Origin of the sequence: Catellatospora sichuanensis (assembly GCF_007483665.1) — a bacterium.
In the GTDB taxonomy this organism is placed as follows: Bacteria; Actinomycetota; Actinomycetes; order Mycobacteriales; family Micromonosporaceae; genus Catellatospora; species Catellatospora sichuanensis.
In genome coordinates this window covers 267,775-322,921 of record NZ_ML660189.1, presented here as the reverse complement: position 1 = coordinate 322,921, position 55,147 = coordinate 267,775, and the positions used below count along the sequence as shown (strand labels likewise).

The following is a 55,147-nucleotide window of genomic DNA, read 5'->3' as shown; positions in this document are numbered from 1 at the left end:
GGGGCACAGCCCTGGGCAGTCCTCTCGGCACACCGGATTGACCGGCAATGCCAGCACCACCGCGTCCCGCAGCGTCGGCTCCAGGTCGATCATGTCGTCCTGCAGCCGACCGACCTCGTCCTCGTCCGTGGTCTCATACGTGGCGCTGTCCGCGTACGCGAAGAGCTCCTGGATGGGCACGGTCAGCGTCTCGCCGATGTCGGTGAGGCAGCGGCCGCATTCGCCCGCCACCGCCCCGGTGACGGTCCCGGAGACGAGCACGCCCTCCGACACCGACTCCAGCCGCAGGTCCAGCGTCAGGTCCGCACCCTCGGGCACGCCGATCAGCTGGACACCCAGCTCCGCCGGCGCCGGCACCACCCGCTGGATGGTACGCATCGACCCCGCGCCTCGCGGCAGGTCCCGAGTGTCGAGGACGAGCGGAGCGCGCGGGTCGAGGTGGTGTTTCGTCGAGTGTGCAGGCATGAGCTTTCACTGAGCAGGTAGATGGAGGCCGTTATCGCAGGCCGACGTAGAAGATTACCTGAAGCGACGGGTCGCCGTCGAACCGGCTCTGTCATGCGGAGCCCGCTGCGCGACCTTGATCGGTGTCATCCTCCGCCGCGCTTCGGATGACACCGAGCGGCCGCTCCTACGGGCTCATGTCAAAAGGGCAGTGGGCGGTCGTCGTCGCCGGGGACGAACGAGCCGATCTCCCGCAGCGCGTGCATCTTGTCCCGGCCGCGCTCGATGGAGGCCAGCGCACGCGTCAGGAACTGCTCGAAGTTGCCCAGCGCGGTGTCGACGTACTCGTCGACCTCCTCGCGCAGGCGCTGCGCCTCGGCACGGGCGTCGCCGACGATGCGGGAGCCCTCGTGCTCGGCCGAGACCGTGATCTCGTTCACCGAGACGAGCCGGGCGTGTTCCTGCTCACCCTCGTGGATGATGCGGTCCGCCTCGCGCCGCCCGGCGTCGAGGATCTTGTCCCGCTCCTCCAGCAGTGCAGCGGCCCGCCGCAGCTCACCGGGCAGCTCTGCCCGGAGCTGGTCCAGCGCGCCGATGAGCTCACCGCGGTCGACCATGCAGTTACGCGACATCGGCACCGATCGCGCGGCTTCCACCAGCGCGATGATGTCGTCAATACGGTCGAGTGGGTCCACCGACGGTCACTCCTTGTCCAGCGTTGTTGTCCACACCATGATGCGTCCCCCGTCCACCCTCGCGGCAGACCGGGGACCCCTGCGGCGCGTCGCCGCGACGAACCTGCGGTTCAGTCGGTTCCGGCGTCCCGGAACTTCTCCAGCAGACGCCGTTCCACCAGCTCGGGAACGAAGGATGAGACCTCGCCGCCCCACTTGGCGATCTCCTTGACGAGGCTGGACGCCACGAACGAGTACAGCGGATTGGTCGGCATGAACAGGGTCTCCACCCCGGACAGGCCGATGTTCATCTGCGCCATCTGCAGCTCGTAGTCGAAGTCGCTGACCGCGCGGATGCCCTTGACCACGACCTGGGCGTCGTTGTCCCGGCAGTAGTCGACCAGCAGCCCCTGGAACGACTCGATCCGCACGTTGGGCAGGTTCTTGGTGACCTCGCGCAGTATCTCGATGCGCTCCTGCACGGAGAACAGGCCCTGCTTCGACTGGTTCACCAGCACCGCGACGATCACCTCGTCGAACAGGCGCGACGACCGATCGATGATGTCCAGATGTCCCCGGGTGACCGGGTCGAAGGACCCGGGACAGACCGCACGCCTCACTAGCTGCTCACCCTTCTGGTAAGACCGCTCCGCCACTCTGCGCAACGGCGCGACCGTACCAAAGGGCGGTCTCCCCGTAACGGCGGCAGCGTTGCGCAGTGATGCCCTGCACCCAGGCGGGTTCCGGGGACCGGCTGGAGCGCTCCACGACCAGCACCGCGTCGTCGGCGAGCCAGCCGTGCTCGGCGAGTCCGGCCAGCACCGCGGCGACGTCGGCCTCGCCCAGCGCGTACGGCGGATCGGCGAAGACGATGTCGTATGCCCCGTCGGACGGCCCGCCGGCCAGCACCGTCGTCGCCTTGCCGGCCACCACCCGGGCCGCGGCGCCCGCGCCGAGCGTGGCGACGTTCTCGCGGATCACGCGGACGGCCTTCGCGTCGGACTCGACCAGCAGCACGTGCGCCGCCCCGCGGGACAGGGCCTCCAGGCCCACCGCGCCCGAGCCGGCGAACAGGTCCAGCACCCGTGCGCCGGCCAGGTCCGTCATGGCCTCCAGCGCCGAGAACAGCGCTTCGCGTACGCGGTCGGAGGTGGGCCGGGTGTCGCGGCCGGTGGGGGCATGGAGCCGGCGCCCGCCGTACCGGCCGGCCACAATCCTGGTCACGATCTCGACGCTACGGCATGGCCGCCGACGGGCGATCGGCGTCCGCATGGTGACGCTTCCTCACCTGTTCATGCGCGTAGCGCCACCGAGATCGAACTCGTCACGCAAACGTGATAACGATTCGGCAACGGTTGCTTTCGTGGTGCTCTGAGCACTTCGTACCCCGGATGGGGCTTCACTAGGGTCAGGCGGTCGATTCACGCTTCACCCCCGTCACACACACCCCATGGAGCACGTGTGAAACGCCCCCTCACTCATCGCCTGCTCGCTCTTGCAGGCAGCGTCGCCCTCGGGCTCGCGGGCGCCGTGGCCCTCGCCGGCCCCGCCCAGGCGCACCACACCGAGATCTCCGGCATCGCCGACTGCCAGCCCGACGGGCGGTACCTCATCAAGTGGACCGTGCTGAACGGCAACTGGGAAGGCCGCCACGCGCAGATCACCGGCCTGAAGTCCAGCCCCGCCGACGCGGTCGAAGGACTGCTCAACGAGGCCATCAGCGCGAACACCGACGGCGCAGGGCCTGCGGGCACCATCGTCGGCACGCAGCTGGTGCCGGGCAGCACCACGTCGGCGACGCTGACCGTCGACGCCGTCTGGTTCGACCCGGACGAGGAGAACCCCAAGCAGGTGCACCCCAACACCGACTCGGGCGTTGCCAAGATCGAGAAGGGCGACAGGCTCGTTCCGCTCGACGGGAAGTGCGTGCCGACTCCGCGCTGCGTCGACGCCGCGTCCGCGGAGTACGAGCACACCTTCGACGGCCCGAAGGGCGAGGCCACCGTCGCCGTCAAGGGTGACCTGCCCCTCTGCGAGGGCGGTTCCCAGGACTTCCTGCTGGTGTCGTACTACGCGCCCAGCAACACGGCGACCTGGCCGCAGTACTCGCTGGACCACGCGGTCGGCACCATCGACAAGGACACCCGCAAGGTGGAGCTGAAGGTCGACGTGCCGAAGTGCTTCACCCAGGTCGACCTGGTCTGGGGCGGCGAGCGCGAGCTGCTCAACCCGATGACCGCGAACGGCCCGCGCTACAACAACAAGAAGCTCGGCAGCCCCGGCGCTCCGGGCAACCGCTCCAAGGGCGTCCCCGGCTGGTACAACGGCGGCACCGGCAAGTGCACCGCCCCGGCGGCGAAGTTCGTGCCCAGCTGCGACGGCACGGTGACCGTGCACGTGAGCAACGACGGCAAGTACGCCGCGGACTTCACCATCGCGTACGGCGACACGAAGAAGACCGTCACCGTCGCACCGGGCAAGTCCGACGACTCGGTCAAGGTTCCCGCGGGCGCGGGCGAGATCGTCGTCACGGAGCAGGGCAAGGAGGTCGGCAAGTACACCTGGGCCCGCCCGGCGGACTGCCCGCTGCCGACGATGAAGGTCGAGTCGACCTGTGACTCGTTCGTGCTGAAGGTCTCGAACCCGGAGAACAACCTGCCGGTCCAGGCCGTCGCCACCTACGGCTCGCAGGAGAAGAAGGTGACCGTCGCGCCGGGCGCGACCGAGACCGTCACCTTCACCGCCGGCTCGGCCACCACCGCGAAGGTCGTCTTCACCGGCTACGACTTCGAGCTCGTCGGCAAGCACATCAAACCGTCGACGGGCTGCGACACGCTGCCGCAGACCGGCACCAAGATCACGACCTACGTGATCTCGGGTCTGCTGCTGGTCGCGCTCGGCGTCGGAGTCTTCATGCTGGCGCGACGTCGCCGGCTGAACCTGACCGAGGTCTGAAACCGGTAGGCACATGAAGAAGGGCGGGTCCATCCGGACCCGCCCTTCTTGCCTCGGCGTACCGGTCAAGACACCGGCGGAGGCGCAGGACGCGTCAGCCCTTCTGGAGGTATTCGGCGCGGTCGTCGTCGACGAGTCGAGCGATCTGGTCGGCCAGCAGCGGGTGGCCGGACAGGTCGGGGTCCCCGGCCAGCAGGGCCTCGGCCTCGGCACGGGCCTCGCCGATCAGTTCCCGGTCGCGCAGCAGGGACAACAGGCGCAGGTGGGACCGCCGTCCGGACTGCGCCGCGCCGAGCACATCGCCCTCGCGCCGCTGCTCCAGGTCCAGTTCGGCCAGTCGGAAGCCGTCCAGTGTGGAGGCGACCGCGTCCAGCCGTTCGCGGGCCGGTGTACCCGCCACGGCCTCGGTGACCAGCAGGCACAGGCCCGGCGCGCTGCCCCGGCCGACCCGGCCGCGCAGCTGGTGCAGCTGCGAGACGCCGAAACGATCGGCGTCGAGGATGACCATCGCGGTGGCGTTGGGCACGTCCACCCCGACCTCGATCACGGTCGTGGCGACCAGCACATCCAGCTGCCCGGCCGAGAACGAGCGCATCACCGCGTCCTTCTCGTCGGCGGGCAGCCTGCCGTGCAGCACCCCGATCCGCAGCCCGCGCAGCGGCCCTTCGGCCAGCAGCGGGGCGACGTCCAGCACCGCCACCGGCGGGCGGCGCTCGTCCTCGACGGCGTCGTCGGGCGGCGGGGTGTCGTCGTCGCCGGCGCTGTCACCGATGCGCGGGCAGACGACGTACGCCTGATGGCCCTGCTGCACCTCCTCGACCACGCGCCGCCAGGCACGCTCCAGGAACGCCGGCTTCTCCGCCACCGGCACCACGTGCGAGGCGATCGGCGAGCGCCCGCCGGGCAGCTGCGACAGCGTCGACACCTCCAGGTCGCCGTAGACCGTCATGGCGACCGTGCGCGGGATCGGGGTCGCGGTCATCACCAGCACGTGCGGCGGCTGCTCGGCCTTGGCCCGCAGCGCGTCGCGCTGCTCCACCCCGAAGCGGTGCTGCTCGTCGACCACGACCAGGCCGAGGTCGGCGAAGTCGACGCCCTCGTACAGCAGCGCATGCGTGCCGATGACCAGACCGGCGCTGCCGTCGGCGACCTTGGCCAGCACCTTGCGCCGCACCGCCGCCCCCTGCGAGCCGGTGACCAGCGCGACCTGGGTGCCGTTCGGGTCGCCGTCCAGCTCGTCGGCGCGCCCGGCCGGGCCGAGCATCCGGGTGATGCCCCGGTGGTGCTGGGTCGCCAGCACCTCGGTCGGCGCCAGCAGCGCGGCCTGCCCGCCCGCGTCCACCACCTGCAGCATGGCCCGCAGCGCGACCAGTGTCTTGCCCGCACCGACCTCGCCCTGCAGCAGCCGGTGCATGGGGTGCGCCACGGCCAGGTCGGCGGCGATCTCCTCGCCGACCGCGAGCTGCCCGTCGGTGAGCGTGAACGGCAGCGTCCCGTCGAACCCGGCGAGCAGGCCGCCGTCGCGGCGCGGCCGGGGCCTGGCGGGCCACGCCGCCGCCTCCCGCTTGCGCCGCACCAGGGTCAGCTGCACCGCGAACGCCTCGTCCCAGGCGAGCCGCCGCTTGGCGATGTACAGCATCTCCTTGGATGACGGGCGGTGGATCTCGCGCAGCGCCGTGTCCAGGTCGAGCAGCTTGCGCTCCGCGCGGATCCGGGACGGCATGGCGTCCGGCGGCATCGTGATCGTGTCCAGCACCACCCGCACGCAGCGGGCGATCACCCAGGTCGGCACGGCCGCGGCGGCCGGATACACCGGGATCAGCGCCCCGGCGAACTCCTCCACCTCGGCGGCCACCTCGCCGTCGGCCGCACCCTGGTCGAGCAGCACGTACTCGGGGCTGTTGAGCTGGCGGCGGCCGCGGAAGTCGCTGACCTTGCCCGCGAACATCCCCCAGCGCCCGGGACGCAGGTCGCGCTCGCGCCACGCCTGCTGGAAGTACGTCAGCACGAGCTGGCCGCCCGCGCCGTCGCCCACGACGACCTCGAGCATGCTGCCGCGCCGCTGCCGCATCGGCCGGGTGGTGGTGCGCAGCACCTGGGCCAGCACGGTGACCTCTTCGCCGATCTCCAGCGTGCGCATGTCGGTGTGCTCGCCCCGCTGGTCGTAGCGCCGGGGCACGTAGAACAGCAGATCACCAGCGGTGTACAGGTCGAGGTGCACGGCCAGCGCCTTGGCGGTCTTCTCCCCCACCAGCTTGGACAGCGGGGTGTCGACGTCCGCGGAGGTCATGTCCTCACCTCTCCGGCTCGGCCGGCACCGCCGCGGCCTGCCTTGTCTTCGATCATGGCCGCCGGGCCGGGTGCGGTCCTGCGGTCGGTCATGCCCGATCCTCCCGCTGCCCTCCGACAGCGGCGACCGGAGCCGCGGTCCGCCGCCGTGCCGTCACTCGACGCCCACCAGCAGCGGGTAGTGCGGCTGCCCGCCCGGGTACGCGTGCACCTCGACGAACGGCCAGCGGGTCGCCACGTGCGCGGTCAGCATCTCGACCAGGCCGTCCGGGGCCTGCGCACCGGTGAGCAGGGTCACCAGCTCGCCGCCGCTGGCCAGCATTCGGTCCAGCAGCTGGGCGCATACCGTGGGCAGGTCGTCGCCGATCAGGTTGACCTCGCCCTCGACCAGGGCGATGACGTCGCCGGGGCGGCAGCGGCCGGCCACCGTCAGCGCCTCCCGGCTGGCCGTGGTGACCTCCGCCGAGCGGCACGCACCGGCCGCCTCCGCCATCGCGATCACGTCGTCCTCGAACCGGCGGGCGTGGTCGCGCACGGCCAGCGCCGCCAGCGCCTGCACCGGTGAGCGGGTGGGCACCACGCGCACCTTCACGCCCTCGCCGAACGCCTCCTCGGCCGCGGCCTGGCACACCGCCCGGAGGTTGGAGTCGGTGGGCAGCACCGCCACCCGGCCCGCCCCGGTGGCGAGGATCGCGTCCAGCACCTCGGCGGTGGACGGGTTGCCGCCGATCGCCACCGCGCCCTCGGCGATGAGCAGTTCCTCGATGCCGTCGCCGGCGGCGGTGACGACCACCGCGCGGGCCGTAGGGTCGGGCCGCCGCGGCGCGCCCTCCGCGGTCGAGCTGGTCAGGTGGGTCACCTGGATCTGGTACGGCCGCCCGGCCGCCAGCCCCGCCTCCAGCGCCGCGCCCGCGTCGTCCACGTGCACGTGCACCCGCCAGGTCGGCGTGCCGCCGACGATGACCAGGGAGTCGCCCAGCCGGTCCAGCGCCCCCCGCAGCTGCGCGATCTCCGCGGCCCCGGTGTCGATCAGGAACTGCACCTCGTACGCGGGCCCGCGATAGGCCAGCAGCGCCCGCCCGGCCCCATGGCCGTGCCCGGCGTGATCGTGGCCATGCCCGTCCTCGGGATCGCGGACCGCGCCGTCGACCTCGCTCTCGTCGTGCTCGCCGGTCAGCGCCTCCAGCAGCGCCTCCAGCAGCAGCACCAGGCCCTGCCCGCCCGCGTCCACCACCCCGGCCGCGGCCAGCACCGGCAGCTGCTCAGGGGTGCGGGCCAGTGCCTCCCGCGCGCCCAGCACCGCCGCGCGCGCGACCGCCGGCTCGTCGGAGCCCTGTTCGGCGGCCTCGGCCGCAGCCCGGGCCACGGTGAGGATGGTGCCCTCGACCGGGCGCGCCACCGCGGCGTACGCCGACTTGGCTGCCGCGTCGAGCGCCGCCGCCAGCCCGTCGCCGTCCACGGAGTCGGCCAGGCCCGCCAGCCACTGTGCACCGATGACGCCGGAGTTGCCGCGCGCGCCCAGCAGCGCACCGCGGGCCATGGTGCGCAGCACCACCCCCGCGGACGGCGCGTCGGTCAGCGAGCCGGCCAGCGCCTGCTCCGCCGCGGACAGCGTCAGCAGCAGGTTGGTGCCGGTGTCGCCGTCGGGCACCGGATACACGTTCAGCTGGTTCAGCGCCTGCTCGTGCCTGCTCAAACCGGCCACAGCCAGCGAACTCCAGCGTCGCACCGCCGCGATGTCCAGGACCTCCAGCACGGGCGCAAGCCTATCGGTGCCGCACCCGGTTCTCGCGCTGGGCGTGGCGGGCAGTAGAGTATTGCCAGCCGTCGTACGCGCCAGATGCCGTCGTGCGGCTCCGCCCCGATTGGGCACGTGCCGTGCAAGTCAGGTACCCTGGCAAAGTTCCCGGCACAGTGACGCTTGGTCGGGTTGGTTGATCAAGACGAACTCAGGAGATTTCCGTGGCTGCCGTGTGCGACGTCTGTGGCAAGGGACCGGGCTTCGGTCACAACGTGCCCTGGTCGAAGAAGAAGACCAACCGCCGCTGGAACCCGAACATCCAGACGGTGCGTACCCCCGCTGGTGGCGGCAATTCCCGCAAGGTCCAGGCCTGCACCTCGTGCCTGAAGGCCGGCAAGGTCACCCGCGCCTGACGCGAGACTTTCAAAAGGCCGCCGAGCTCCGCTCGGCGGCCTTTTGCCGTGCCCCCGCCGCCCCGCCCTCGCCGCGCGCACCGCACCGCACCGCACCGCGACCTTCTCCCCATAGACGTTGGCCTATCACATCGAGTTTTCGTGGTTCGGAGTCGATGTGATAGGCCAACGTCTATCGAAAACCGGGGCGCCCGCCCTGTTCACGTGGAGCAGGGTCAGAGGGTGCGGCCGAAGGAGCGGCAGCCGGGCTTGTCGCGGTAGTGGCCGAAGTTCTCGATCAGCTGGTAGCCGATGGCGTGGTACATGGCGATGGCCTCGGGCTGGGCGGCGCCCGTCTCCAGGATCACCCGGACCCGGCCGTGCGCCCGGGCGTCGGACTCCAGCGCCGCCATGACCGCCCTGCCGACGCCCTTGCCGCGCACCGTGGCCGAGGTGTAGACGCGCTTGATCTCGGCGATCTCCTCCGAGCCCGCCCAGCTGCGCCAGCCGCCGCAGCCGACCGGCGAGCCGTCGAGGTACGCCACGAAGAAGCCGCCGTCCGGCGGGTCGAACTCGACGGCCTCGATCGGAGTCGCGTCGGAGTCGCCGTAACGTTCGGCCAGGTCAGCCATGAGTTCGGCGATCAGCTTTCGGGCGACCGACCCGCCGTAGCGCGTCGGCTTGATCTCAATTTCGGTCACGGCGCCGAGGATACTGCGCATGCCCGCTATGCCCGGAAGTGGTCCCACCCCTTCGGTCCGTACCAGGGCCGGTTGTCGAGGGTCACCGTGCTGCCCTCGATCACCTCACCGATCACATGCCAGCCTTCCGGCAGCGGCACGTCCACGGGGAACGTCGCGGCCAGCGCGTGATCGTCGCCACCGGCCAGCAGCCACTGGTACGGGTCCACGCCGAGCGCGAGCGCCGCGTCGCGCATCTGCTCCGGCACCTTGAACGCGCTGCGGTGCAGGTTGACCCCTACCTTGCTGGCGTGCGCGATGTGCCCGAGGTCGGCGATGAGCCCGTCCGACACGTCGATCATCGAGGTCGCCCCGGCCCGTCCCGCGGCCGGCCCCAGCGCATACGGCACCACCGGCCGCCGGTATGCCTCGACCAGGATCTTCGGGGTGCGGAAGCCGCGCGACAGCACCGTGTATCCGGCCGCCGCGAAGCCGACCCGCCCCGCCAGCGCCACCACGTCACCGGCCCGGGCGCCCGACCGCAGCACCGGCGCCAGCCCGTGCAGGTCGCCGAGCGCGGTCACCGCGATGGTCAGCGTGGGGCTGGCGGTCATGTCCCCGCCGACGACGCTCGCACCGACCAGCGCGGCCTCGGTGGCCAGCCCGTCGGCGAGCTGCTCGGCCCAGGCCACGTCCAGGTCCGGCGGGACGCACAGGCCCACCAGCAGCGCCGTCGCGGTGGCGCCCATCGCGGCGATGTCGGCGAGGTTCGCCGCGGCCGCACGGCGGCCGATGTCCTCGGCCTCCGCCCAGTCCCGCCGGAAGTGCCGTCCCTCGACGAGCACGTCCGTGGAGGCGACGACCCGCCCGTCAGAAGCGATGACCAGGGCGGCGTCGTCGCCCGGCCCGATGATGGTGGCCGGACCCGTGCCCAGCCGCGCCACCACCCGTTCGATCAGCCCGAACTCCCCCGTCCGCGCGATGCTCATGCTTTCTCCTCGTTGAGCTCGCTCATGCCTTGTCCTCGCCGCGCACGCTCAAATTGGCTTCCTTCCTCACCCTTGCGCCTCCTGCCGCAGCCTGTGCACCCTCAGTGAGGTACTTTCACAGGCGGCACGTGTGAAGGAGTCGTCCGTGGTACACGCTTACATCCTGATTCAGACGTCGGTCGGCAAGTCCGTCGACGTCTCCGCGGCCATCGGCGAGATCCAGGGTGTCACCCGGGTGGACGCGGTGACCGGCCCGTACGACGTGATCGCCATGGTCGAGGCGCACACCGTCGACGAACTGGGCAAACTGGTGCTGTCACAGATCCAGTTGATACCCAACATCACCCGCACCCTGACGTGCCCCATCATCCACCTATGAGTAACGACCAGACGGCACGGTCGGGCCGACGGTCCCCGAAGACGATCGCGACCGTCGTGGCGCTGCCGATCGCCCTGCTCACCGGGTTCGGCTTCTTCCAGGCCATGCGGCCTCCGGCGGAGCCCGCCCCGACGCCCAGCACGACTCCCGGCCCGCAGGTGATGCCCAGCACGCCGGTGACGATGGACGCCCCCGCCCTGAACGCGCGGCAGACCACGGTGTGCCGCGCGCTGCTGTCGCAACTGCCCGCGCAGGTGCGGGACCTGCCGCGCCGCGAGGTCACCGCGGGCCACGAGCAGAACGCGGCGTACGGCGACCCGGCGCTGACCGTCGCCTGCGGCGGCCCCTCCCCGAGCTTCGCCCCCACCGACGACGTCTACACCCTGGACGGCGTCTGCTGGCACAAGGGCGACGGCGCGTGGACGACGGTCGACCGCGAGGTGCCCGTGCGGGTGACCGTCCCGGCGCCGTACGACCCGGCCGGCCAGTGGGTCATCAACTTCTCCAAGACCCTGATCGCCACCGTGCCCCACGCCGAGCGCATCCCGCAGGGCTGCGGCACCCGCGCCTGACCCGCGGGCTCTAGTGGAGCCCGGTGCCCCGGCGCTGGGCGGTGCGGATCAGGCGGGAGACGAGCTTCGGGTACTCGAGGCCGCTGGCCGCCCACATCCGGGGGAACATGCTGGTCGACGTGAAGCCCGGCATGGTGTTGATCTCGTTGAGGTAGACCTTCAGGTCCTCGGTGACGAAGAAGTCGACCCGGGCCAGGCCCGCGCAGTCCAGCGCGGTGAACGTGCGCACGGCCAGCTCCTGCACCTCGGCCGCGATCTCGGCGGGCAGGTCGGCGGGCAGGTCGTACTCGCAGTCCTCGCCGAGATACTTCGCCTCGAAGTCGTAGAACTCGTGCCCGCCGGCGACCACCCGCACCTCGGCCAGCACGGACGCCTCGGCACGGCCTCCGGCTTCGCTCTCCAGCACGCCGCACTCGACCTCGCGGCCCACGATGCCCGCCTCGACGAGCACCTTCGGGTCGATCGCGCGTGCCTTGGCCAGCGCCGCGTCTAGCTGATCCCAGTGGGAGACCTTGGTGATGCCGAACGAGGACCCGGCCCGCGACGGCTTGACGAACACCGGCAGACCCAGCCGCTCCTTGTCGGCCTCGCTGAGCTCCTGCCCGTTGCGCAGCACCGCGTAAGGCCCGATCGGGATGCCCTCGGCAGCGGCGAGCTTCTTGGTGAACTCCTTGTCCATGGCGGCCGCGGAGGCGAACACGTTGGCCCCGACGTACGGGATGCCCGCCATCTCCAGCAGCCCCTGGATGGTGCCGTCCTCGCCGTAGGCGCCGTGCAGCGCCGGGAAGACCACGTCTACCCCGGCCAGCGCGGCGGCGCCCTCGGCCGGTTCCAGCACGACCAGCTCGTGGCTGGTCGGGTCGGCGGGCAGCACGATGGCCTGGCCGGAGGCGGCGGTGATCTCGGGCAGGCTGCGGCCCTCGATGGCGAGCTGCGCCGGGTCGCCCGAGGTGAGCACCCAGCGGCCCTCCTTCGTGATGCCGACCGGCACGACCTCGAACTCGGCCGGGTCGAGCGCGGCCAGGATGCTGCCCGCGCTGACACAGGAGATGGCGTGCTCGGTGCTGCGACCGCCGAAGACGACGGCGACACGGGTCTTACGCTGGCTGCTTTCACTCACGCGGCTGACCCTACCGTGCGTTGTGGTGATCCGGTGAAGAGCACGTCGCACGGCACCCGAGGGTGGCACTACCATCCCGCAGCGTGACCCCTCAGGCGCGCCTGCGGCGCATCCGGTACTGGCTCGTGTTCTTCATCGTCGGCCTCGTGCTCAGCGGCGTGACGGCCTTCCCCCTGGTCACCGAGCTGCGCTGGGTGGACGGCCTGCTCCACCAGGACTGGGTGCCCGCTCCGGGCGCGCTGGTCGACTTCATCGGCACGGTCCGCACCGGGGTGGAGACCGCCGACCGCGACTTCCCCTTCCTGGCGTACGGCACGGACTGGCTGGCCTTCGCCCACCTGGTGATCGCGATGGCCTTCTACGGTCCGCTGCGCGACCCGGTACGCAACCTCTGGGTGATCCACTGGGGCATGCTGTGCTGCGTCGCGGTGGTCCCGCTGGCCCTGATCGCGGCCCCGATCCGCGGCCTGCCCTGGTGGTGGATCCCGATCGACATCTCGTTCGGCCTGTTCGGCATCATCCCGCTGCTGATCGTCCGCCGCCACATCCTCGCCCTGGCCGCAACCGAGGCCGACCCGGCCCAAGCCGCCCCGGCACCCGTGTCGGCCTGACCGAGGCACTACCCCGCCACCGCATTTGCTCTGCACCCATTCACTTGCTCTGCACCCATCGACGCAACGTTGCGCCCGTGGGTGCAGAGCAAGGCTTTGGGTGCAGAGCAAAGTCACTCCGAGCCATCGGCCACCGTTGCGCCCGTGGGTGCAGAGCAAGCTTTTGGGTGCAGAGCAAAGTCACTTCGACCCTTCACCCGCCGTGAGCCCTGCCCCACGGTCAGAGCTTCGCGGCGGTGTCCAGGGCCTGGGTCAGGTCGGCGAGCAGGTCCTCGGTGTCCTCGACACCGCAGGAGAAGCGCACGAAGCCGGGCGGGACGCTGTCGCCCCACTGATGGCGGCGGTCGGCGCTGGAGTGCAGGCCGCCGAAGCTCGTCGCCGCGGCGACCAGCGCCGACGCGCGCAGGAACGCCGCCACGTGCTCAGCCGACGGCAGCTCGAACGAGACCAGTCCGGGAATGATGCGCATCTGGCGGGCGGCCAGGTCGCTGTCGCCGGCCCAGCGGACCGCGTCGACCAGCGGGTGCTCGCGCAGCAACTGCGCCACCGCGACTCCACTGGCGGACTGCTGCCGCAGCCGCAGCGCGAGGGTGCCCATGGAACGACGTGCCAGCCAGCAGTCGAAGGGGCTGGGCACCGCACCGGCCAGGGTGCGCCACTGCCGCATCCCGTCGAGCAGTTCCGCCGAGTTCGTCGCGGCGTACCCCATGAGCATGTCGGAGTGGCCGGCGAGGGCCTTGGTGCCGGAGGCGACGACCACGTCGGCGTCGAGTTCCAGCGGCCGCTGGCTGAGCGGGGTGGCGGTGGTGTTGTCGACCGCGACCAGCGCCCCGGCGGCGTGCGCGGCCTGCGCGACCGCGGCGATGTCGACCAGGTCCAGGCCAGGGTTGGCCGGGGTCTCCAGCAGCACCAGCCGGACGCCCTCGAACGACGGGTACGGCCCGGCGGTGGGCACCTCCACCGTGGTCACGCCGAGGCGGGCCAGCGTGGACGCGGCGAAGGAGCGGACGTTGTAGTAGCCGTCCGAGGGGATCATCAGGGTGTCGCCCGTGCGCAGCACCGACAGCAGCAGGGCGGTGATCGCCGCCTGGCCGCTGGCGAAGGCGAGACAGTCGCCGCCCTCGAGCTCGCCGATCGCGCTCTCCAGCAGGCGCCGGGTGGGGTTGTCGCCCCGCCCGTACCCGTCGACGCCGGGCGTGTAGCCCTCCGGGTCGAGGTGGTAGGGCGCGGCGAACACGGGACCGGGCAGCATCGGTGCTCCCGGGACGGGTTCGGGCATGCCTGCATGGAGGGAACGGGTGCTGTCCCCGTACTGCGTTGTCATGCAGAGAACGTAGCGCCTGGTCACTCCGCCTTGGTCGAGCGGGACATCAGGGCCGCGACGGCGACCTTGGGGTCGACGCCCTCGTGGCAGACCCGCTCCACCTGCTCGGTGATCGGCATCTCGACCCCGTGCGAGCGGGCCAGGTCCCGGATCGCCAGGCAGCTCTTGACACCCTCGGCGGTGTATCGCGTCGCGGCCTGGGCCTGTTCGAGCGACTTGCCCCGGCCGAGGTGCTCGCCGAAGGTGCGGTTGCGCGACAGCGGCGACATGCAGGTGCCCACGAGGTCACCGAGCCCGGCCAGACCGGAGAAGGTCAGCGGGTCCGCGCCCAGCGCGACGCCCAGCCGTGCGGTCTCGGCCAGCCCGCGTGTGATCAGCATCGCCTTGGTGTTGTCGCCCAGCCCCATGGCGTGCGCGATGCCGAACGCCAGCGCGATCACGTTCTTGACCGCCCCGCCCAGCTCGCACCCCACCACGTCGTCGTTGGTGTACGGCCGGAAGTAGGGCGTGGTGATGGCGTGCTGCACCCGGGTGGCCCGGTCGATGTCGCTGCAGGCGACCACGGTCGCGGCCGGCTGCTCCAGCGCGATCTCGCCGGCCAGGTTCGGGCCGCTCACCACGGCGACGCGCTCCGGCGCGACCCGCGCCGCCTCGACGATGACCTGGCTCATCCGCTGGGTGGTGCCCAGCTCGATGCCCTTCATGAGCGACACCAGGGTCGAGTCGTCGGTCAGGTCGGCGGACCAGTCGCCCAGGTTGACCCGCAGCGTCTGCGACGGCACGGCGAGCACCACCAGCTCCGCGCCCTTGATCGCCTCGGTCGCGGAGGCGGTGGCCGTCACCCGCTCGCCCAGCGGCGTGTTCTCCAGGTATTCGGGGTTGCGGCCGGTGTCGCGGATGGCGGCGGCGATCTCCGGCCGGCGCGCCCACAGCACCACGTCGTTGCCCGCGTCGCCGAGGATCTTCGCGAACGCGGTGCCCCAGGATCCGGCGCCGAGCACGGCCGCCCTCATCGGGCGCCCTCCGCAGTCGGGGTCCCGCCGGGGGCCGCGTCCGAGCCGTCGGCGTCCCGGCTGGTGGCGGGGCTCCAGATCGGCGGGGCCTGGCCGCCTCGGATCTCGGCGAGCAGGTCGCGCAAACGGATCATCACCGCGTCGGTCATCTCGTTGAGCACCGTCGCACTCGGCTCCGCGCCGGCCCACTTCGACAGGTCGACCGGCGGTCCGGCCCACAGCGACACCGGGATCTTCGGCAGCAACCTGACCTTCTTCGTACGCGGGTCGAAGATCTTCTCCGGGCCCCAGGTCGCGATCGGGATCACCGGGGCGCCGGTGGCCAGCGCCAGCCGGGCCACTCCGGTCTTGCCCCGCATCGGCCACAGGTCGGGTTCCTTGGTGGTGGTGCCCTCGGGGTAGATGACGACCGCGCCGCCTGCCCGTACCGCCTCCACCGCGGCGTCGAGCGCCTTGACCGCGTCGGCCGTGCCCCGGTGCACCGGGATCTGCCGGCACCAGTGCAGGATCTTTCCCGCGACCGGGATCCGGAAGACGCTCTCCTTGCCCAGGAACTGCGGCCAGCGGCCGGAGTCGTAGACGTAGTGGGCGGTGGTGAACGGGTCCGCGTGCGACACATGGTTGACCGCGAGGATCACGCCACCCTCGGCCGGGATGTGCTCCCAGCCGCGCCAGTCCCGCTCGGTCAGCACGATCATCGGCGGCTTGACCAAACACACCGCGAACCGCTGCCAGAAGCCCAGTCTGCGCCGCGCCAACGAAGCCTCCCTGTCCTCCACCCGTTCGCATGCCCGCGTCAGGGTGTCTGTAACGCCGCCCGCGAGTCGATTCTCACGGATCATGGTGCGGCCCCGGGCGTTCCGCCATGCACCAGGGCGCTCAGCCGAGCGGCCTGTCGCTGCTGCAACCCGCCGTCGTGCCGTCCATGTTCAGCGCATCATGCCATGTCCGCCCGGGTGACGACCTCAGCCGCCGGAGGCCGCCGCCCCGCTGACCGACCGGACGGGCTGCCAGAATGGCCGAGTGTACGCACCCGGAGTCACCGTGCTGGTGCCGCTGAAGCCGCTGGCCGAGGCCAAGAGCCGGCTGCGCGGGGCCGCCGCCCGGCACGAGGATCTGGTGCTGGACATCGCCCGCGCCACCGTGTCCGCCGCGCTGGCTGCCGAGGGGGTGGCGAGGGTGCTGGTGGTGACCAGGGACTCCCGTGCGGCGGCGGCGCTGCGTGCCTGCGGCGCGGGGGTGCTGCCGGACGAGGGCCGGAACCTGAACGACGCGCTCCGGCGGGCCGCCGCTGCGGTGGCCGGGAGTGGCGCACCACCCGGCGGAACCCACGCCGGTGCCGGGGACCCACGCCGTCGCCGTCTCGCGGCTGCCGCCGGGCCGGTGGTGGCCCTGCCCGCCGACGTCCCGGCGCTACGCCCCGCGGAGTTGTCCGAGGCGCTGGCCGCGGCGGCCGGGCGGCGGGCGTTCGTGCCGGACGCGGCGGGCGTCGGCACGGTGCTGCTGGTGGCCGCACCCGGCGACTTGCTCGACCCGCGGTTCGGCCCGGGGTCGGCTTCCGCGCACGAGCGCTCCGGTGCGCTGCGCCTGGCCGGGGCATGGCCGACGCTGCGCCGCGACGTCGACACGGCCGCCGATCTCGCCGTGGTGCGGGGCTGGGGGGTGCTCCGCGAAGGCGTGACCGCGTAGCGTGAACGCCATGCAGGGCACCGTCGCGACATTCGACCCCGAGACCCGGACCGGCTCGCTGCTGCTCGACGACGGCACCCCGGTCGCCTTCGACCGGGCCGCGTTCGACGCCTCCGGCCTGCGGCTGCTGCGCCTCGGCCAGCGGGTCCGTCTGGAGCACGACGCCGAGGGCAGGCTGCGCCGGGTCACCATTCCCACCATGCCCTGATCTGGGCCGGGTGTGACCCGCGTCCGGTTGCTGTGTGTCCGCCATCGCCACGCTCAGCCGAGTTCATCTCTTGTTCACTCGGATAGGGCAAAAATGAGTTGGTGAGCACAGCCCCGCGACGTCCCCGCAAGAAGGCCGGAAATGCCCCGACCCCGGCCCCGGCCACGCCTGTGGAGGCCCCTGCGGCTTCCGCGGACGTCCCCGTGCCACCGTCCCCCGACGCTGTCGTCGGGATGGACGCACTGGCACCGCCCACCGACACCGTCGTCGCCGAGGGCTCACCCGAGCAGGCCGATGCCACCACCGCCACCGAAAACTCGCCGGAGCCGACCTTCGACCTCGCCGTAAGGCGCAGTTCGCCCGAGCCGGTCGCCCGTCCGCACCCGGCGACCCCACCGGTCACCGTCGTCGTCCCGGAGTTCGCCAGTACCGCGCTGACCGAGCTGCCCGAGGACCGCTACTTCAACCGCGAGGTCTCCTGGCTCGACTTCAACGCCCGCGTGCTGGCGCTGGCGGAGGATCCGCGGCTGCCGCTGCTGGAGCGGATGAAGTTCATGGCGATCTTCGCCAGCAACCTCGACGAGTTCTTCATGGTCCGCATCGCCGGCCTGCGCCGGCGGCTGGAGACCGGACTGCCCACCCGCGGCGCCGACCGGCTGCCGCCCCGGGCGCAGCTGGAGATGGTCTCCGAGCGCACCGCCGAACTGGTCGCCGACCATGCCGCCGAGTTCACCAAGGTGATCCGCCCCGCCTTGGGCAAGGCCGGGATCCACATCCTGGGCTGGACGGATCTGGAGCACGCCGAGCGCGAGCAGATGCGGGTCTACTTCCGGGAGCATGTCTTCCCGGTGCTGACGCCGCTGGCGTTCGACCCGTCGCACCCGTTCCCGTACATCTCCGGCCTGTCGCTCAACCTCGCCGCGGTGGTGCGCGAGCCGGACACCGGCCAGGAGCTGTTCGCCCGGGTCAAGGTGCCCAACAACGTGCCGCGTTTCGTCCGCATCGAACCGGTGGGCCGGGCCACGGCCGAGGGCCGCACCACCTACCGTTTCCTGGCGATCGAGGAGCTCATCGCCAACGAGCTCGGCCAGCTCTTCTCCGGCATGGAGGTGGTGGAGCGGCATGTGTTCCGGGTGACCCGCAACGCCGAGGTCGAGATCGACGAGGACCGCGACGAGGACCTGCTGCAGGCCATGGAGCGCGAGCTGATGCGGCGGCGGTTCGGCCCGCCGGTACGCCTGGAGGTGGCCGCGGACATCTCCGACCACGTGCTGCAGACCCTGGTCACCGAGCTGGAGGTGGACTCGCGGGACGTGCTGCGGGTGCCCGGCCCGCTGGACCTGTCCGGGCTCATGCAGCTCTACGACTGCGACCGCCCGGATCTGAAGGACCCCCCTTTCGTCCCGGCCACTCACGCCCGGCTGCGTGAGGGCGAGTCGACCCGCAGCATGTTCAACATCCTGCGCGACGGCGACATCCTGGTGCACCACCCGTACCACTCCTTCTCCACCAGCGTGCAGCGCTTCATCGAGCACGCCGCGAACGACCCGCACGTGCTGGCCATCAAGCAGACGCTGTACCGGACCTCGGGCGACTCCCCGATCGTCGACGCCCTGATCGCCGCGGCCGAGGCGGGCAAGCAGGTGGTGGTGCTGGTCGAGGTCAAGGCACGCTTCGACGAGAAAGCCAACATCGGCTGGGCGCGGATGCTGGAGCGGGCGGGCTGCCACGTCGTCTACGGCCTGATCGGGCTGAAGACGCACTGCAAAACCGCGCTGGTGGTGCGGGAGGAGGGCGGGCAGATACGCCGCTACTGCCACGTCGGCACGGGCAACTACCACCCCAAGACCGCCCGCCTGTACGAGGACTTCGGGCTGCTCACCGCCGATCCGGAGGTCGGCGCGGACCTGACCGACCTGTTCAACACGCTGACCGGCTACAGCCGCCAGACGGCGTACCGGCGGCTGATGGTGGCCCCGCACGGCATCCGGGCGGGCATCATCGAGCGCATCGAGCGGGAGGCCGGCTACGCCCGCGAGGGCCGGCCGGCGCTGGTGCAGATCAAGGTGAACTCGCTCGTCGACGAGCAGGTCATCGACGCCCTCTACCGCGCCTCGCAGGCGGGCGTGCAGATCGACCTGATGATCCGCGGCATGTGCGCGCTGAGGCCCGGCGTGCCGGGGCTGTCGGACAACATCCGGGTGCGCTCGATCCTGGGCCGGTTCCTGGAACATTCCCGGCTGTTCCGGTTCGGCAACGGCGACGTGGCCGCGGGCAGGGGGCGGGCCGAGTTCTGGATCGGCTCGGCCGACATGATGCACCGCAACCTGGACCGCCGCGTCGAGGCGCTGATCCAGGTGACCGACCAGCCCTCCCGGACCGAGCTGGCCGAACTGCTCAACGTGTCGATGTCGGACCGGATCGAGGCGTTCGACCTCAATCCGGACGGCAGCTGGACCCGGCACATCTCCACTTCGGAACAGCCCCGGGTGGATTTGCAGGCGCTGCTGCTGGAGCGGATGCTTAAGCGGTGACCTTGGAGGAGGAGCGCAAGTACGACGTCTCGCCCTCGTTCGCGCTGCCCGAGCTCGTCGTGGCGGATGTCCGCCCGGTGGCTCGGGCGGCCGTGACCCTGACCGCGACCTACTTCGACACGGCCGGCCTGCGGCTGGCCCGGGCCGGGGCGTCGCTGCGCCACCGCGTCGGCGACCCGCTGCCGTGGACGGTCAAACTGCCTACGGCGGTGCCCGGGGTGCGGCAGGAGATCTCGCTGGCGGGCGGTGACCCGGCGGCGCCGCCGGAGGCGCTGACCTGGCTGGTCGCGGCGCTTACCAGGGGCTCGCCGCTGGTTCCGGTCGCGGTGCTGCGCACCCGGCGGCAGCGGGTGGACCTGTGCGACGCCGCGGGCTCCCGCCTGGCCGAGGTCGCCGACGACACCGTCGAGGTGCTCTCCGGCACGGCGGTGCCGCGCACGTTCCGGGAGATCGAGGTCGAGCGCACCGGCGGGCCGGCCGGACTGCTGTCCGCTGTGGAGGAGCACCTGCTGGCGGCAGGGGCCCGGGCGGGAGGGTTCACACCCAAGCTGGTGCGGGCGCTGGGCGCCGCGGCGGCGTACCCCCCGGATCTGCTGCCCCCGGCCGTGACCCTGCCCGCGACCGCGCGGGCCGCGGACGTGGTCATCGCCGCGGTGCGCGGCGCGGTGGCCCGCATCGTGGCGCACGACCCCCTGGTGCGCCTGGACGAGCCGCTGCCCGACGGGGACACGGCCGTGCACCAGATGCGGGTCGGTGTCCGGCGGCTGCGCTCGGACCTGCGCACCTTCAAGCCGCTGCTGGACCAGCGGTGGGCCCGGCCGCTGCGGGCGGAACTGGGCTGGCTGGGTGACCTGCTGGGCGCGGCCCGCGACGCGGAGGTGCTGCGCGACCGGCTGCGCGCCACGGCCGCCGCCGACCCGGCGGGCCCGCCCGACGACGCCGATCTGGCCGCGCTCGACACGATCCTGGCGGCACGGCGCGAGCAGGCGTACGCGGCCCTGCTGGCCGCCCTGCGCAGCCGCCGCTACCTGGCCCTGGTGGAACGGCTGACCGCGGCCACCCGGCGCGTCCCGCTGTCGCCCGCGGCCGCCGCACCCGCCGCGCAGGCACTCCCCGGGCTGCTTGCCCGTCCCTGGCGGCGTCTGGTGCAAGGCGGCAAGGGCGTGCCCGGGGCCGCCGCGCTGAAGCGTTCCGCGCCCGATGTGGACTGGCACAGCGTGCGCATCCACGTCAAGCGCGCCCGGTATGCCGCCGAGGCGGCCGCGGCCGCCGGCGACCGGCCCACCGCACGGCTGGCCAGGTCCCTGGCCCGTCTCCAGGACGTGCTCGGCGAGCACACCGACGCCGCCCTGGCCGCCGGAACCTGGCTCACGCTGGCCGAGTCCCACCCCTATCTCGCCGACACCCTGACCCACCTCGCCCAACGCGAACGCACCCTGACCACCGCCATCCGCGCCGCTTACCCCGCCCGCTGGCGCAAGACCGCAAGGAAGGGCACCTTCTTGTCGCTCCACGTATAGGAAGGTGCCCTTCTTAACCTTCACCCCGCGAACGCGCTGATCAGAAGCGGCCGATCGCCACGAACAGCGCCAGCGCGCCGAGCACGACGTTGACGACGATGCCCGAGTACTCCTTGCGGCGCGCGTGCACCACGGCCGCCAGCACCATGATGACGACCAGGCCGGACGCGGCCAGCGGGGTGAGGATCGGGGCGATGCCGGTCGCCCAGGGCAGGATCAGGCCGATGCCCGCCAACAGCTCGGTGACGCCGATCAGCCGCAGCGTGCCGGTCGAGTGGTCGTTCACCCACGGCATCTTCGGGGCCAGGTCCTCCTTGCTCTTGGTGGACTTCATCAGGCCTGCCCCGAGGAAGGCCACGCCGAGCAGGATCTGCACGACCCAAAGGGCGATGTTCACGAGAATCTCCTTGTCGAACGAGAGGCTAAGTGGTGGATCTCCTCCGTTTGTGTCGCGACGGTAGCACTAACCGGAGGCGCCCCTCCAGTCCTGCTACCCTGGTGATCATGGTGGAACCCCCGCTGCGCGCCGACGCCGCCCGCAACCGCGAGCGCATCGTCGACGCCGCCTGCGACGCCTTCGCCGAGCGCGGATTCGACGTGCCGCTGGAGGAGATCGCCGCACGGGCCGGCGTCGGCATCGCCACGCTCTACCGGCGCTTCCCCACCCGCGACGACCTCATGGTCGCGGCCGCGTCGCGCAAGTTCGACCAGTACGAGCTCGCGCTGCACGAGGCGCGGCAGGCCCCGGACGGCTGGACCGGCTTCGCGGGCTACGTGCAGGAGGTCTGCCGTATGCAGGCCGCCGATGCCGGACTGGCCGACGTGCTCACCATGTCGTTTCCGGGTGCCCGGGAGTTCGAGGCCCGCCGCACCGCGCTCTACCACGGTTTCGTGGGCCTGGTGGAGCGCGCCAAGGCCGAGGGTTCGCTGCGCGATGACTACGTGCCCGAGGATCTGCCGCTGATGCTGATGGCCAACGCGGGCGTGCTGCGCGGCACCGCCCAGGCGGCGCCCAGGGCGTGGCAGCGGCTGGTCGGCTACCTGCTGCAGGCATTCCGGACCGGCGGCGAGGCCGAACCACTGCCCGCGGCGCCGACCCCGCGCCAGACGTACCGCGCCATGCTGCGCATCTCCGGTTGCCAGGGCCGGTCCCAGCCGCCCCAGCACTGAAAGGGCTCCGCACAGAGCTGCGCCCACGCCATCTCAGATCGGCGTGGGCGCAGCTGTATTCAGGAAGGGATAACGGGACCGGTCAGCGTTTGGCGGCCTTCTTGGCGGGGGCCTTCTTGGCCGTGGTCGCCTTGGCGGTCGTCTTCTTCGCCGTGGTGGTGGCCTTCGCGGTCACGGTCTTCTTGGCCGGAGCCGTCTTCGCCGCCGTGGTCTTCTTGGCGGTGGCCTTGGTCGCGGTCACCTTCGCCGCGGTGGCCTTGGCCGTGGTCGCCTTGGCGGTGCTCTTGGTCGCGGTCTTCTTGGCCGGGGCCGTCTTCGACGCGGCGGTGGCCTTGCTCGCGGCCGGGCGGGTCCCGGCACCGGCGGTCTTCTTGGCGGCGGACTTCGCCGCCTTCTTCGCCGGGGCGGCGACCTTGCCGACGGCCACCGTGTCCTTGAAGCCGGCGCCGGGCCGGAAGGCCGGCACCGACGTCTTCTTCACCTTGACCGCCTCGCCGGTGCGCGGGTTACGCGCCATGCGAGCGGCCCGGGCCCGCTTCTCGAAGACACCGAAGCCGGTCAGCGAAACCTTGTCGCCCTTGGTGACCGCGTTCTGGATTTCGGTGAGCGTGGCCTCCAGCACGGCCGCGGCGGTCTTCTTGTCGACCACGGTCGGGTGAGCGGCGATCGCGTCGATCAGCTCAGTCTTGTTCACGGATTCCTCCCGTATGGTGCTACTGGACTCATAACAGTCATTCTGTGCGCACAGTAGGCCCAACGTCAGCAATATGCCAACAGGAGGGTCAAAAACCACCTATGTGTCGCAAAGAAAATTGCCCCCATCCTGATAACAGGACGGGGGCAATTACGTTGCTGTCGTGGTTCAGCACCTATCCGACAAGTACTCCGAAAGCCGGGCGATGGCCCTCGAAGGCGGTGATCGCCTCTTCGTGGCGCAGCGTCAAACCGATGTCGTCCAAGCCTTCCATCAGCCGCCAGCGCAGGAAGTCGTCGAGCGCGAAAGCCCAGCTCTGTCCGGCTGCGCGAACCTCCCGGGCGACCAGATCGACCTCGATCGCGGTGGTCGGATCGGCCTCCACCAGGTCCCACAACGTCTCCACGGCCGCCTGCGGCAGCTCGACCGTGAGCAGACCCTGCTTGAGCGAGTTGCCCCGGAAGATGTCGCCGTACCGGGGTGAGATGACCACCCGGAAGCCGTAGTCGTTCAGGGCCCAGACCGCGTGCTCCCGCGAGGATCCGGTGCCGAACTCCGGCCCGGCGACCAGCACGCTGGCCCCGGCGTAGACCGGGTTGTTCAGCACGAACGACGGGTCCTCACGCCAGGCGCTGAACAGCCCGTCCTCGAATCCGGTGCGGGTGACCCGCTTGAGGTACACCGCCGGGATGATCTGGTCGGTGTCCACGTTGGAACGCCGCAGCGGCACCGCGGTGCCCGTGTGAACGGTGAACTTCTCCATTTCGATCTACCTCGGTTCAGCGGGCGCCGACGGCGTCCAGGTCGGCGGGAGCGGACAGGTGGCCGGTCACGGCGGTCGCCGCGGCCACCGCGGGCGACACCAGGTGGGTACGGCCGCCCTTGCCCTGCCGCCCCTCGAAGTTGCGGTTGGACGTCGACGCGGAGCGCTGGCCCGGCTTCAGCGTGTCCGGGTTCATGCCCAGGCACATCGAACAGCCGGCGAACCGCCACTCGGCGCCCGCCGCGGTGAAGACCTCGTGCAGGCCCTCCTCCTCGGCCTGCGCGCGCACCGCGGCCGAACCCGGCACCACCAGCATTCGCACGCCGTCGGCCACCTTGCGGCCGCGCAGCACGTCCGCCGCGGTGCGCAGGTCCTCCAGCCGCCCGTTGGTGCAGGAGCCGACGAAGACCACGTCCACGGCCAGATCGCGCAGCGGCGTGCCCGGGGTGAGGTCCATGTACTCCACGGCCCGGCGGGCCGCGGCGCGCTCCGACTCGGACGCGAACGACTCGGGGTCGGGGATCACGGCGTCCAGCGAAGCGCCCTGACCCGGGTTGGTGCCCCAGGTGACGAACGGCGTCAGCGCGCTCGCGTCGAGGAACACCTCCTTGTCGAACACCGCGTCGGCGTCGGTGGGCAGGGTGCGCCAGTAGGCCACGGCGTCGTCCCAGTCGGAACCCTTGGGCGCGAAGTTGCGGCCCTTCAGCCAGGCGAACGTGGTCTCGTCCGGCGCGATCAGGCCGGCCTTGGCGCCCCACTCGATGGACATGTTGGAGACGGTCATCCGCCCCTCCATGCTCAGCTTCTCGATGGCGGGGCCGCGGTACTCCACCACGTAACCCCGGCCACCGCCGGTGCCCTCCTGGGTGATCAGGGCCAGGATCAGGTCCTTGGCCGAGACGCCCGGGGGCAGCTCGCCGGTGACGGTGACCGCCATCTGCTTCGGGAGCGCCTGCGGCAGCGTCTGCGTGGCCAGCACGTGCTCCACCTCGGAGGTGCCGATGCCGAAGGCCAGCGCACCGAAAGCGCCGTGCGTCGAGGTGTGCGAGTCGCCGCAGACGATCGTCATACCCGGCTGGGTCAGGCCCTGCTGCGGGCCCATGACGTGGACGACGCCCTGCTGCGGATCGCCGAGCGGGTGCAGTTTCACGCCGAACTCGGCGCAGTTTCCGCGCAGGGTCTCGATCTGCGTACGCGACACCGGGTCGGCGATCGTCAGCAGGTTGTCGGTGGGCGTGTTGTGGTCCTCGGTCGCGATCGTCAGATCGGTCCGGCGGACTTTGCGCCCGGCCAGCCGGAGGCCGTCGAAGGCCTGCGGGCTGGTCACCTCATGCAGCAGATGAAGATCGATATAGAGGAGGTCCGGTTCACCGTCAGCTCGGCGTACCACGTGTGCGTCCCAGACCTTCTGGGCAAGGGTCCTGCTCACTGGGTTGCTCCCACCATCTGGACATCCCGCATCTTGGGAGGTATGTTTCGGTCTGTGGGACACAGTATGTCTGGCGTGGGCGTCCTTGACAAGGCGGTAGTGATCCTTGCCGCGTGTGTCGACGGCGCCAGCCTCGCCGAACTCGTCGATCGCACCAAGCTGCCGAGAGCAACGGCGCACCGGCTGGCGCAGGCGCTGGAGATTCATCGGATGCTGGTACGGGACACGCAGGGACGTTGGCGTCCCGGTCCCCGACTTGGAGAACTGGCGAACGCCGCCCCCGACGTCCTGCTGACAGCCGCAGAGCCGCTGCTGTCCGCATTGCGGGACGCCACCGGCGAGAGCGCACAACTTTACCTGCGCAGGGCCGACGAACGGCTCTGCGTCGCCGCCGCGGAACGGGCCAGCGGCCTGCGCGACACCGTGCCGGTCGGCGCGATCCTGCCGATGACGGCAGGATCGGCGGCCCAGATCCTGCTCGCCTGGGAACCCCCCGAGGCGGTCATGCCCCTGCTCCCCCGCTGCAAGTTCACCGGCCGCACGCTGGCCGAAGTGCGCCGCCGCGGCTGGGCCCAGTCGGTGGCCGAGCGGGAGGCGGGCGTGGCGTCGGTCAGCGCCCCCGTCCGCGACCGCACCGGCCGCGTCATCGCCGCGATCAGCGTCTCCGGCCCCATCGAGCGCCTCGGCCGCCGCCCCGGCGACCGGCACGCGATGGCCGTGGTCCGGGCGGGGCAACGCCTGTCCGGCCTCTGAGCAGCGCGTGAAGGCCCCGTACGACGCCGTCTACGGCGGGTACGGGGCCTTTCGCGCACGGCCGCGTCTCCCGACGGCGCCGTCGCCGGGCGGCCGCACCTCCGCAGGACGGGCTACGGCCGGCCGCTTCCGGCGGTCAGCCGGTCGACTTGTTCGGACCGTCCGCCCCACCGGTCTGCCGCGCAGCGTGGATCATCGCGTTGCCATCGTAGTAGTTCTCCGGCGGGTTGATGTGGCCGTGCCGCTTGCCGCGGCGGCCCGCGACGACCGCCAGCACCACGATGAGCAGGGCGACGGCGATCAAGAAGAGCTTCATGGTCGCGTAGGCTAGCGGACCCGCGCCATCACTGTGGCCCGCCGCCGGACACGTCCCCGCCGTCGAACAGTCCAGCGGACGATTCGGGGTGATGGTGGTGCGGGAAACCCTGGTAGGTGTCCCGGGACGGGTCGAGCATGCTGCGGCTGCGGCTGCGCCGGGCCGCGATGAGAACCATGACGGCGATCAGAACCGCCGTGACGACGAACAGACCCACCACGAACTCCATGTCCGGAGGGTAGGACCGCGGCGCCATCTCCTCGGCCCGCGTAACGAAAGAAGCTCACGAGCATCGCTCGTGAGCTTCTTGAAAACCTGGTAGCCCCGAAGGGATTCGAACCCTCGCTACCGCCTTGAGAGGGCGGCGTCCTAGGCCGCTAGACGACGGGGCCAGGTCGATGTTCCGGAGAACACCTTCTTCAGTTTTCGACCGCCTTGCTGATCACTCAGCTCGGCGGCCCGCTGAACTTTAGCAGGTCCAGCAGCCTCGCGCGAATCAGGCTCTCACCCGATCTTGCTTGGTTGCTGGGGTACCAGGACTCGAACCTAGACTAACTGAACCAGAATCAGTTGGGCTGCCAATTACCCCATACCCCATTGGCACCGTTTCCGCTGCCGGGGATGAACTTTACCTGACCTCCCCGGCAGCGCCAAATCGGTATCCCTATCGCGCGCCGACCGGGTTGCGCAGCTCTCCCAGGCCCTGGATCCGCACGGCCACCACGTCCTTCGCCACCAGCGGCGACACCCCCGCGGGCGTGCCGGTGAGGATGACGTCGCCGGGCAGCAGCGTCATGACGTGGGACACGTACGACACCAGCGTGGGCACGTCGAAGACCATCTGCGAGGTGCGGCCGAGCTGGCGCACCTCTTCGTTGACCTCGCAGCGCACCTCGGCGTCGGAGACGTCGACGGCGGTGTCGATCCACGGGCCGAGCGGGCAGAACGAGTCGAAACCCTTGGCCCGGGTCCACTGGCCGTCGCTCTTCTGCAGATCGCGTGCGGTGACGTCGTTGGCGATGGTGTACCCGAAGATCGCCTTCTCCGCCCCGGCCCGGTCCACCCGGCGCGCGCCGGTGGCGCCGATCACCACGGCCAGCTCGGCCTCGTGCTCGACCTGGTGCGACTGCTCGGGCAGCCGGATGATGTCGTGCGGCCCGATCACCGATGTGGACGGCTTGAGGAACAGCAGCGGCTCCTTGGGCACCTCGGCTCCGTGCTCGGCGGCGTGGTCGGCGTAGTTGCGGCCGACCCCGATCACCTTGCTGGGCAGGATCGGGGAGAGCAGGCGTACGTCGGCCAGCGCGTAGCGCTGCTCGGTGAGATCGAGGTCACCGAAGGGGTGGCCGTTGATCGCGCGTACCGTCAGCGCCTGGGCGCCGGCGTCCGGATCGCCCTCCACCACCCCGAACGACATGCCACCCGGATGAACAAAGCGTGCGATGCGCACCACAGCCCCCAGCTGAAGATCTTTTATCGGGATTTCAGCTCCAACTTACGCCGTGGGCACGGTGTGACCTCGCTCGCTCCACCCGCGACGGATTCGGCGACCGCCTCAGCGCCGCGCGACGAAGCGCAGGTGTGACCGCTGTCGCAGCCGGTATCCGGACGCGATCGCGACCACCGCCAGCAGCGCCGCCAGGCAGATCGCCGCGTGGAGCAGCCCTCGCGCCAGGTAACCGCCGTCGGTGTGGTCCACCGCGTAGGTGCCGATCTCGCGGCTGAACCAGAACGGCAGCAGCCGCGAGGCCGAACCCGCCGGGTCCATCATCATCTGCAGCCCCACGATGATGAGCAGCACGAGCATGCCCTCGAGTTCCCGCGGCAGGGCCGCGCTGAGCGCCAGCCCGAACGGCGCGGCCACCGCCACGGTCAGCACCATGATGAGCCCGATCGCGCCGTACCGGACGTCGTCGGTGTCGAAGCGGATCAGCACGTAGTAGGGGGCGGCCAGCAGCAGGCCGACGATCCACAGTGCGACCAGGCGGCCCAGGTAGAGATGGTGCCCGCGGTAGCCGGACAGGCGCAGCCGCGGCTCGATGGCCCGCGCGGCGCTGCCCGCGAACAGTGCCGCGGTGCTCAGCGCCCAGCCCAGACCCAGGCACACGAAGCGGATCGACTGCCCCATGTGCGAGTCGCGCCGCGACAGGTAGAACGCCAGCGGGAACAGCACCAGGATGGCCAGCACCCCGCGCCGCCGCGCGATCTCCCGCAGCGCCGTCTCGGCCACGACGAACGTCTTGTTCATGCCCGCTCCTCGCTGCGCTCGGCACGGTCATGTCCCCGAGGCCTCGTGATTCGCTCGACAAGCTCGCTCATGCCCGCTCCTTGCTGCGCTCGCCCAGGTCGAGCACGGTGTCGACGCCGTCGCGGGTGTTCAGCAGGTGGGTCACCACCACGATCGCCTTGCCCGCGTCGCGCCAGCGCCGCACCTGCTGCCAGAAGTCCAGATACGAGCCCTGGTCGAAGCCTTGGTACGGCTCGTCCAGCAGCAGCACGTCGGGGTCGCCCAGCCCCGCCATCACCAGGTTGAGCTTCTGCCGGGTGCCGCCGGACAGGTGCCGGGCCTGCGTGCCGCCGCGCGGATCCCAGTCCAGCGCCGCCGCGTCCGCCCGGCCGGTCTCGCGGGCGTCCGCCCGTGACATGCCACGGCCCGCGCCGACCAGGACGAAATGCTCGTCGGGCACGAGGAAGTCGCTGGTGCCGCCGCCCTGCGGGCAGTAGCCGAGGCTGCCGTGCACCCGTACCTCGCCCCGGTCGGGGCTGACCAGGCCCGCGCAGATCCCGAGGAACGTGCTCTTGCCGGACCCGTTCGCGCCGACCACGGCGGCGACCTCGCCCGCGCGCACGGTCAGGCTCACCTCGCGCAGCACGGTGCGGCGGCCGTAGCGCTTGGTGATGCCGACGACCTCCAGCCGCACCGGCCCGCCCGGCGCGTGCCGCGGGGTCTCCAGGCGCACGCTGTCGGCGACGGCGGCGGCGTACGCCTGGGGCGGGCCGAACGCCCGCAGCGGGTCGTCCCCGCTCTCCCACAGGTGGGCCGCGGTCTCGGCGAGCACGTTGCCCGCCGTCTGTTCGGCCACTCCGTGCCGGCGCAGTTCGCCGGCGAGGGCATCGAGCCAGGTGTCGTGTCTCACCGTGCCGCCACCTCTCGCAGAATCGCGCTCACCCCGCCGGCGAAGGCCTCCCAGTCGGCGGCGGATCGCCGCAGCGTCTCGGTGCCCGCCGGGGTGATCCGGTAGTACTTGCGGGCCGGGCCGGACCCGCCCTCGCGCCAGTGGGCGGCGACCTGGCCGCCGCGCTGCAGCCGCAGCAGCACCGGGTACAGGGTGCCGCCCTGGATGCCGCCCAGCCCCGCGGCGTGCAGCGACTGGATCAGCTCGTAGCCGTAGGACTCGCGGTGGGCGAGCACGCCGAGCACGCACAGGTCGAGCACTCCCCGCAGCCACTGACTGCGCCGCTCCAGCTCCATGGCGCGAGACCGTAGCACAGCCAGCTAGCTGGTGTCGCCACCTACCCGCGCCGCCGGTACCCTGGCCTGGTGAAAACCGCCGCCATCGAGGTGCTGGACCCCGACGTCTGGCGTGCCCGCCGACAGGCGCATGAGGAGCTGGTGGACGGCTGGCTGGCGCACCACCTGGCGCGCCGCCGTGACGGGGTCAAGCACCCCGTGCACGACTTCCTGTTCACGTACTACTCGCTGCGGCCCGCGCAGCTGCGCCGCTGGCACCCCGGCCACGGTGTGGTGCTGCGCGACGGCGAGCCCGACCGCGACTACCTCGGCGTCGACGGCGGGACCGTCCTCGACCCGGCGCTGCTGGCCAGGCGGGCCGATTCGGTGCGCTGGATCCGCGACCTGCTCGCCGCGACCGCGACCCGCCCGGCCCAGCTGGGCTGCTTCGGCATGCACGAGTGGGCCATGGTCTACCGCCAGACCCAGCAGGAGGTCCGGCACAACTCCTGGCCGCTGCGCCTGTCGCCCGCCGCGACCGCCGAGGTCGTCGAAGACCGCGGCGTACGGTGCACCCACTTCGACGCGTTCCGCTTCTTCACCGCCCCCGCGCGCCCCCTCAACGCGCACCAGCCCACCCGGGACCTGCAACCCGCCCTGGAGCAGCCAGGCTGCTTACACGCGAACATGGACCTCTACAAATGGTCCTACAAGCTGTCCCCGCTGGTCCCCAGCGAATTGGTCGCCGCCTGCTTCGCCCTCTCCCGCGAGATCCGCGAACTGGACATGCGCGCCAGCCCTTACGACCTCGCCGACCTGGGTTTTCCCCCGGTCCGCATCGAGACGCCCGAGGGCCGCGCCGAGTACGCCCAGCAGCAACGCTCCTTCGCCGACCGCGCCGCTCCCCTGCGCGCCCACCTAGTCGCCGAGTGCGACCGGCTGCTGACCGCCGCGCACCGGTGAGCCCGGCCGCCGCCTGCGGCCTAAGCTCAGCACCGTGATCAGCGATAGCCCCCACCTCTGGATGGACGTCTTCGCCACTGGCACCGGCCCCGACTTCGACCGCCCCACCCACTGACCCGAGTCCCCCAGCCGACGATCTTGCTTGGGCTGTGGCGACGACACACTCAGAACGGGCAAAGGGGCAACAGTCCGCGCAAGATCGTCGCGATCTTGGGTCGGACGGGCGGGGGTATACGACTGCGCGGCGTCACTCGGGGTGACGCCGCGCTGTGGCGTGACGGGGGCGTGCCGGTCAGGCGATGCAGGCGCAGACGATCAGGGCCGCGCCGAAGTGGGTGGCCGCGGTGACCTTCGCGGCGGGGTGCGGCTCGATCTCGGCGATCATGTCGCCCAGGCGACCCGGGGTCAGCCAGTCCAGCGCCAGGAAGGCCAGGGCCATCAGGCCGATGCCGAGCAGACCGAAGATCACCGTCGAGGCCAGGCCCTTGCCGAAGTCCTCGTAGCTGGTGAAGATCGCGGTGAACACGATGAGCGCGATGCCCAGCTGGTTCGCCGCCAGCAGCAGCGCAGCGTTGCTGCTGCGCTGGTGCCAGATCAGCTCACGCAGGCGGCCCGGCGTCAGCAGGTCCACCACGACGAATCCGACCGCCATCAGACAGATGCCGGCCACCCCGAACACCACGCTCTGCCACGCACCCGTGACCAGGTCCTGCACCATGTACGCCTCCACTGCATCCGATGTCGCTCGGGAGGCTAGCGGACGCCCGCAACACGGGCGTCCGCACGGGGCTGAGCAGGTTACCTACAGCGCACCCAGGTACTTGATCCGCTCGAACGGAGTCACCTCGCGCCGGTACTCCTCCCACTCCGCGCGCTTGTTGCGCAGGAAGAAGTCGAACACGTGCTCGCCGAGCACGTCGGCGACCAGCTCCGAGCCCGCCATGACGTCGATCGCCTCGGACAGGTTCTCCGGCAGCGCCGAGTAGCCCATCGCGCGGCGCTCGGCGTTCGACAGGGCCCACACGTCGTCCTCGGCGCCCGGGGGCAGCTCGTAGCCCTCCTCGATGCCCTTCATGCCGGCGCCGAGCAGCACCGCGAAGGCCAGGTAGGGGTTGCAGGCCGAGTCCATCGAGCGCACCTCGACCCGGGCCGAGTTCGGCTTGCCGTATGCGGGCACCCGCACCAGGGCCGAGCGGTTCAGGTGGCCCCAGCAGACGTACGCCGGAGCCTCGGAGATCCGGTCCGGGATCATCTGCGGGAACAGCCGCTTGTACGAGTTCACCCACTGGTTGGTCACCGCGGTGAACTCCCGCGCGTGGGTGAGCACGCCGGCGATGAACGCCTTGGCGGTCTTCGACAGCTTGTGCGGGTCGGCCGGGTCGTGGAAGGCGTTGCGCTCGCCCTCGAACAGCGACAGGTGCGTGTGCATGCCGCTGCCGGGCTGGTCGGTGAACGGCTTGGGCATGAAAGTGGCCCGCACCCCGTGCGACAGCGCCACCTCCCGCATCACGTGCCGGAAGGTCATGATGTTGTCGGCGGTGGTCAGCGCGTCCGCGTACCGCAGGTCGATCTCCTGCTGGCCGGGGGCGACCTCGTGGTGGCTGAACTCCACGGAGATGCCGATGCGCTCCAGCGCCAGCACCGCCTGGCGGCGGAAGTCGCGTGCGATGGCGTGCGTGGTGTGGTCGAAGTAGCCGCCGGCGTCGACCGGGGTCGGCACGCCGCCGTCCGCGGGCGCGTCGGCGAGCAGGAAGAACTCGACCTCGGGGTGGGTGTAGAAGGTGAAGCCCTTGTCGGCCGCCTTCGACAGCGCCCGGCGCAGCACGTGGCGCGGGTCGGCCCAGCTCGGGGTGCCGTCGGGCATGAGGATGTCGCAGAACATCCGGGCGCTCTCGCCGGAGCCGCCGCCCTCGAACGGGAACACCTGGAACGTGGTCGGGTCCGGCATGGCGATCATGTCGGACTCGTACACCCGGGCGAAGCCCTCGATGGCCGATCCGTCGAAGCCGATGCCCTCCTCGAAGGCCGACTCCAGTTCCGCCGGAGCCACGCTGACCGACTTCAGGGTGCCGAGCACGTCGGTGAACCAGAGGCGCACGAAACGGATGTCGCGCTCCTCAAGCGTACGCAGCACGAACTCCTGCTGACGATCCACGGCATGCCTCTCTAAGACGAGATCTCCGGGCCAGTCTGGCGCGGCCTCATTACGGGCACGTTACGCCATCCTCCAGCTGTACGCCGGAGCACGGTGATGCCGCAACTTCGACGCCCTTCACCCCGTTGGACCGGTCAGTGAAACGGAGCTCCCCTCGATGCGCAAGGAGCGCCCATGAACCGCCTGGACACCCTTTTCCCGGTGCGCCACCGCACCATCGCGGGCGGCATCGCCCTCGGTGGGCTGCTGATCGGCGCGCTCACCCTGGCCGGGGTGCTGGGCGCGACGCACCGCCAGCAGCAGGCCCAGGCGACCGAGGCCCGCAAGACCCTGCCGATCACCGCGACCCAGCCCGAGCTGCAGGCCGCACTGCTGGCCGACGTCGACCTGCCGGCCAGCTACGCCCCGCAGCTGCCCAGCCCGTCGCCCCGCGTGCGCACGCCCCGGCCGGAGCGCTGCGCGGCCCTGCTCGGCGCGCCCGACGAGCTGATCCGCACGGCCGCGGCGACCGTGGCCAGCCACCCGAAGGCCCGCCTGCAGCCCAGCGCGCAGGCGGTCTCCGGGCACCGCGGGCCGACGCTGATCACGCAGGTGCTCAGCACCTTCAGCGGGGACGGCGCGCTCGGCACGCTGAACGAGCTGCGCCGGATGGGCCAGCGCTGCCGGGACTTCAACGCGGTGCTCGACGACGGCACCGCGGTGCGGGTGCGTGTCTCGGACGTACCGCGCGACCGGCTGCCGGCGGACCTGCTGAAGCTGGAGGGCGACGCGTACGCGCTGCGCTTCACGCTCACCGGCAAGGACCGGACCATGACCGGCTACCTGGCGCTGGGCCGGGTCGGCGGGGTGCTGTCGATGCTGCGCGAGATGGACTCCGGCGACCGCCAGGGCGCCGTCGCCGATCTGGGCCGGTTCACCGGGCTGCTGGAGCAGGCCGCCAAGAAGCTGCTGCCGATCACCCTCGGCGGCCCGCGGCCGAGCCCGCGCGGCTGAGCGACATCGAGCACCGTTGAGCCGTCCGCTTAGGATGGCGGGGACCGCGGCCTGATCCGGCCGCCACCCCACCCCGAGGTGTACGCATGCCCCCGCTCGACCATGTTCCCGCTCCCGCGGCAGCCGGCCGGTCCGTGCCCGCGCAGGCGGCCGTGGTCCCCGGCCGCGCGCCGCTCGCCTCGCAGAACGCCTGAGGGAACGCGGTGCGCCGCCTCGCCTGGCTCGCCCTGGCCGTCCTGATCGGCCTCGGCACGGCCGCCGTCACCGGCGTCCGGATCGCCGACGCCACCGACTCCACGCTCTACCTGCTGGCCACCGCCGCCCTGCTGGCCATCGGCCTGTACGGCAGCACCTACGGCATCGACACCGCGGCCGCGCGCCAGGACCGGCGGCTCATCGTCACCGCGGTCACCGTCGGCGTGGTCGTCAAGGCCGCCGTCATCGGCGCAACTCTGGCGCTGGCCTGGCAGGACCCGCTGTTCCTGCTGCTGGGCATCGTGGTGGCCCAGATCGACCCGCTGTCGGTGGCCGCGCTGCTGGGCGACGACCGGCTCTCCCCGCGGGCGCGCACCGTGCTGGCCGCGTGGTCCTCGTTCGACGACCCGATCACGGTGGTGCTCACCATCTACGCCGCCGCCGTCGCCACCGATCTGCTCGGCCTGGGCACCCGTGGCGAGCAGGGCGTGCACGTCGCCGACGGGCTGCTGGCGTACGCCCTCGATCTGGGCCTGAATCTTGCGTTCGCGGGCGTGGTGTGGCTGCTGTGGCGCTACGGCGTCCGGAATCGGCCGCGCTGGGCGACCGCGCTGCTCGCGCTCGCCGCGGCCGTGGCGGTGTGGCAGTTCCTGATGCTCGGCCTCGCTCTGGTCGGCCTGTTCCTGCGTCCCGCCTGGCTGGCACGGCTGCTGCCCCGGATCACGCAGGGCGCGCTCTACGCGGCGACGGTGCTGCTGGGGCTGCTGCTCATCGGTGGGATCGCGCTGCCGCAGGGGGTGACCCTGGGCCTGGCCGCATTCGCCGCGCAGATCCTGGTCGGCTGGCTGCTCACCAGGAACATGCCCCCCGCCGACCGCCTGCACCTGGCCTTCGCCCAGCAGAACGGCATCACCGCGATCATCCTCGCGCTGCGCCTGGAGGCCCAGTTCGCCGGTGTCGTCGCCGTCGTCGCCCCCGCGATCCTCATCACCAACCTCACCCACTACGCCGCCAACCACCTCCTCGACCGCCGCACCCGGCCCCCCGCCCCCTGATCCGGATCCGCCACGGGCCCGCCCGGCCATCGCGCCGGAGGTGCTTGATCGTTCGACTTGCCTGGCACACGGGCGAAAGAGGCCGCAAGATACGCACAGGTGCCTGGCAAGTCGGATGACCTTGGGGTGCGGCCCGCGGGCGATCGGCTCGGCGGGACTGTGGTGGGGCACACGCCTGGTGGGAAACACGCGGTGGGTGGGGTGTGCGAGAAGATGAGGGCATGACCGCCACGCTGCGTCTCGCTCTCGCCCAGGTCAACCCGACGGTCGGCGATCTCGCCGGCAACGCCGCCATCGTGCGCGAGTGGTCCGGCCGGGCCGCCGAGGCCGGCGCGCACATCGTCGCCTTCCCGGAGATGATGCTGACCGGCTATCCGGTCGAGGACCTGGTCTTCCGGCAGTCCTTCGTCGAGGCCTCCCAGCAGGCGCTGGTGCGGCTGGCCGCCGACCTGGCCGCCGACGGGCTGGGCGAGCTGGCCGTGATCGTCGGCTACCTCGACGCGGACGGCCCGGCGCGGCTCGGCGCGGACTCCACCTCGCCGGTCGGCCCCCGCGACTCGCTGGCACTGCTGCACCGCGGCGTGGTCGCCGCCCACTACCACAAGCACCACCTGCCCAACTACGGCGTCTTCGACGAGGACCGCTACTTCGTGCCCGGTGACACGCTGACCGTGGTGCGGGCGCAGTGGGCCGACGGCAGCCAGGCCGACGTCGCGCTGACCATCTGCGAGGACATCTGGCAGGCGGGCGGCCCGTTCGCGGTGGCGGCGTCGGCGAGGGTCGGGCTCGTGATCAACATCAACGGCTCGCCGTACGAGCTGAACAAGGACGACCTGCGACTGCCGCTGGTGCAGCGCCGGGCCGCCGAGGCCGGGGCGGCCGTGGCGTACGTCAACATGATCGGCGGCCAGGACGAGCTGACCTTCGACGGCGACTCGATGATCGTGGCGGCGGACGGCACCCTGCTGGCCCGCGGCCCCCAGTTCCACCAGGCGCTGCTCGTGCACGACCTGCACCTGCCCGAGGCCGACCCGGACGCGCCCGCCGGGCACCTGGGCAGCATGCGCGTCGCGCGGGTCCCGCTGACCACCTCCTGGGCGGCGCCCGAGGGCCCCGCCGCCGACGCCGGTGTCGCCGACCGCCTCGGCGACGAGGCCGAGGTGTGGAACGCCCTGGTGATGGGCCTGCGCGACTACGTACGCAAGAACGGCGCGAAGTCGGTCCTGCTCGGCCTGTCCGGCGGCATCGACTCCTCGGTCGTCGCCGCGATCGCGGTGGACGCGCTCGGGGCCGAGCACGTCGTCGGCGTCTCGATGCCCAGCGGCCACTCGTCGCAGCACTCCCGTGACGACGCCGCCGAGATGGCCCGCCTCACCGGCCTGGACTACCGGGTCGAGCCGATCCAGCACATGGTGGACGCGTTCCTGTCCAACCTGAACCTGTCCGGCCTGGCGGTGGAGAACCTGCAGGCCCGGGTGCGCGCGGTGATCCTGATGGCGCTGTCCAACCAGGAGGGGCACCTGGTGCTCACCACCGGCAACAAGAGCGAGCTGGCCGTGGGCTACTCCACGCTGTACGGCGACTCGGTGGGTGCGTTCAACCCGCTCAAGGACGTGCCGAAGACGCTCGTGTGGAAGCTCGCACACTGGCGCAACACGGTCGGCGAGGTGATCCCGGAGAACTCCATCACCAAGCCGCCGAGCGCCGAGCTGCGCCCCGGACAGCTGGACACCGACTCGCTGCCGCCGTACGAGCAGCTCGACGCGATCCTGGCCGGTTACGTGGACGGCGACCAGGGCCGCGACGAGCTGGTCGCGGACGGGCACGACCCGGCGCTGGTGGACCGGATCCTGCGCCTGGTCGACGGGGCGGAGTACAAGCGCCGCCAGTCCGCGCCCGGCACCAAGATCTCGTTCAAGGCGTTCGGCCGCGACCGCCGCCTGCCCATCACGAACCGCTGGCGCGAGAGCTGAACCTGTCGCAGTGAATTAGTGCACTGAACCCTGACATCGGGTGTTCAACAGGTGGAAACATTCTCCTGAGACCCGGGGACCGCGGACGCGGCCTCGAGGCGAGAGGAGACAGCGATGTCCGACAGTGTGCCCTCCCTCTACGGCGGGCCGGCCGGCACCCGGGTGCGCACCCGCCACCTGCAGTTGGCCAAGGAGCGCGGCGAGAAGTGGGCCATGCTCACCTCGTACGACCAGTACACCGCGCAGATCTTCGACGAGGCCGGCATCGCGGTGCTGCTCGTCGGCGACTCGGCCGCGAACAACGTGTTCGGCTACGAGTCCACCCTGCCGGTGACCGTCGAGGAGATGCTCCCCCTGGTACGCGCCGTGGTCGGCGCCACCAAGCGGGCCCTGATCGTCGGTGACCTGCCGTTCGGCACGTACGAGGAGTCCCCCGAGGTCGCGCTGCGCACCGCGGTGCGCTTCATGAAGGAAGCCCGCTGCCACGCCGTCAAGCTGGAGGGCTTCCGCCCCGCCCAGATCGAGATGATCACCGGCGCGGGCATCCCCGTCATGGCCCACCTGGGCTTCACCCCCCAGTCCGAGCACCAGCTCGGCGGCTACCGGGTGCAGGGCCGCGGCGACGACGCCGCGGCGACGCTGCTGCGCCAGGCCCGCGAGGTGGTCGAAGCGGGCGCGTTCGCCGTCGTCCTGGAGATGGTTCCCGGCGACGTCGCGAAGCAGGTGACCGCCGAGATCGGCGTACCCACCGTGGGCATCGGCGCGGGCCCCGACACCGACGCCCAGGTCCTCGTCTGGCAGGACATGGCCGGCCTGCGCCCCGCCTCCGCCGGCCCGACCCCGCGCTTCGTCAAGAAGTACGCCGACCTGCACGCCGTCCTCTCCCGCGCGGCCGCCGAATTCGCCGCCGACGTCCACGACGGCGCCTTCCCCACCGCCGACCACACCTTCTGAAGCAAGGCCACCCGTCCTGAAGGAAGGGCACCTTCACATCGCCATGCGTTGTAGAAGGTGCCCTTCCTAACGCGCGACCGCGCGCGAGCTGCTCAGACGTCGGTGATGCGGATGCCCGAGTGGGCCTTGTAGCGCTTGTTCATGGCGATCAGGTTCGCGGTCAGGGCTTCGACCTGGCCGGCGTTGCGCAGGCGGCCCGCGTGGATACCGCGCATGCCGGGGATGCGGCCCGCCAGCGCCTGCACCACGGCGACCGCGTCCCGGTCGTCGCCGAGCACCAGGATGTCCAGATCCATGCGGGCCACCGCCGGGTCGGCCAGCAGCTCCGCGCTGACGTGGTGGAACGCCGCGGTCACCCGCGCCTGCGGCAGGATGGCCGCCGCCTGCTGCGCGGCGCTGCCCTCCTCGACCTTCAGCGCGTACGGCCCCTGCTTGTCGAAGCCCAGCGGGTTCACACAGTCCACCACGATCTTGCCGACCAGCTCGTCGACCAGCCCGGCCAGCGTCTCGGCGTGCCCCGCGTACGGCACCGCCACGATCAGCACGTCCGAGCGCCCCGCCACATCCGCGTTGTCGCCGCCGGCCACGTTCCCGCCGGACAGCTCCGCCAGCTCGGCCGCCGACGCCGCCGCCCGGTCCGCGCTGCGGGAGCCGATCAGCACGCGCTGCCCGGCCAGGGCCAGCCGGTACGCCAGGCCGCGGCCCTGATCGCCGGTGCCGCCGAGGATGCCGACGGTCAGCGCGCTGACGTCGGGGAGGGAAGCCAGGTCCAATGCCATACCCGATCTTCGCATTGAACGAGCGTTCATCGCGCTATGACATGGCTCGCACGAACAGCACACCCGCCAGGGTCACCCCGAACGCCACGACGACCGCGCGGTGCACCGAGATCCATCGCCCCCGAGGCCGGCCCGAGCGCGTGCGCGAGGAAGGGACGTATCATGGTCAACGCGACGGACGAGTCGGCCGGGCGGTCGCGTCATCACGGGCTCCGGCCCGGCGGTGCCGAGGAACGTCCGGACTCCACAGGGCAGGGTGGTTGTTAACGGCAACCCGGGGCGACCCGCGGGACAGTGCCACAGAGAACAGACCGCCCGCCGCCCCTCGGGGCAGCGGGTAAGGGTGAAACGGTGAGGTAAGAGCTCACCAGCACCCCGGGTGACCGGGGTGGCTAGGTAAACCCCACCCGGAGCAAGACCAAGAAAGGCCGCTCGATCCGCTTCGGCGGGCGGGTGGCCGCGCGGACGTTCGAGGGTGGCCCGCCCGATGTCCGCGGGTAGGTTGCTCGAGCCTGCCGGCGACGGCAGGCCTAGATGGATGGCCGCCGCCGCGCGCGAGCGCGGCACAGAATCCGGCGTACAGGCCGACTCGTCCGTCCCTGTACCGGCCGCCGCCCTAGAAGTCGGGCGGAGGCTCGCCAAGGACCTGGTCCCAGATGTCCGCGAAGCGTTCCGGGTGGGCACCGTGCACGATGCCCACGGCCGTCAGCGTCACCACCAGCACCAGCCCGAACACGATGGTCCCCGGCCACCGGCGGTGCACCGCCGAGACGGTGAGCCCGGCGGCCAGCGCGCCGACCCATACGGCCATGCCGACGGCCAGCGCGAGCATGTCCCGCCGCCACCACTCCGGCCAGTCCCCCCACGTGCCGAAGATCGCGCCGCTGCGCTCCAGGCCGAGGGCGAGCAGGGGCGCGCCGACGCCCAGGGCGAGCAGCCACGCCGACACCTGCACGGCACGCACATACCTCATGGGCGGCAAGGCTATGGCTTCTGGCGTTAACCCCGCATGAGCCTCGGGTCCCAGCTCAGCGACCTGCCGTAGGTGCCGGGCCGGGCCGGCTTCCGCGCTCGTCCACCGCTGCGGGAGCGACTGCCGGCCGGGGGGACGGACGCGCCGGTGCCGCGGCACGGGTCGGCGGCTGTTGCAGGTGCAGAGCGGCGGCGTACACGAAGAGCACCACGCCGAGCATCTCGCACAGCTCCTCGGCCGACGCCGCCAGCACGTAGCGCATGGAGGCCCAGCCGGGGGTGAAGCCGATGTTCTCCCGGCCGGAGTACGCGCCCAGCACCTCGATCCCCGCCGCCCCGCCGAGGAACAGTGCCGCCGCGCCGAGCATGAGCCACCGCACGCGCGACGGCAGGGCGAGCAGCAGGCGCAGATACGACAGCCCGAGCACGAGCACGATCGGCGCCACGAGCACCAGCCAGGACAGGTACGACGCCCCGCCTGCCGCCAGCACGTCGGCCTGCGCCCCGAGTTCGTGGAACTGCGAGAACTCGTCCAGCGACAGGCCGGTGAAGACGACCGCCAGCACCCGCCAGTGCCGGTGGAAGCGCCCACCCGACGCCCGGTCCGCGCCGCCGAGCTGCCACAGCAGCAGCGCCGCGAGGAACAGCAGCCCGCTGGAGAACCAGGTGGGCAGGTTCTGCTCCTTGTCCACGTAGAAGAACTTGACGATCCGCCCCCAGTACGGGATGAGGTCGTACGCGCCGAAGCCGTGGTAGACGATCGTGAACCCGAGGCTCAGCAGGTGGATCGCCGCCACGGACCACAGCAGCACGCGCAGCAGCCTCGATGCGGGCAGGTCGAGTCTCATGCCTGACCAACGAGACGCGGCCGGTCCACAGCACGGTGTACGCAGGTTCCTCCTCCGGCCGGTTCTGTGCCATAGTCACCCCGTGTCCGATACCCCCGCACGGATGCTCGCGCTCGCCGGTGTCCTGATCGCCCTGCTGAGCCTGGCCGTGGCGCTGGCCGGCTACCGGCGCACCCGGCTGTCCCCGAGCGCGCGGCTCTACCACATCAACAACTTCGGGCCCGGTGACGCCAAGGAGTTCCTGATCGCCACGACGGTGACGAACGGGACACTCGGCGCGGTACAGGTGGTGACCTGCGAGTTCGAGGTGAAGGGTCTGCGCGGGCGGCACATGGTGGGCGGGCAGAGCCGCAAGGGGCCGGAGTTCCCGTACAAGGTGGAGGGTCACCACTCGGCGACCTGGACCGTCCCGGTCGCCGACGTGGCCGAGCTGCTCAAGGTGTACGGCAAGCAGACCGCGAAGATCCGGGCGGTGCTGGCGCTGGGCAGCGGGCGGGACGTGAAGGGCGGCTGGTTCCGCTTCGACCTGGACAAGTGGGCGGCGGGCGGCGACAAGGCCAAACCCGCCGGTGCGCGGGCGCAGAGCCCGGCGAAGTCGAAGGCCTGAGCCGTGACCGGCGTCGACATGTACTGGCAGCGGGTGCCCGCGACGGACCTGGCGGGTTCGCCGCGCAGGCTGTGGGACGGGTCGCCGGTGTTCGACGACGCGGCCTACGAGCGGGCGCTGGCCGACGGCACCCTGCGTGCGGTGCCCGAGCACTACCTGCTGCTGGAGGTGCTCTTCGCGGGCAGCCAGGGGCCGGGCCACCCGGTGGCCGGCCTGGTCGTGTCCGGCGGATCCTGGCATCCGGTCGACCTGTCCGGGGCGTCCGACGACGAGATCGGCGTGCTCACCACCGATGAGGTCCGCTCGGTCTCGGAGTTCCTGCGCGACGCCGAGCCGTCGTCGTGGATCGCCCAGCGCGAGGGCGAACTGGCCGCGGTGCTGCGCGGCTACTCCACCCGCACCTGGGACGACCTGCTCGCGCGACGGCTGGCCAAGCACGCCGACGGCCTCGTCGCGTTCTACCACCGTGCGGCCGCCGACGGCGACGCCGTCGTGAAGGTCCTGCTCGGCTGACGTCATGCCCGCCACCGCGTGACGTCGTCGAGCCGCCGACGCGATGGCCGGCATCGGTGCGGCGTGGGGACTTCCGGTGCCGAGGACCGAGCCGCAACGGGCGATCCTGGCGCGGTTGGCCGGGATGACGGGTCCCCGCTGGACCTGCGCCCCGCGTGCCGCAAAGAGCGGCGGGGCAAGGGATGCCGCGATACGTGCACTGTGGAGCGGTCACATCGGCAGTCATAGCAATTTGACTTTTTTACGGATTTCGCCAGCACATGGGCCTTTTGCGGCGCACAGTGATGTCTGGAGCAGCAGTGCGCGGAGAAAGCGCCGTGGCCACCGCTGTTTCGCGGTTCCGCCGGAGACATTCCGGCAGGACGTTCCCGTGAGGAGGACAAGCGATGGCCGTAGCCAAGGCCGCAGCGAAGAAGGCCCCAGCGAAGAAGGCCGCTGCCAAGAAGGCGGTAGCCAAGAAGGCGCCGAGCCGGCCGGCCGCGGCGAAGAAGGCCGCGCCTGCCAGGAAGACCTCGCCTGCCAAGAAGACCACGACAGCGCGGAAGACGACCACGGCGAAGAAGACCACCGCCAAGAAGACGTCCCCGGCCAAGAAGGCCACCACCAAGAAGACCACCGCAGCCAAGAAGACCACCGCGGCGAAGAGGACAACGGCCGCCAAGACGACCACCGCCCGCAAGAGCACGGCGGCGGCGCGCAGCACCGGCGTCAAGAAGGTGACCGCCGCGGTCAAGAAGACGGCCGCGAAGAAGGCCGTGACAGCGAAGAAGACCACCGCCGCCAAGAAGACGACGCCGCTGAAGAAGGCCGCTCCGGCGCGGAAGACGACCACGGCGAAGAAGACCACCGCCAAGAAGACGTCCCCGGCCAAGAAGGCCACCACCAAGAAGACCACCGCAGCCAAGAAGACCACGGCCGCGAAGAAGACAACGGCGGCCAAGAAGACCACCGCCGCCAGGAAGACCACGGCGAAGAAGGCGACCGCCAAGAAGACCACGGCGGCCGCCCGCAGCACCGGCGTCCGGAAGATCACCGCCGCGGTCAAGAAGACGGCCGCCGCGAAGAAGACCACCGCCGCCCGCAAGACGACTGCCAAGAAGGCGTCGCCTGCCAGAAAGACCACCACGGCCAAGAAGACGACGGCCGCGAAGAAGACCGCACCCGCTCGGAAGGCGACGGCCCGGAAGACCACCACGGTCCGCAAGACCACGACCGCGAAGAAGACCGCGCCCGCCCGCAAGAGCGCCACCGCGGCCCGCAAGGCCACCACCGCCAGGAAGACCACCACGGTGGCGAAGAAGACGGCCGCTGCCCGCAAGACGACCGGGGCGAAGAAGATCACTGCGGCGGTACGCAGGACCGCCACCGGACGCACCACGGCGAAGAAGGCCATGGCCGCCAAGAAGGTGACGCCGTTGAAGAAGGCGACCACCGCCCGCAAGAGCGCGCCGGCCCGCAAGGCGATGGCGAAGACCGCCCCGGCCCGCAAGGCGACCATGCGCAAGACGGCGATGAAGAAGATGGCCAGGAAGGCCATGCGTTAGCGGGGCAGCGTGGCCCTGATCGGTGTCATCCACGGCGTGACCTGCGGATGGCACCGAGTCGCCGTCGCCCATGGCCGAAGCCGCCCGTACGGGCGGGGCCGCGGCCCGCCGGCACCTGGTAAGAATGACCAATGGCATACCGCCGCCTGCACGCCGAGGCCATCGACTTCACCGCACTGCGTCGCGAGCTGCAACTGCCCGACGGCTTCCCGCCTGCCGCGCAGGCGCAGGCCGAGGCGGCGGCCGCCGAGGTGAAGCTGCCCGACGCCGACCGCACCGAACTGCCCTTCGTCACCATCGACCCGCCCGGCTCGCGCGACCTCGACCAGGCCGTGTGCCTGTTCCGCCGGGACGGCGGCTACCGGGTGCACTACGCCATCGCCGACGTCGCGACGTACGTGGTGCCGGACAGCCCGCTGGAGGCCGAGACCTGGCGTCGCGGGCAGACCGTCTACCTGCCCGACGGCAAGGTGCCGCTGCACCCGCCGGTGCTCAGCGAAGGCGCGGTCAGCCTGCTGCCCGGGGTGGACCGGGCCGCGGTGGTGTGGACGATCGACGTTTCCGCCGACGGCGACACCGTCGGCGTGCACATGCAGCGGGCGCGGGTGCGCAGCCGGGCCAAGCTCGCCTACGAGGGCGTGCAGGCCGATGTGGACAAAGGTGTGCTCGCCGAGCCGATCGCGCTGCTGCCGGAACTGGGCCGGCTGCTGACCGCGCGAGGGCTGGAACGCGGTGCGATCAACCTGCCCATGCCCGAGCAGGAGATCGAGCCGCACGGCGACGGCTGGCAGCTGCGCCTGCGCGCCCCGCTGCCCGCCGAGGAGTGGAACGCCCAGATCTCGCTGCTGACCGGCCGCGCGGCCGCCGACATCATGCTGGCGGGGCGGATCGGCCTGCTGCGCACCATGCCCGCCCCCGACCCGGAGGCGGTGGCCCGGCTGCGCATCGCGGCGAAGGGCCTGGGTGTGGACTGGCCCGACGGCAAGACCGTGGGCCAGGTGCTCGCCGGGCTGGACCCGGCCCGGCCCAGGCATGCCGCGTTCGTCGACGAGGCCGCGGAGCTGCTCCGCGGCGCCGGGTACACGCCGTTCGCCGGGCAGGTGCCCGCCGATCCGGAGCACAGCGCCGTCGCGGCGGCGTACGCCCACGTCACGGCCCCGCTGCGGCGCCTGGCCGACCGGTATGTCACCGAGGTGTGCCTGGCACTGCACGACGGCCGTGAGGTGCCCGCCTGGGCCGCCGCGGCACTGCCCGAGCTGCCCGCCGTCATGTCGGGCACCGACCGGATCTCGTCGGCCGCCGAACGCGGCGCGATCGACCTGGTCGAGTCGACCATCCTGGCGGACCGCGTCGGCGAGACCTTCCCCGCCACCGTGCTGGACACCAACCACGGCAAGCCCGGCGGCACGGTGGCCCTCACCGAGCCCGCGGTCCGCGCCCGCTGCGACGGCCAGCTCACCGCAGGGGACCAGATCACCGTCCGCCTCACCCAGGCCGACCCCGCCAAACGCGTGGTCCGCTTCACCCTCGCCTAGCGCGAAGCAAGGGCACCTGTACATCGCTATGCGTTGTAGAAGGTGCCCTTGTTAACGCCTGTCGTGACGCCGCGCAGGTCAGGGGGTGGGCGGCAGCAGGTGGGCGGTGTCGTTGACGGAGCGGACCGAGACGCCGCCGTCGGGCCACACGTCGACGATCGAAACGCCGGCCGGGTCCAGCAGCAGCCGGTACAGGAACGCGTCGCCGGCCGCGAGCGCGTCCCGCAGGATCAGCTTGATCGGCGACACGTGCGACACGATGACGACGGTCTGCCCCTCGTACGCCTTCTGCAGCTTGCCCATCGCCCCGCGCACCCGCTTGGCGACCTGCTGGAACGACTCGCCCTTCGGCGGCGCGACCGAGGTCGAGGCCAGCCAGGCGTCCAGCTCGGCCGGGTACTGCTCGCGCACGTCGCCGAAGGTCAGGCCCTCCCATACGCCGAAGTCGCACTCGATGAGGTCGGCCTCCACGCTCACCGGGACACCGCCGGCGGCCGACGCGATCGCCGCCGCGGTGGCCCGGCACCGGCTCAGCGGCGAGCTGACCACCCGGTCGGGGCGCAACCCCGCGACGCGCCGCCCGGCGGCGGCCGCCTGCCCCTCCCCCACGGCTGACAGCGGGACGTCGCCGCGGCCGGAGTAGCGCTTCTGCGCGGTCAGCTCGGTCTCGCCGTGCCGCACCAGCACCAGCCGGGTCGCCGGGGAGGTACGCGGTGCCCAGTCCTCGCGCGGCCGCCCTGTCGCGGCGGCCTCCGTCTTGCGGCCGGCCGCCGCCCGGGTGCCGGACCCGCCGCCCGGGCCGGCGTCCGTGCCACGCCCGGCGGCTGCGGCCGAGCCCGCCGTGGTCGGCACGTCCGTGTCGGAGAGCCCCGGATAGGTGTCGGAATCCCACGCGGTCACGATCCCCAGGACCGTCTCGCCCTCCGGGGCCAGGGATGCGCCGCGCGCGGCCGCGTCCATGGCCGCGTTGGCCAGGGCGTCGGCGGCGCGGTTGCGCTCGCGCGGGATCCACGTGTACGTGACCTGGTCGAACTTGCGCACCAGCGCGGCCACCTCGGCCGCCAGCGGGCGCAGCCCAGGGTGCTTGATCTGCCAGCGGCCGGACATCTGCTCGACCACCAGCTTGGAGTCCATCCGGGCCTCGACCTGTGACGCGCCAAGCTCCGCGGCGGCCTCGAGCCCGGCGATGAGACCCCGGTACTCGGCGACGTTGTTCGTGGTCACGCCGAGCGCGGCGGCCCGTTCGGCGAGCACCTCACCGCTGGCCGGGTCGCGCACCACCGCGCCGTACCCGGCCGGGCCGGGGTTGCCGCGCGCGCCGCCGTCGGCCTCGATGACGACCTTCCCGATGGTCACAGGCCGGACTCCGCGGTGCGGACCATGATGCGCCGGCACTCCTCGCAGCGCACGACCTCGTCCGGCGGGGCCGCTTTGACCCGGTTGCGGTCCGCGCCGAAGAGCTCCAGGCGGCAGCCGCCGCAGCGGCCGTGCTGCACCAGGGCCGCGCCGAGCCCGCCCGACGTCTCACGGATCTTGTCGTACAGCTGCACCAGCTCGCCGGGCAGATCGGCGGCCAGCGGACGGCGGGCGTTCTGCTTCCACTCCGCCTCCTTAGTGATCTCGGAGATCGCGGCGTCGCGGCGGTTCTCCGCGGCGATGCGCTTCTCCCGGGCGACGGAGATCTTCTCGTCGACGGAGTCCAGGGCGGCCTGCGCCGTCTCGCGCTTCTCCATCAGCTCCAGCTCGGCGTCCTCCAGCTCCGACTGCCGCCGCTTGAGCGAGCCGATCTCGTGCTCCAGCGCGGTCAGCTCACGCGCGGGCAGCCGGCCGTCGACGAGCCGCTGCTGGTCCTTGGCGCTGCGCTGGCGTACGGTGTCGATCTCGCGTTCCAGCCGGGCGATGTCGCGGTCCAGGTCGTCGACGTCGACCTCGACACGGGCCCGCTCGTCCTCCAGCCGGCCGATCGCCTTGCCGAGCACGTCCAGCTCGGCGATCTCCGGCAGGCTCTTGCGCCGGTGCGCCAGCTGCTGCAGCGTGGTGTCGATCGCCTGCAGGTCGAGCAACCGCTGTTGATCCTTCGGGTCGGCCTTCACGTCGGCACTCCTTCTCTCGCGGTTGTCCAGTTGTCAAAGGCCACGTTCAGGCGACCGGGTCAAGTGTCGCGCACGCGTGGAAACCGAACGGATCGGTCGTGGTCTCGGAGACGATGGTCTCAAGTCCGGTCGCCGTACGCAGCCAGGCGGCCAGGGGCGTCAGCCAGGGCCGCTCGGTGGCGTAGTGGCCCGCGTCGACCAGCGCCGGACCGGCCGAGGCCAGCAGGTCCGCGACACGGTGGTGTTTGAGGTCCCCGGTCAGGTAGACGTCGACACCCGCGGCGACCGCGTCGGGGATGAACTCGTCACCCGAGCCGCCGCAGACCGCGACGAGCGAAACCGGCCGGGCCGGGTCGCCCGCGACGCGTACGCCCCAGCTGGCGACCGGCAGCGCGGTGGCCGCGAGGTGCGCGAACTCGCCCAGGGTGAGCGGTGCGGGCAGGCGGCCGACCCGCCCATGGCCGCGGCCCTCCTCGGTGGCCCGCAGCGGGCGCGTGTCCAGCAGGCCGAGCGCCTCGGCGAGTGCATCGCTGACGCCGGGCCTGGCGACATCGGCGTTGGTGTGCGCGACGTACAGCGCCACCCCGTTGCCGATCAGGTCGTGGATGATCCGGCCCTGGTAGGTGGTGGCCGCGACCGAGGAGACGCCGGTCAGCAGCAGCGGATGATGGGCGATGATCATGTCGGCGCCGGTGTCGAGGGCCTCGGCGACCGTGGCCGGCAGCACGTCCACCACCGCCAGCACCCGCGTCACCGGCTGCTCGGGACGTCCGGCCACCAGCCCGACGCGGTCCCACGGCTCCGCCCACCGCGGCGGGAACTCGCTGTCCAGCAACTCGGTGAAAGACGCGACAGTCCAGGTCACCCGGACAGACTACTGCGCAACAGGCGGCCCGCCGCGGGGCGCGGGCGGCTCACGCGCCGGGCGGGCAGAGCTTCTCCACCGCGTCCAGGGCCAGCGCCCACGGGAACTCGTGGCGGTACGCGTCGCCCTCGCCGGGGGCGGGCAGTTTCAGCACGTCGTCGCCGTACAGCACGGTGATGCCCCAGCCGCGCAGCCGCACGATGTTCTCCTGGAACGCCGGGTGCCGGGCCATCGCCGCGTTCGTGTACGGCAGCGCGACGATCGGCAGCCCCTTGCCCTGGCTTTCCACGATCAGCCCCAGGGCGAGGGTGTCCGCGATGCCCGCGCCCCACTTGTTCACGGTGTTCACCGTCGCCGGCGCCACGATCAGCGCGTCCGGCGACGGGAGCACGTCGGGATCGCCGGGATTCTTGTACGTGCTGCGCACCGGGTGGCCCGTCTGCGCCGCGAGCGTCGGCACGTCGACGAACTTGCGCCCGTCCGGCGTGACCACGACGCACACGTCGTAGCCCCGCTCCTGCGCGAGCCCGACCAGCAGGCCGACGTCACGCGTCACCGGTGAGCCGCAGGCGATGACATAAAGCACCGCCTTGCCGTCCGGCCGCACCGCGTCGTTCACGCCGCCCCCTCGGCACGCTCGCCGCCGACGGCGGGCGGGGGCATCGCCGAGCCGCTCAAACGCCCACCCCCATCTGTTCGGCCAGCTCCGCCAGCGCCGCGGTCGGTGTGCCGCGGGTGCGCCGCAGCACGTCGCTGAGCACCTCGTGCGCGATCGGCCGGCAGCGGATCTCGGCGGGCGCCAGCAGATCGCCCTCCAGCAGCATCTCGCCCGCCCGCTCGACGTCGCCCACCTGGGCGAAGCCGCGTGCCATGTCGAGGTAGTGGTGGGCCCGGCGCTCCGGCAGCAGCGCGTTGAACGTGGTCGGGTCCAGCCCGTCGTGGATGGAGATGGCCAGGCCGCCCTCACCCAGTTCGACCGCGGCCGCGGCCCGGTGCACCAGCACGTTGGTCGGGCCGAAGCTGGTCCAGTAGTGGTTCTTGTCGCCGCCCAGCCCCGCCGCCGCCTCCTGGGCCGCGGACAGCAGGTCGCGCATGGTCGCGCTGTCGCCGATGCAGGAGGCGGCCATGGCGCCCTGCAGCAGCAGGAAGCCGTACACCGACAGCTGGTCGTCGGTGGTCTCCCCCGGCGTCGGGCAGAGCCGGTTGGCGATGTTGACGTTGACCTCGAGCGCCGCCCGGTGCCGGCCGAGGGCGCGCAGGGCGTTCGCCACCCGGGTGGTGGCCACCCCGGCGAGCAGCTGGTCGCCCGCCCGCTGCGACACGGCGATGGAGCGGTCCGCGGCCAGCCAGCTCAGGTCCAGCTCACCGAGCTTGCGCAGCACCGAGGAGGCGAGCTGGTAGACCTGGCCGAGCAGGTGCGCGGCCTCACGGGAGTCGTTGGAGTGGGCGTACGCCGTGTCGGCGGCCTGGGCGTCGCGCAGCAGCTTGGGCAGCGCGCGGGCCAGCACGCCGTAGCGGCCGTGCTCCCAGGTCTGCCAGGCGTGCAGGGCGGCCTTGCGCATCTCCGCGATCGGCGGCGGCTCGGGCGCCGCGTAGAAGAACGCGCTGATCTGGTCGTACCGCTCCAGCGCGGAGCGGATCTCGGCGACCTCGATCTGGTCGATGCAGTTCATGCTGTCGGGGCGGCGCTCCGGGTCCTTGCCCAACAGCAGCTGGACGTCGAGCTGGAGCACGTCGGCGATCTCGTACACGACCGAGAACTTGTCGAGCCGGCGCACGCCGCGCTCCACCTTGTCCACCCAGCTCTTCGACTTGCCCAGGCGGTCGGCGAAGACCTGCTGCGACATCTTCCGGCGGTTGCGCCAGTACGACACCCGGCGCCCTATCGGCAGCTCGTCCATCCTCCAGCCCTCCCCTCATCGGGTCGGTCTGACCGAGTCGCACAGTCTGTGCGCCCACATCCGGTCCGACACTCGTATCTTCAGATGCAAGTTGCAGTTGGACAATGCATTCAGGCGTTTGCTCTGGACTGTTGTCGATGTAACGACGACTCGACGCGTCGGTGACGGCTTTTGCGGATGTCGATCTCTAGTATCGACTCCCTTAACCCGGAAGAGGGGGTCGGACTCATGCGGTGGCCACAGGCGCCGTTCGGCAGAGGCCTGTTGCGGCGGCGGCTGCGCCTGGCGGCGCAGCGTTTCGCGGACCACGGCTGGGCGGTGACGCCGGGCGGATACTTCAACGGGCGACGCATGGCCTGCGACCGCGTGAACTGCTTCGCCACCAGCAGCCATCCGCTGTACGACGACTGGCAGAACCGGTCGAGCACCAGGTCCGAGCAGCTCGACGAGTGGTGGAGCGAGCGCCCGCATGCGCTGCTGCTGCCCACCGGCCACGCGTTCGACGTGCTGGAGGTGCCCGCCCTGCTCGGCTCACGCGCCGTGTGCGGGCCGCCCACCGGGCCCGGCCGTGCGACGTCAGCGGGCGCGGTACGCGGACCCGTCGCAGTCACGGCCGCGGGCAGCTGGATGTTCCTGATGCGCTCGGGCGGCACGCTCGCCCCGGAACTGGACCACCGCGTCGACGTCGTGCGCCACTCGCTCGGCTCATGGATCCCGGTCCCGCCCACGGTGCTGCCCGACGGCCCGATCCGCTGGCAGGTGTCGCCGCAGCGCATCGGCTGGCAGTTGCCCGACCCGGACGAGTTCCAGCAGGCCCTGGTCCAGGCGCTGGTGGCGCTCGACGCCGCGTTCCTCGACCTGCCCGTCACCGCCCGCCGACGGCTGGCCCCACCGGCCCTGCCCCGGCCGGCCGCCCTCAAGCCCACCCCGACCCTGCGCCGAGCCGTCTGAGCAGCAGTCCCGCCACCCCTCGAACCCGCCCGGTGACATGCATCGGGCAGCGACCGCCCGGCAGTGCGGTCGTTAGGTGAGGTATCGAGGAGGTCCGACATGGCACCTGACAACGTAGAACGGCACATGGCGCACGTCGAGCCCCAATTTGGGGTCATACGATCGTCGGCAGCTCGCTGGGCAGGCACCCGACCCGCCGGCACCCGCCCGCACGGTTCCCGCCCTTCGGGATCACGCCCCACCAGCACCCACCGCCCCACCCGCTAGCCCGAAGGAAGGGCACCTTCTTATCGCTATGCGTAGAGGAAGGGCATCGTCGGCTCGCGCCAGCGAGACGAGCAGCAGCTCTTCTTAACCCCGCACCACGCGCACGCTGGTGCGGAAGCCTCTTCTCAGGGTCGCGGCCTCCGCCACGATCCGGCGTACCTCGTTCGGCTGACCTTCCACGAACGAGGGCGTGAAGTGCAGCACCTGCACGCCGTGCCGCCCGAGCACGTTGTGCCGCTCCAGCGAGCGGGCCCAGTCCTCGGGGCTCAGATGGAACTCCCGCGAATCCACCTCGATCGCCAGCGCCGCGCCCGGCAGGTAGCCGTCGGGCGTGGGCAGCGGCGTGCCGTCGGCCAGCGCCAGCCGCGGGTTCCACAGCACGGTGCCCAACTGCGGCACCCCGGCCAGCAGCGCCCGCGCCTGCGCCTCGGGAGCCGAGCGTGCGCCGCCGGCGATCTCGGCCAGGACTCTGCGCGCCACCGCGGTGCGGCTGCGGGCAGCGCGCCGGATCTCGTCGTCGAGCCGCTTCGGGGGCACCCGGAAGCGCTGCACGGCCTCGGCCATGACGGCCCGCACGGTGCGGAGTTCACGCAGTTCCCGGCATGTGTCGACGACCGCCCGAGCCGGGCTGACCACTCGGTAGTGGTCGGTGTGGCGGGCGCGGCGGTCCAGGGTCAGCGCCCGCTTCACGACGGCGAAGCCGTTGGACCGGCAACGGGTCGCATGCGGGACCAGCAGGTGCACCTCCGGCGCGGGAGGTAGGGCGCGGAAGCCGTACCAGGACAGGGCGCAAGGGCCGGTGATCTGCGCGTCGGGGCCCGCGTACAGGGCGGCGGCGACCCGGCGCTGCTCGTCGGTGAGGGTGCCGCCGTGTACGCAGTAGACGCCGGCCAGCGCCCGCTGCCAACGGCCGGTCTGGATCCGGCGGTAGATCATCATGTCGGTGTGCCCGGCGGCCAGCACCTGCGCCCGGGTCACCAACTGCTGCTGACGGTGCGCCAGCTCGTCCAGGACGGCGGAGGAGTCGGAAGTCATGCAGGGCAGGGTCATCGCTGGCCCGGAGCCGGACAACCGGTCGACCCGCGCCGCCTGTGGACAGCCGTGTACTTGTGGATAACCGCCGTGGCCGGTGGTGATCTGCTATGCGACGGAGCGGACGCGGGTTGGCGGAAGCCGTGGCCGCTCGGTCGGAAAACCTTCGATCCTTGGCTCGATTGCCCAGCTCAAGCCACCCCAGGCGTTAAGAAGGGCACCTTCTGTAACGCGGAGCGTTAAGAAGGTGCCCTTCCTTTGACCAATTACAGGGTGGTGGTCCAGTTGTGGGGGTCGGCGGCGCGGCCGTACTGGATGTCCACGAGGGACTGGCGCAGGGCGGCGGTGACCGGGCCGGTGCCGCCGTCGCCGAGCTTGAACTCTCCGTCGACACCGCGCACGGTGCCGATCGGGGTCAGCACGGCGGCGGTGCCGCAGGCGAAGGTCTCCACGATCTCGCCGCTGCGCGCGCCGTCGCGCCACTCGTCGATGGTGACCGGGCGCTCCTCGACCTTGCGGCCCTGCTCGCGGGCGAGCGTGATGACCGAGTCGCGGGTGATGCCGGGCAGGATCGAGCCGTTCAGCTCCGGCGTGAACATCGAGCCGTCCTTGCGGACGAAGAAGACGTTCATGCCGCCGAGCTCGTCGACGTACTTGCGCTCCACGGCATCGAGGTAGACGACCTGGTCGCAGCCGTTCTCCGCGGCCTGCGCCTGGGCGAGCAGCGAGGCGGCGTAGTTGCCGCCGCACTTGGCCGCGCCGGTGCCGCCGGGGGACGCCCGGGTGTAGTCGTCGGACACCCAGATGGTGACCGGCTTGAGCCCGCCGGAGAAGTACGGCCCGACCGGGGAGGCGATCAGGCAGTACAGGTACTCGCGGGCGGGCCGCACGCCGAGGAAGACCTCGCTGGCGTACTGGAACGGGCGCAGGTAAAGGCTGCCCTCGGCGCTGGTGGGGATCCACTCCTGGTCGATGCCGACCAGCTGCCGGACCGAGCTCAGGAACAGGTCCTCGGGCAGCGGGGCCATCGCCATGCGGTGGGCGGACGCGGCGAACCGGCGGGCGTTGGCGTCCGGGCGGAAGAATCCGACCCGGCCGTCGGCCCGGCGGTACGCCTTCATGCCCTCGAAGATCTCCTGGGCATAGTGCAGTACGGCCGTGGCCGGATCCATCGGGATCGGCGCCCGCGCTTCGACGCGCGCGTCGTACCAGCCCTTGCCCTCGGCGTACCGGATGGTCACCATGTGATCGGTGAAGATCCGTCCGAAACCGGGGTTGGCCAGCAGCGCCTCGCGCTCCGTGGCCGATACCGGCTGCGAACTCGGACGGATCTCGAAGTCGATCGTGCCACCGCCACTCATGCGCGCTGCCCTCCATCGTTCGGGGATCTGGGGGAAACTTACCTCTAACGAACGTTCAACCCCAGCCCGGTCGATGACCTGGGCAGTTTGTACGCATCCACCCCGGCCACCGCACGGACCGAGGCCCTGCGGTCATGCTACGAGTACGGATACCCGGTCGCCGACCTCGGTGGTGCGGATCGGCTCGCCGGTGCGCCCGGAGAGCTCGGTGGCGACTGCCTCTTCGATCTTTCGAGCCTCGTCGGCGTGGCCCAGGTGCTCCAGGCACAGTGCCACGGACAGGATCGCCGCCACGGGGTCGGCCTTGCCCTGGCCCGCGATGTCCGGCGCGGAGCCGTGCACCGGCTCGAACATCGACGGGTAGGCGCGGGTCGGGTTGATGCAGCCGCTCGCGGCCAGGCCGATGCCACCGGTCACGGCGGCCGCGATGTCGGTGAGGATGTCGCCGAACAGGTTGTCGGTGACGATCACGTCGTAGCGCTGCGGGTTGGTCACCATGAACATGGCCGCCGCGTCGACGTGCTGGTATTCCGTCGCGATGTCCGGGAACTCCTTCGCCACCTCGGCGAAGGTGCGCGCCCACAGGCCGCCCGCGTGGGTCAGCACGTTGGTCTTGTGCACCATGGTGACCTTGCGGCGGGCCCGGTTGCCGGCCCGCGCGAAGGCGTCACGGATCACGCGCTCCACGCCGTGCCGGGTGTTCAGGCTCTCCTCGGTGGCGACCTCCGCCGGGGTGCCGCGGTGCAGGCCGCCACCGGCGCCCGTGTACAGGCCCTCGGTGCCCTCGCGCACCACCACGAAGTCGATCTCGCCCGGCTTCACCCCGGCCAGCGGCCCGGTGGTCCCCGGCCACAGCCGCGACGGGCGCAGGTTGACGTACTGGTCGAAGTCGAAGCGGAGCTTCAGCAGCAGGCCACGCTCCAGCACGCCCGGAGGGACCGTGGGGTCGCCGACCGCGCCGAGCAGGATCGCGTCGTGCTGGGCCAGCTCGTCGCGCACCGAGTCCGGGAACACCTCACCGGTCCGGTGGTAACGCGCCGCGCCCAGGTCGTACGGCGTCGTCTCCACGCCCGGCAGCACCGCGTCGAGGACCTTGAGCCCCTCCGCCACCACCTCGGCGCCGATCCCGTCACCCGCCACGACCGCGATCCGCATGCCAGCCCGCCCCTTACCGCTTCCACTCATCCCACATGTCTACCGAACGTTAAGCCCCACTCCCACCCAACGGTACACCCGTTCCACCATATGGAATTCCCAGCCGCACGGCCGCGCTGCCCCGCCGACCTGATCTGGCCTCGTGCGCTCAGGGGGTGCGGTGGTCGCCGAGCAGGCGGCCGCTGCGGATCAGGGGGCGTTTGGAGACGCCGCGTACGGCCCGGCCGGGCTCCTCGTCGGGCCGGCTGCTGCGCACGAACAGCGTGACCGTCACCGCGGGGGCGAAGCCGTTGCGCGACATCAGGGTCGCCGACGCGCTGTTGGACGACTCGACGTCGGTCACCACCCGGCTCGCCCCGCCCGCGAACAGCGCCTCGCAGCACGCGTCGACCAGCCGCCCGGCGATGCCCCTGCCCTGGTACGCCGGGTCCACCGCGATCCACTCCAGATAGCCCCAGTCGTCGCGCAACTCGAACGTCTGCGAGCCGAGCACGAAGCCGACCACCTTCGTCCCGTCCAGCGCGACCCAGCACGCGCTGTCGCCGCTGTCCAGGTGCTCCGCGACGGCGGTCAGCGACCAGGAGGTGTACGGCTTCACCGTCGTGTCGAAGACCCGGTAGCCGAGGTCCAGAACCTGGCGCAGGTGCTCGAAGCCGACCGGTTCGATGACGATGTCCGCCTGGGACGACTCACTCATGCCGGAATGCTGCCACGAAGCGGTCTTCT

57 protein-coding genes, 2 tRNA genes and 1 other RNA gene (1 of these 60 cut by a window edge) are annotated in these 55,147 nt (G+C 71.6%); 22 read left to right on the top strand and 38 right to left on the bottom strand.

The annotated features are described in order from the left end of the window. The 4 genes from FLL47_RS11825 to rsmD all read right to left on the bottom strand — a co-directional run. Positions 1–465, bottom strand: partial view of a YceD family protein gene (locus FLL47_RS11825; RefSeq protein WP_186315672.1) — the 5' portion only. The gene continues 129 nt to the left of window position 1, outside the view; the window shows 465 of its 594 coding nt (coding positions 1–465); its start codon is at positions 463–465; its stop codon lies off the left edge, out of view. A 179-nt stretch (positions 466–644) separates the two neighbouring features. Beyond that, entirely contained in the window at positions 645–1,139 is a 495-nt protein-coding gene (locus FLL47_RS11820) for an ATP synthase subunit B family protein (RefSeq protein WP_144120515.1), read from the bottom strand. Between the two features lie 110 nt (positions 1,140–1,249). Then, complete coding sequence (coaD, locus tag FLL47_RS11815) at positions 1,250–1,738, bottom strand: pantetheine-phosphate adenylyltransferase (protein ID WP_144120514.1); 489 nt, start codon at positions 1,736–1,738, stop codon at positions 1,250–1,252. 7 nt (positions 1,739–1,745) lie between these two features. Next, on the bottom strand, positions 1,746–2,342 hold the full coding sequence (gene rsmD, locus FLL47_RS11810) for a 16S rRNA (guanine(966)-N(2))-methyltransferase RsmD (RefSeq protein WP_144120513.1): 597 nt from the start codon (positions 2,340–2,342) through the stop codon (positions 1,746–1,748). Between the two features lie 237 nt (positions 2,343–2,579). Here rsmD and FLL47_RS11805 point away from each other — a divergent pair, with 237 nt between their 5' ends. After that, positions 2,580–4,073 (top strand): LPXTG cell wall anchor domain-containing protein, encoded by a 1,494-nt coding sequence (locus FLL47_RS11805; protein ID WP_144120512.1) that lies wholly within the window; start codon positions 2,580–2,582, stop codon positions 4,071–4,073. Positions 4,074–4,167: 94 nt separating this feature from the next. On the opposite strand, the gene recG is transcribed toward FLL47_RS11805, so the two are convergent. Beyond that, positions 4,168–6,363, bottom strand: coding sequence for an ATP-dependent DNA helicase RecG (gene recG / locus FLL47_RS11800; RefSeq protein ID WP_144120511.1), 2,196 nt, complete (start codon positions 6,361–6,363; stop codon positions 4,168–4,170). Between the two features lie 153 nt (positions 6,364–6,516). Continuing rightward, positions 6,517–8,118, bottom strand: a complete 1,602-nt coding sequence (locus FLL47_RS11795; protein WP_144120510.1) for a DAK2 domain-containing protein — start codon at positions 8,116–8,118, stop codon at positions 6,517–6,519. A 206-nt stretch (positions 8,119–8,324) separates the two neighbouring features. Here FLL47_RS11795 and rpmB point away from each other — a divergent pair, with 206 nt between their 5' ends. Beyond that, positions 8,325–8,516: a 50S ribosomal protein L28 gene (gene rpmB / locus FLL47_RS11790; protein WP_120318479.1), complete on the top strand. Its 192-nt coding sequence runs from the start codon at positions 8,325–8,327 to the stop codon at positions 8,514–8,516. Between the two features lie 215 nt (positions 8,517–8,731). Here rpmB and FLL47_RS11785 read toward each other — a convergent pair whose 3' ends face one another. Together FLL47_RS11785 and FLL47_RS11780 are read right to left on the bottom strand one after the other, a co-directional pair. Next, on the bottom strand, positions 8,732–9,196 hold the full coding sequence (locus tag FLL47_RS11785; RefSeq protein ID WP_144120509.1) for a GNAT family N-acetyltransferase: 465 nt from the start codon (positions 9,194–9,196) through the stop codon (positions 8,732–8,734). Between the two features lie 26 nt (positions 9,197–9,222). Continuing rightward, on the bottom strand, positions 9,223–10,164 hold the full coding sequence (locus FLL47_RS11780) for a thiamine-phosphate kinase (RefSeq protein WP_144120508.1): 942 nt from the start codon (positions 10,162–10,164) through the stop codon (positions 9,223–9,225). A gap of 145 nt (positions 10,165–10,309) precedes the next feature. Here FLL47_RS11780 and FLL47_RS11775 point away from each other — a divergent pair, with 145 nt between their 5' ends. Beyond that, on the top strand, positions 10,310–10,543 hold the full coding sequence (locus tag FLL47_RS11775) for an Lrp/AsnC family transcriptional regulator (protein ID WP_120321724.1): 234 nt from the start codon (positions 10,310–10,312) through the stop codon (positions 10,541–10,543). Beyond that, positions 10,540–11,115: a DUF3515 domain-containing protein gene (locus FLL47_RS11770; RefSeq protein WP_144120507.1), complete on the top strand. Its 576-nt coding sequence runs from the start codon at positions 10,540–10,542 to the stop codon at positions 11,113–11,115. Before FLL47_RS11775 ends, FLL47_RS11770 begins: the two co-directional genes overlap by 4 nt. Positions 11,116–11,125: 10 nt before the next feature. On the opposite strand, the gene FLL47_RS11765 is transcribed toward FLL47_RS11770, so the two are convergent. Then, entirely contained in the window at positions 11,126–12,235 is a 1,110-nt protein-coding gene (locus FLL47_RS11765; protein ID WP_246157807.1) for a D-alanine--D-alanine ligase family protein, read from the bottom strand. 83 nt (positions 12,236–12,318) lie between these two features. Here FLL47_RS11765 and FLL47_RS11760 point away from each other — a divergent pair, with 83 nt between their 5' ends. Beyond that, entirely contained in the window at positions 12,319–12,846 is a 528-nt protein-coding gene (locus FLL47_RS11760; protein WP_144120505.1) for a hypothetical protein, read from the top strand. A 220-nt stretch (positions 12,847–13,066) separates the two neighbouring features. On the opposite strand, the gene FLL47_RS11755 is transcribed toward FLL47_RS11760, so the two are convergent. From FLL47_RS11755 to FLL47_RS11745, 3 genes are read right to left on the bottom strand one after another with little or no spacing between them, the layout of a single operon-like run. Further along, complete coding sequence (locus FLL47_RS11755) at positions 13,067–14,170, bottom strand: cystathionine gamma-lyase (protein ID WP_144120504.1); 1,104 nt, start codon at positions 14,168–14,170, stop codon at positions 13,067–13,069. Between the two features lie 20 nt (positions 14,171–14,190). Beyond that, positions 14,191–15,183, bottom strand: a complete 993-nt coding sequence (locus tag FLL47_RS11750; protein WP_144120503.1) for an NAD(P)H-dependent glycerol-3-phosphate dehydrogenase — start codon at positions 15,181–15,183, stop codon at positions 14,191–14,193. Further along, positions 15,180–15,941 carry a lysophospholipid acyltransferase family protein gene (locus FLL47_RS11745; RefSeq protein ID WP_144120502.1) on the bottom strand — a complete coding sequence of 254 codons (762 nt, stop codon included), beginning with the start codon at positions 15,939–15,941 and terminating at the stop codon, positions 15,180–15,182. The genes FLL47_RS11750 and FLL47_RS11745 overlap by 4 nt, the downstream gene beginning before the upstream one ends. Positions 15,942–16,206: 265 nt before the next feature. On the opposite strand from FLL47_RS11745, the gene FLL47_RS11740 reads away from it, so the two are divergent. The 4 genes from FLL47_RS11740 to FLL47_RS11725 all read left to right on the top strand — a co-directional run bounded on the left by FLL47_RS11740 (position 16,207) and on the right by FLL47_RS11725 (position 21,134). Next, positions 16,207–16,872: a glycosyltransferase family protein gene (locus FLL47_RS11740; RefSeq protein WP_186315671.1), complete on the top strand. Its 666-nt coding sequence runs from the start codon at positions 16,207–16,209 to the stop codon at positions 16,870–16,872. A 10-nt stretch (positions 16,873–16,882) separates the two neighbouring features. Then, positions 16,883–17,080 carry a cold-shock protein gene (locus FLL47_RS11735; protein ID WP_186315670.1) on the top strand — a complete coding sequence of 66 codons (198 nt, stop codon included), beginning with the start codon at positions 16,883–16,885 and terminating at the stop codon, positions 17,078–17,080. Between the two features lie 233 nt (positions 17,081–17,313). Continuing rightward, complete coding sequence (locus FLL47_RS11730) at positions 17,314–19,614, top strand: RNA degradosome polyphosphate kinase (protein WP_144120499.1); 2,301 nt, start codon at positions 17,314–17,316, stop codon at positions 19,612–19,614. Beyond that, positions 19,611–21,134, top strand: coding sequence for a CYTH and CHAD domain-containing protein (locus FLL47_RS11725; protein WP_246157806.1), 1,524 nt, complete (start codon positions 19,611–19,613; stop codon positions 21,132–21,134). Before FLL47_RS11730 ends, FLL47_RS11725 begins: the two co-directional genes overlap by 4 nt. 40 nt (positions 21,135–21,174) lie before the next feature. On the opposite strand, the gene FLL47_RS11720 is transcribed toward FLL47_RS11725, so the two are convergent. Then, positions 21,175–21,531: a DoxX family protein gene (locus tag FLL47_RS11720; RefSeq protein ID WP_144120498.1), complete on the bottom strand. Its 357-nt coding sequence runs from the start codon at positions 21,529–21,531 to the stop codon at positions 21,175–21,177. A gap of 107 nt (positions 21,532–21,638) precedes the next feature. Here FLL47_RS11720 and FLL47_RS11715 point away from each other — a divergent pair, with 107 nt between their 5' ends. Next, on the top strand, positions 21,639–22,304 hold the full coding sequence (locus FLL47_RS11715) for a TetR/AcrR family transcriptional regulator (RefSeq protein ID WP_144120497.1): 666 nt from the start codon (positions 21,639–21,641) through the stop codon (positions 22,302–22,304). Positions 22,305–22,386: 82 nt separating this feature from the next. On the opposite strand, the gene FLL47_RS11710 is transcribed toward FLL47_RS11715, so the two are convergent. The 3 genes from FLL47_RS11710 to leuC all read right to left on the bottom strand — a co-directional run bounded on the left by FLL47_RS11710 (position 22,387) and on the right by leuC (position 25,190). Continuing rightward, a complete protein-coding gene (locus tag FLL47_RS11710) occupies positions 22,387–23,013 on the bottom strand; it encodes an HU family DNA-binding protein (protein WP_281286689.1) in 627 nt (208 codons plus the stop codon). Positions 23,014–23,173: 160 nt separating this feature from the next. Further along, the gene (gene leuD / locus FLL47_RS11705; RefSeq protein WP_144120495.1) at positions 23,174–23,761 is read right to left on the bottom strand and encodes a 3-isopropylmalate dehydratase small subunit; all 588 of its coding nucleotides are present in this window, start codon (positions 23,759–23,761) and stop codon (positions 23,174–23,176) included. 16 nt (positions 23,762–23,777) lie between these two features. Continuing rightward, complete coding sequence (gene leuC, locus FLL47_RS11700) at positions 23,778–25,190, bottom strand: 3-isopropylmalate dehydratase large subunit (protein WP_144120494.1); 1,413 nt, start codon at positions 25,188–25,190, stop codon at positions 23,778–23,780. A gap of 66 nt (positions 25,191–25,256) precedes the next feature. Between leuC and FLL47_RS11695 the strand changes: the two genes are divergently transcribed. After that, positions 25,257–25,943, top strand: coding sequence for an IclR family transcriptional regulator (locus FLL47_RS11695; RefSeq protein WP_120318463.1), 687 nt, complete (start codon positions 25,257–25,259; stop codon positions 25,941–25,943). 136 nt (positions 25,944–26,079) lie between these two features. Here FLL47_RS11695 and FLL47_RS11690 read toward each other — a convergent pair whose 3' ends face one another. From FLL47_RS11690 to FLL47_RS11655, 8 genes are all read right to left on the bottom strand, one after another. Beyond that, positions 26,080–26,259, bottom strand: coding sequence for a hypothetical protein (locus FLL47_RS11690; protein WP_144120493.1), 180 nt, complete (start codon positions 26,257–26,259; stop codon positions 26,080–26,082). A gap of 28 nt (positions 26,260–26,287) precedes the next feature. Next, positions 26,288–26,488, bottom strand: a complete 201-nt coding sequence (locus tag FLL47_RS11685; protein WP_144120492.1) for a hypothetical protein — start codon at positions 26,486–26,488, stop codon at positions 26,288–26,290. Positions 26,489–26,575: 87 nt separating this feature from the next. Further along, a tRNA-Glu gene (locus tag FLL47_RS11680) sits at positions 26,576–26,651 on the bottom strand. Positions 26,652–26,784: 133 nt separating this feature from the next. Continuing rightward, positions 26,785–26,856 (bottom strand) — tRNA-Gln (locus tag FLL47_RS11675). 67 nt (positions 26,857–26,923) lie between these two features. After that, positions 26,924–27,709, bottom strand: coding sequence for a fumarylacetoacetate hydrolase family protein (locus FLL47_RS11670; protein ID WP_144120542.1), 786 nt, complete (start codon positions 27,707–27,709; stop codon positions 26,924–26,926). A gap of 105 nt (positions 27,710–27,814) precedes the next feature. After that, positions 27,815–28,507, bottom strand: coding sequence for an ABC transporter permease (locus FLL47_RS11665; RefSeq protein ID WP_144120491.1), 693 nt, complete (start codon positions 28,505–28,507; stop codon positions 27,815–27,817). Between the two features lie 67 nt (positions 28,508–28,574). Then, the gene (locus tag FLL47_RS11660) at positions 28,575–29,396 is read right to left on the bottom strand and encodes an ATP-binding cassette domain-containing protein (protein ID WP_144120490.1); all 822 of its coding nucleotides are present in this window, start codon (positions 29,394–29,396) and stop codon (positions 28,575–28,577) included. Next, complete coding sequence (locus FLL47_RS11655; protein ID WP_144120489.1) at positions 29,393–29,731, bottom strand: PadR family transcriptional regulator; 339 nt, start codon at positions 29,729–29,731, stop codon at positions 29,393–29,395. The genes FLL47_RS11660 and FLL47_RS11655 overlap by 4 nt, the downstream gene beginning before the upstream one ends. A 69-nt stretch (positions 29,732–29,800) precedes the next feature. On the opposite strand from FLL47_RS11655, the gene FLL47_RS11650 reads away from it, so the two are divergent. Beyond that, positions 29,801–30,673, top strand: coding sequence for a 3-methyladenine DNA glycosylase (locus tag FLL47_RS11650; RefSeq protein ID WP_144120488.1), 873 nt, complete (start codon positions 29,801–29,803; stop codon positions 30,671–30,673). A 292-nt stretch (positions 30,674–30,965) separates the two neighbouring features. On the opposite strand, the gene FLL47_RS11645 is transcribed toward FLL47_RS11650, so the two are convergent. Next, positions 30,966–31,391, bottom strand: coding sequence for a DUF350 domain-containing protein (locus tag FLL47_RS11645; protein ID WP_144120487.1), 426 nt, complete (start codon positions 31,389–31,391; stop codon positions 30,966–30,968). Between the two features lie 84 nt (positions 31,392–31,475). Further along, positions 31,476–32,828: a type I glutamate--ammonia ligase gene (gene glnA / locus FLL47_RS11640; protein ID WP_144120486.1), complete on the bottom strand. Its 1,353-nt coding sequence runs from the start codon at positions 32,826–32,828 to the stop codon at positions 31,476–31,478. Between the two features lie 174 nt (positions 32,829–33,002). Between glnA and FLL47_RS11635 the strand changes: the two genes are divergently transcribed. The 4 genes from FLL47_RS11635 (at position 33,003) to panB (ending at position 37,998) form a co-directional block, all read left to right on the top strand. Further along, a complete protein-coding gene (locus tag FLL47_RS11635) occupies positions 33,003–33,821 on the top strand; it encodes a hypothetical protein (RefSeq protein WP_144120485.1) in 819 nt (272 codons plus the stop codon). 203 nt (positions 33,822–34,024) lie between these two features. Then, the gene (locus FLL47_RS11630; RefSeq protein ID WP_144120484.1) at positions 34,025–35,071 is read left to right on the top strand and encodes a hypothetical protein; all 1,047 of its coding nucleotides are present in this window, start codon (positions 34,025–34,027) and stop codon (positions 35,069–35,071) included. Between the two features lie 221 nt (positions 35,072–35,292). Next, a complete protein-coding gene (locus FLL47_RS11625; protein ID WP_144120483.1) occupies positions 35,293–37,044 on the top strand; it encodes an NAD+ synthase in 1,752 nt (583 codons plus the stop codon). Between the two features lie 114 nt (positions 37,045–37,158). Then, positions 37,159–37,998, top strand: a complete 840-nt coding sequence (gene panB / locus FLL47_RS11620; RefSeq protein WP_144120482.1) for a 3-methyl-2-oxobutanoate hydroxymethyltransferase — start codon at positions 37,159–37,161, stop codon at positions 37,996–37,998. Between the two features lie 92 nt (positions 37,999–38,090). Here the strand turns inward: panB and npdG are convergent, their stop codons facing one another. Continuing rightward, the gene (gene npdG / locus FLL47_RS11615; protein WP_144120481.1) at positions 38,091–38,777 is read right to left on the bottom strand and encodes an NADPH-dependent F420 reductase; all 687 of its coding nucleotides are present in this window, start codon (positions 38,775–38,777) and stop codon (positions 38,091–38,093) included. Positions 38,778–38,956: 179 nt separating this feature from the next. Here npdG and rnpB point away from each other — a divergent pair. Then, an RNA gene (rnpB, locus tag FLL47_RS11610) (RNase P RNA component class A) lies at positions 38,957–39,373 on the top strand. Between the two features lie 20 nt (positions 39,374–39,393). Here the strand turns inward: rnpB and FLL47_RS11605 are convergent. Beyond that, positions 39,394–39,750, bottom strand: coding sequence for a hypothetical protein (locus FLL47_RS11605; RefSeq protein ID WP_144120480.1), 357 nt, complete (start codon positions 39,748–39,750; stop codon positions 39,394–39,396). A 55-nt stretch (positions 39,751–39,805) separates the two neighbouring features. After that, a complete protein-coding gene (locus tag FLL47_RS11600) occupies positions 39,806–40,597 on the bottom strand; it encodes a hypothetical protein (RefSeq protein ID WP_144120479.1) in 792 nt (263 codons plus the stop codon). Between the two features lie 82 nt (positions 40,598–40,679). On the opposite strand from FLL47_RS11600, the gene FLL47_RS11595 reads away from it, so the two are divergent. From FLL47_RS11595 to FLL47_RS11575, 4 genes are all read left to right on the top strand, one after another. Beyond that, entirely contained in the window at positions 40,680–41,204 is a 525-nt protein-coding gene (locus FLL47_RS11595) for a hypothetical protein (RefSeq protein WP_144120478.1), read from the top strand. Between the two features lie 3 nt (positions 41,205–41,207). Next, on the top strand, positions 41,208–41,717 hold the full coding sequence (locus FLL47_RS11590; RefSeq protein ID WP_144120477.1) for a DUF1877 family protein: 510 nt from the start codon (positions 41,208–41,210) through the stop codon (positions 41,715–41,717). A 386-nt stretch (positions 41,718–42,103) separates the two neighbouring features. Continuing rightward, positions 42,104–43,261 (top strand): hypothetical protein, encoded by a 1,158-nt coding sequence (locus FLL47_RS42840; protein WP_186315669.1) that lies wholly within the window; start codon positions 42,104–42,106, stop codon positions 43,259–43,261. Positions 43,262–43,392: 131 nt separating this feature from the next. Further along, positions 43,393–44,796, top strand: a complete 1,404-nt coding sequence (locus FLL47_RS11575) for an RNB domain-containing ribonuclease (RefSeq protein ID WP_144120476.1) — start codon at positions 43,393–43,395, stop codon at positions 44,794–44,796. Positions 44,797–44,874: 78 nt separating this feature from the next. On the opposite strand, the gene FLL47_RS11570 is transcribed toward FLL47_RS11575, so the two are convergent. The 5 genes from FLL47_RS11570 to FLL47_RS11550 are packed head-to-tail and all read right to left on the bottom strand — an operon-like array spanning position 44,875 to position 49,655. Then, entirely contained in the window at positions 44,875–46,152 is a 1,278-nt protein-coding gene (locus FLL47_RS11570; protein WP_144120475.1) for a bifunctional RNase H/acid phosphatase, read from the bottom strand. Next, positions 46,149–46,889 carry a zinc ribbon domain-containing protein gene (locus tag FLL47_RS11565; protein WP_144120474.1) on the bottom strand — a complete coding sequence of 247 codons (741 nt, stop codon included), beginning with the start codon at positions 46,887–46,889 and terminating at the stop codon, positions 46,149–46,151. The genes FLL47_RS11570 and FLL47_RS11565 overlap by 4 nt, the downstream gene beginning before the upstream one ends. A gap of 46 nt (positions 46,890–46,935) precedes the next feature. Then, on the bottom strand, positions 46,936–47,754 hold the full coding sequence (locus tag FLL47_RS11560; protein ID WP_144120473.1) for a Nif3-like dinuclear metal center hexameric protein: 819 nt from the start codon (positions 47,752–47,754) through the stop codon (positions 46,936–46,938). 49 nt (positions 47,755–47,803) lie between these two features. Next, positions 47,804–48,373, bottom strand: a complete 570-nt coding sequence (locus FLL47_RS11555) for a flavoprotein (RefSeq protein ID WP_144120472.1) — start codon at positions 48,371–48,373, stop codon at positions 47,804–47,806. 55 nt (positions 48,374–48,428) lie between these two features. After that, positions 48,429–49,655, bottom strand: a complete 1,227-nt coding sequence (locus FLL47_RS11550) for a helix-turn-helix domain-containing protein (protein ID WP_144120471.1) — start codon at positions 49,653–49,655, stop codon at positions 48,429–48,431. 228 nt (positions 49,656–49,883) lie between these two features. Between FLL47_RS11550 and FLL47_RS11545 the strand changes: the two genes are divergently transcribed. After that, positions 49,884–50,606: a bifunctional DNA primase/polymerase gene (locus FLL47_RS11545; RefSeq protein WP_144120470.1), complete on the top strand. Its 723-nt coding sequence runs from the start codon at positions 49,884–49,886 to the stop codon at positions 50,604–50,606. Between the two features lie 351 nt (positions 50,607–50,957). Here FLL47_RS11545 and FLL47_RS11540 read toward each other — a convergent pair whose 3' ends face one another. From FLL47_RS11540 to FLL47_RS11525, 4 genes are all read right to left on the bottom strand, one after another. Next, the gene (locus FLL47_RS11540) at positions 50,958–51,908 is read right to left on the bottom strand and encodes a type IV toxin-antitoxin system AbiEi family antitoxin domain-containing protein (protein ID WP_144120469.1); all 951 of its coding nucleotides are present in this window, start codon (positions 51,906–51,908) and stop codon (positions 50,958–50,960) included. A gap of 263 nt (positions 51,909–52,171) precedes the next feature. Continuing rightward, a complete protein-coding gene (locus FLL47_RS11535; protein WP_144120468.1) occupies positions 52,172–53,266 on the bottom strand; it encodes a branched-chain amino acid aminotransferase in 1,095 nt (364 codons plus the stop codon). A 132-nt stretch (positions 53,267–53,398) separates the two neighbouring features. Continuing rightward, positions 53,399–54,421: a 3-isopropylmalate dehydrogenase gene (locus FLL47_RS11530; protein ID WP_246157805.1), complete on the bottom strand. Its 1,023-nt coding sequence runs from the start codon at positions 54,419–54,421 to the stop codon at positions 53,399–53,401. Positions 54,422–54,569: 148 nt separating this feature from the next. Continuing rightward, on the bottom strand, positions 54,570–55,118 hold the full coding sequence (locus FLL47_RS11525; RefSeq protein WP_144120466.1) for a GNAT family N-acetyltransferase: 549 nt from the start codon (positions 55,116–55,118) through the stop codon (positions 54,570–54,572). Between the last annotated feature and the right edge of the window lie 29 nt (positions 55,119–55,147).

Bases quoted from the DNA above. Each gene is read 5' to 3' on its own strand.
- FLL47_RS11735 (WP_186315670.1), top strand. From the start codon at position 16,883: ATGCAGGGCACCGTCGCGACATTCGACCCCGAGACCCGGACCGGCTCG.
- FLL47_RS11755 (WP_144120504.1), bottom strand. From the start codon at position 14,170: ATGACAACGCAGTACGGGGACAGCACCCGTTCCCTCCATGCAGGCATG.
- FLL47_RS11645 (WP_144120487.1), bottom strand. From the start codon at position 31,391: ATGGTGCAGGACCTGGTCACGGGTGCGTGGCAGAGCGTGGTGTTCGGG.
- npdG (WP_144120481.1), bottom strand. From the start codon at position 38,777: ATGGCATTGGACCTGGCTTCCCTCCCCGACGTCAGCGCGCTGACCGTC.
- FLL47_RS11600 (WP_144120479.1), bottom strand. From the start codon at position 40,597: ATGAGACTCGACCTGCCCGCATCGAGGCTGCTGCGCGTGCTGCTGTGG.
- FLL47_RS11540 (WP_144120469.1), bottom strand. From the start codon at position 51,908: ATGACTTCCGACTCCTCCGCCGTCCTGGACGAGCTGGCGCACCGTCAG.
- leuD (WP_144120495.1), bottom strand. From the start codon at position 23,761: ATGGAGAAGTTCACCGTTCACACGGGCACCGCGGTGCCGCTGCGGCGT.
- FLL47_RS11575 (WP_144120476.1), top strand. From the start codon at position 43,393: ATGGCATACCGCCGCCTGCACGCCGAGGCCATCGACTTCACCGCACTG.
- FLL47_RS11665 (WP_144120491.1), bottom strand. From the start codon at position 28,507: ATGAACAAGACGTTCGTCGTGGCCGAGACGGCGCTGCGGGAGATCGCG.
- FLL47_RS11525 (WP_144120466.1), bottom strand. From the start codon at position 55,118: ATGAGTGAGTCGTCCCAGGCGGACATCGTCATCGAACCGGTCGGCTTC.
- FLL47_RS11655 (WP_144120489.1), bottom strand. From the start codon at position 29,731: ATGGAGCTGGAGCGGCGCAGTCAGTGGCTGCGGGGAGTGCTCGACCTG.
- FLL47_RS11715 (WP_144120497.1), top strand. From the start codon at position 21,639: ATGGTGGAACCCCCGCTGCGCGCCGACGCCGCCCGCAACCGCGAGCGC.
- FLL47_RS11730 (WP_144120499.1), top strand. From the start codon at position 17,314: ATGGACGCACTGGCACCGCCCACCGACACCGTCGTCGCCGAGGGCTCA.
- FLL47_RS11690 (WP_144120493.1), bottom strand. From the start codon at position 26,259: ATGAAGCTCTTCTTGATCGCCGTCGCCCTGCTCATCGTGGTGCTGGCG.
- recG (WP_144120511.1), bottom strand. From the start codon at position 6,363: ATGACCTCCGCGGACGTCGACACCCCGCTGTCCAAGCTGGTGGGGGAG.
- FLL47_RS11770 (WP_144120507.1), top strand. From the start codon at position 10,540: ATGAGTAACGACCAGACGGCACGGTCGGGCCGACGGTCCCCGAAGACG.
- panB (WP_144120482.1), top strand. From the start codon at position 37,159: ATGTCCGACAGTGTGCCCTCCCTCTACGGCGGGCCGGCCGGCACCCGG.
- FLL47_RS42840 (WP_186315669.1), top strand. From the start codon at position 42,104: ATGGCCGTAGCCAAGGCCGCAGCGAAGAAGGCCCCAGCGAAGAAGGCC.
- FLL47_RS11530 (WP_246157805.1), bottom strand. From the start codon at position 54,421: ATGCGGATCGCGGTCGTGGCGGGTGACGGGATCGGCGCCGAGGTGGTG.
- FLL47_RS11685 (WP_144120492.1), bottom strand. From the start codon at position 26,488: ATGGAGTTCGTGGTGGGTCTGTTCGTCGTCACGGCGGTTCTGATCGCC.
- FLL47_RS11550 (WP_144120471.1), bottom strand. From the start codon at position 49,655: ATGGACGAGCTGCCGATAGGGCGCCGGGTGTCGTACTGGCGCAACCGC.
- FLL47_RS11635 (WP_144120485.1), top strand. From the start codon at position 33,003: ATGAACCGCCTGGACACCCTTTTCCCGGTGCGCCACCGCACCATCGCG.
- FLL47_RS11605 (WP_144120480.1), bottom strand. From the start codon at position 39,750: ATGAGGTATGTGCGTGCCGTGCAGGTGTCGGCGTGGCTGCTCGCCCTG.
- FLL47_RS11535 (WP_144120468.1), bottom strand. From the start codon at position 53,266: ATGAGTGGCGGTGGCACGATCGACTTCGAGATCCGTCCGAGTTCGCAG.
- FLL47_RS11780 (WP_144120508.1), bottom strand. From the start codon at position 10,164: ATGAGCATCGCGCGGACGGGGGAGTTCGGGCTGATCGAACGGGTGGTG.
- FLL47_RS11750 (WP_144120503.1), bottom strand. From the start codon at position 15,183: ATGAGGGCGGCCGTGCTCGGCGCCGGATCCTGGGGCACCGCGTTCGCG.
- FLL47_RS11625 (WP_144120483.1), top strand. From the start codon at position 35,293: ATGACCGCCACGCTGCGTCTCGCTCTCGCCCAGGTCAACCCGACGGTC.
- FLL47_RS11695 (WP_120318463.1), top strand. From the start codon at position 25,257: ATGTCTGGCGTGGGCGTCCTTGACAAGGCGGTAGTGATCCTTGCCGCG.
- FLL47_RS11545 (WP_144120470.1), top strand. From the start codon at position 49,884: ATGCGGTGGCCACAGGCGCCGTTCGGCAGAGGCCTGTTGCGGCGGCGG.